Annotated in this window: 47 protein-coding genes (2 of these 47 only partly in view); 20 read left to right on the top strand and 27 right to left on the bottom strand. The window is 68.3% G+C overall.

What is annotated here, in order from left to right; genetic code table 11:
- The 5 genes from I5803_RS17305 to I5803_RS17285 all read right to left on the bottom strand — a co-directional run.
- Positions 1-1,280, bottom strand: the 5' portion of a protein-coding gene (locus I5803_RS17305) for a glycosyltransferase family 4 protein (RefSeq protein WP_196987565.1). The gene continues 88 nt to the left of window position 1, outside the view; only the first 1,280 of its 1,368 coding nucleotides appear in the window; it begins with the start codon at positions 1,278-1,280; its stop codon lies beyond the left edge, outside the window.
- A 124-nt stretch (positions 1,281-1,404) separates the two neighbouring features.
- On the bottom strand, positions 1,405-5,208 hold the full coding sequence (locus I5803_RS17300) for a beta strand repeat-containing protein (protein WP_196987564.1): 3,804 nt from the start codon (positions 5,206-5,208) through the stop codon (positions 1,405-1,407).
- Positions 5,209-5,391: 183 nt separating this feature from the next.
- Positions 5,392-6,708, bottom strand: a complete 1,317-nt coding sequence (locus I5803_RS17295; protein WP_196987563.1) for a tetratricopeptide repeat protein — start codon at positions 6,706-6,708, stop codon at positions 5,392-5,394.
- Positions 6,709-6,928: 220 nt separating this feature from the next.
- On the bottom strand, positions 6,929-8,965 hold the full coding sequence (locus I5803_RS17290; protein ID WP_196987562.1) for a CHASE2 domain-containing protein: 2,037 nt from the start codon (positions 8,963-8,965) through the stop codon (positions 6,929-6,931).
- A complete protein-coding gene (locus I5803_RS17285; protein ID WP_196987561.1) occupies positions 8,962-10,404 on the bottom strand; it encodes a FecR family protein in 1,443 nt (480 codons plus the stop codon). The genes I5803_RS17290 and I5803_RS17285 overlap by 4 nt, the downstream gene beginning before the upstream one ends.
- A gap of 179 nt (positions 10,405-10,583) precedes the next feature.
- Between I5803_RS17285 and I5803_RS17280 the strand changes: the two genes are divergently transcribed.
- From I5803_RS17280 to I5803_RS17260, 5 genes are read left to right on the top strand one after another with little or no spacing between them, the layout of a single operon-like run.
- Positions 10,584-11,288, top strand: a complete 705-nt coding sequence (locus I5803_RS17280; RefSeq protein ID WP_196987560.1) for a Crp/Fnr family transcriptional regulator — start codon at positions 10,584-10,586, stop codon at positions 11,286-11,288.
- Between the two features lie 33 nt (positions 11,289-11,321).
- Positions 11,322-12,137, top strand: a complete 816-nt coding sequence (locus I5803_RS17275; RefSeq protein ID WP_196987559.1) for an ABC transporter permease — start codon at positions 11,322-11,324, stop codon at positions 12,135-12,137.
- Entirely contained in the window at positions 12,127-13,269 is a 1,143-nt protein-coding gene (locus I5803_RS17270) for a GNAT family N-acetyltransferase (protein ID WP_196987558.1), read from the top strand. Before I5803_RS17275 ends, I5803_RS17270 begins: the two co-directional genes overlap by 11 nt.
- Positions 13,266-14,444, top strand: coding sequence for a glycosyltransferase family 4 protein (locus tag I5803_RS17265; RefSeq protein WP_196987557.1), 1,179 nt, complete (start codon positions 13,266-13,268; stop codon positions 14,442-14,444). Before I5803_RS17270 ends, I5803_RS17265 begins: the two co-directional genes overlap by 4 nt.
- On the top strand, positions 14,419-15,129 hold the full coding sequence (locus tag I5803_RS17260; RefSeq protein WP_196987556.1) for a PIG-L deacetylase family protein: 711 nt from the start codon (positions 14,419-14,421) through the stop codon (positions 15,127-15,129). The genes I5803_RS17265 and I5803_RS17260 overlap by 26 nt, the downstream gene beginning before the upstream one ends.
- Positions 15,130-15,151: 22 nt before the next feature.
- On the opposite strand, the gene I5803_RS17255 is transcribed toward I5803_RS17260, so the two are convergent.
- Positions 15,152-16,462, bottom strand: coding sequence for an ABC transporter ATP-binding protein (locus tag I5803_RS17255; protein WP_196987555.1), 1,311 nt, complete (start codon positions 16,460-16,462; stop codon positions 15,152-15,154).
- Positions 16,463-16,557: 95 nt separating this feature from the next.
- Here I5803_RS17255 and I5803_RS17250 point away from each other — a divergent pair, with 95 nt between their 5' ends.
- From I5803_RS17250 to I5803_RS17235, 4 genes are read left to right on the top strand one after another with little or no spacing between them, the layout of a single operon-like run.
- A complete protein-coding gene (locus I5803_RS17250) occupies positions 16,558-17,655 on the top strand; it encodes a glycosyltransferase (protein ID WP_196987554.1) in 1,098 nt (365 codons plus the stop codon).
- Between the two features lie 47 nt (positions 17,656-17,702).
- Positions 17,703-19,028: a rhamnosyltransferase WsaF family glycosyltransferase gene (locus I5803_RS17245; RefSeq protein WP_196987553.1), complete on the top strand. Its 1,326-nt coding sequence runs from the start codon at positions 17,703-17,705 to the stop codon at positions 19,026-19,028.
- Complete coding sequence (locus tag I5803_RS17240; RefSeq protein WP_196987552.1) at positions 19,028-20,194, top strand: glycosyltransferase; 1,167 nt, start codon at positions 19,028-19,030, stop codon at positions 20,192-20,194. Before I5803_RS17245 ends, I5803_RS17240 begins: the two co-directional genes overlap by 1 nt.
- Positions 20,194-21,111 (top strand): glycosyltransferase family 2 protein, encoded by a 918-nt coding sequence (locus tag I5803_RS17235; RefSeq protein WP_196987551.1) that lies wholly within the window; start codon positions 20,194-20,196, stop codon positions 21,109-21,111. The genes I5803_RS17240 and I5803_RS17235 overlap by 1 nt, the downstream gene beginning before the upstream one ends.
- Here I5803_RS17235 and I5803_RS17230 read toward each other — a convergent pair.
- On the bottom strand, positions 21,108-22,358 hold the full coding sequence (locus tag I5803_RS17230; RefSeq protein ID WP_196987550.1) for a glycosyltransferase: 1,251 nt from the start codon (positions 22,356-22,358) through the stop codon (positions 21,108-21,110). The two genes, I5803_RS17235 and I5803_RS17230, sit on opposite strands and share 4 nt — an antisense overlap.
- Positions 22,358-24,934 (bottom strand): glycosyltransferase family 2 protein, encoded by a 2,577-nt coding sequence (locus tag I5803_RS17225; RefSeq protein WP_196987549.1) that lies wholly within the window; start codon positions 24,932-24,934, stop codon positions 22,358-22,360. Before I5803_RS17225 ends, I5803_RS17230 begins: the two co-directional genes overlap by 1 nt.
- Positions 24,935-24,992: 58 nt before the next feature.
- Between I5803_RS17225 and I5803_RS17220 the strand changes: the two genes are divergently transcribed.
- Positions 24,993-26,072, top strand: coding sequence for an acyltransferase family protein (locus I5803_RS17220; RefSeq protein WP_196987548.1), 1,080 nt, complete (start codon positions 24,993-24,995; stop codon positions 26,070-26,072).
- Here I5803_RS17220 and I5803_RS17215 read toward each other — a convergent pair.
- Positions 26,022-28,007, bottom strand: a complete 1,986-nt coding sequence (locus I5803_RS17215) for an SDR family oxidoreductase (RefSeq protein ID WP_196987547.1) — start codon at positions 28,005-28,007, stop codon at positions 26,022-26,024. The genes I5803_RS17220 and I5803_RS17215 overlap by 51 nt on opposite strands.
- A 183-nt stretch (positions 28,008-28,190) precedes the next feature.
- On the opposite strand from I5803_RS17215, the gene I5803_RS17210 reads away from it, so the two are divergent.
- The 5 genes from I5803_RS17210 (at position 28,191) to I5803_RS17190 (ending at position 31,979) form a co-directional block, all read left to right on the top strand.
- Entirely contained in the window at positions 28,191-28,694 is a 504-nt protein-coding gene (locus I5803_RS17210) for a phasin family protein (protein ID WP_196987546.1), read from the top strand.
- A gap of 115 nt (positions 28,695-28,809) precedes the next feature.
- A complete protein-coding gene (locus I5803_RS17205; protein WP_196987545.1) occupies positions 28,810-29,994 on the top strand; it encodes a patatin-like phospholipase family protein in 1,185 nt (394 codons plus the stop codon).
- A 4-nt stretch (positions 29,995-29,998) separates the two neighbouring features.
- Positions 29,999-30,661 carry a TetR/AcrR family transcriptional regulator gene (locus tag I5803_RS17200; protein ID WP_196987544.1) on the top strand — a complete coding sequence of 221 codons (663 nt, stop codon included), beginning with the start codon at positions 29,999-30,001 and terminating at the stop codon, positions 30,659-30,661.
- Between the two features lie 10 nt (positions 30,662-30,671).
- Positions 30,672-31,445 (top strand): tetratricopeptide repeat protein, encoded by a 774-nt coding sequence (locus I5803_RS17195; protein ID WP_196987543.1) that lies wholly within the window; start codon positions 30,672-30,674, stop codon positions 31,443-31,445.
- 66 nt (positions 31,446-31,511) lie between these two features.
- Positions 31,512-31,979 carry a hemerythrin domain-containing protein gene (locus I5803_RS17190; protein ID WP_354001682.1) on the top strand — a complete coding sequence of 156 codons (468 nt, stop codon included), beginning with the start codon at positions 31,512-31,514 and terminating at the stop codon, positions 31,977-31,979.
- Between the two features lie 5 nt (positions 31,980-31,984).
- Here I5803_RS17190 and I5803_RS17185 read toward each other — a convergent pair whose 3' ends face one another.
- Entirely contained in the window at positions 31,985-33,385 is a 1,401-nt protein-coding gene (locus I5803_RS17185; RefSeq protein WP_435520874.1) for a wax ester/triacylglycerol synthase family O-acyltransferase, read from the bottom strand.
- Positions 33,386-33,603: 218 nt separating this feature from the next.
- On the opposite strand from I5803_RS17185, the gene I5803_RS17180 reads away from it, so the two are divergent.
- Positions 33,604-33,858, top strand: a complete 255-nt coding sequence (locus tag I5803_RS17180; RefSeq protein WP_196987541.1) for an acyl-CoA-binding protein — start codon at positions 33,604-33,606, stop codon at positions 33,856-33,858.
- A gap of 12 nt (positions 33,859-33,870) precedes the next feature.
- Here the strand turns inward: I5803_RS17180 and I5803_RS17175 are convergent, their stop codons facing one another.
- From I5803_RS17175 to I5803_RS17145, 7 genes are read right to left on the bottom strand one after another with little or no spacing between them, the layout of a single operon-like run.
- Positions 33,871-34,845: a Bug family tripartite tricarboxylate transporter substrate binding protein gene (locus I5803_RS17175; RefSeq protein ID WP_196987540.1), complete on the bottom strand. Its 975-nt coding sequence runs from the start codon at positions 34,843-34,845 to the stop codon at positions 33,871-33,873.
- Between the two features lie 27 nt (positions 34,846-34,872).
- The gene (locus tag I5803_RS17170; RefSeq protein ID WP_196987539.1) at positions 34,873-35,784 is read right to left on the bottom strand and encodes a hydroxymethylglutaryl-CoA lyase; all 912 of its coding nucleotides are present in this window, start codon (positions 35,782-35,784) and stop codon (positions 34,873-34,875) included.
- Positions 35,781-37,001, bottom strand: a complete 1,221-nt coding sequence (locus tag I5803_RS17165; protein ID WP_196987538.1) for a CaiB/BaiF CoA transferase family protein — start codon at positions 36,999-37,001, stop codon at positions 35,781-35,783. The genes I5803_RS17170 and I5803_RS17165 overlap by 4 nt, the downstream gene beginning before the upstream one ends.
- A 33-nt stretch (positions 37,002-37,034) precedes the next feature.
- On the bottom strand, positions 37,035-37,976 hold the full coding sequence (locus I5803_RS17160; protein ID WP_196987537.1) for a LysR family transcriptional regulator: 942 nt from the start codon (positions 37,974-37,976) through the stop codon (positions 37,035-37,037).
- A 3-nt stretch (positions 37,977-37,979) separates the two neighbouring features.
- Positions 37,980-38,363, bottom strand: a complete 384-nt coding sequence (locus I5803_RS17155; protein ID WP_196987536.1) for a polyhydroxyalkanoic acid system family protein — start codon at positions 38,361-38,363, stop codon at positions 37,980-37,982.
- Positions 38,364-38,396: 33 nt separating this feature from the next.
- On the bottom strand, positions 38,397-39,461 hold the full coding sequence (locus I5803_RS17150; protein ID WP_196987535.1) for an aminopeptidase: 1,065 nt from the start codon (positions 39,459-39,461) through the stop codon (positions 38,397-38,399).
- 14 nt (positions 39,462-39,475) lie between these two features.
- Positions 39,476-41,551 carry a molybdopterin-containing oxidoreductase family protein gene (locus I5803_RS17145; RefSeq protein ID WP_196987534.1) on the bottom strand — a complete coding sequence of 692 codons (2,076 nt, stop codon included), beginning with the start codon at positions 41,549-41,551 and terminating at the stop codon, positions 39,476-39,478.
- A 92-nt stretch (positions 41,552-41,643) separates the two neighbouring features.
- On the opposite strand from I5803_RS17145, the gene I5803_RS17140 reads away from it, so the two are divergent.
- Complete coding sequence (locus tag I5803_RS17140) at positions 41,644-42,744, top strand: ABC transporter substrate-binding protein (RefSeq protein ID WP_231402446.1); 1,101 nt, start codon at positions 41,644-41,646, stop codon at positions 42,742-42,744.
- 15 nt (positions 42,745-42,759) lie between these two features.
- Here I5803_RS17140 and argE read toward each other — a convergent pair whose 3' ends face one another.
- Positions 42,760-43,935 carry an acetylornithine deacetylase gene (gene argE, locus I5803_RS17135; protein WP_196987532.1) on the bottom strand — a complete coding sequence of 392 codons (1,176 nt, stop codon included), beginning with the start codon at positions 43,933-43,935 and terminating at the stop codon, positions 42,760-42,762.
- 97 nt (positions 43,936-44,032) lie between these two features.
- Between argE and I5803_RS17130 the strand changes: the two genes are divergently transcribed.
- Together I5803_RS17130 and I5803_RS17125 are read left to right on the top strand one after the other, a co-directional pair.
- The gene (locus I5803_RS17130) at positions 44,033-45,229 is read left to right on the top strand and encodes a M20 aminoacylase family protein (protein WP_196987531.1); all 1,197 of its coding nucleotides are present in this window, start codon (positions 44,033-44,035) and stop codon (positions 45,227-45,229) included.
- Positions 45,229-46,323 (top strand): M14 family metallopeptidase, encoded by a 1,095-nt coding sequence (locus I5803_RS17125; RefSeq protein WP_196987530.1) that lies wholly within the window; start codon positions 45,229-45,231, stop codon positions 46,321-46,323. Before I5803_RS17130 ends, I5803_RS17125 begins: the two co-directional genes overlap by 1 nt.
- Position 46,324: 1 nt before the next feature.
- Here the strand turns inward: I5803_RS17125 and I5803_RS17120 are convergent, their stop codons facing one another.
- The 3 genes from I5803_RS17120 to I5803_RS17110 are packed head-to-tail and all read right to left on the bottom strand — an operon-like array spanning position 46,325 to position 48,768.
- Positions 46,325-47,098 carry a type III pantothenate kinase gene (locus tag I5803_RS17120; RefSeq protein ID WP_196987529.1) on the bottom strand — a complete coding sequence of 258 codons (774 nt, stop codon included), beginning with the start codon at positions 47,096-47,098 and terminating at the stop codon, positions 46,325-46,327.
- A gap of 11 nt (positions 47,099-47,109) precedes the next feature.
- On the bottom strand, positions 47,110-48,045 hold the full coding sequence (locus tag I5803_RS17115) for a hypothetical protein (protein ID WP_196987528.1): 936 nt from the start codon (positions 48,043-48,045) through the stop codon (positions 47,110-47,112).
- A gap of 54 nt (positions 48,046-48,099) precedes the next feature.
- Positions 48,100-48,768 carry a helix-turn-helix transcriptional regulator gene (locus I5803_RS17110; RefSeq protein WP_196987527.1) on the bottom strand — a complete coding sequence of 223 codons (669 nt, stop codon included), beginning with the start codon at positions 48,766-48,768 and terminating at the stop codon, positions 48,100-48,102.
- 61 nt (positions 48,769-48,829) lie between these two features.
- On the opposite strand from I5803_RS17110, the gene I5803_RS17105 reads away from it, so the two are divergent.
- On the top strand, positions 48,830-49,807 hold the full coding sequence (locus I5803_RS17105) for a response regulator (protein WP_196987526.1): 978 nt from the start codon (positions 48,830-48,832) through the stop codon (positions 49,805-49,807).
- Between the two features lie 8 nt (positions 49,808-49,815).
- Here I5803_RS17105 and I5803_RS17100 read toward each other — a convergent pair whose 3' ends face one another.
- The 6 genes from I5803_RS17100 to secA form a co-directional block, all read right to left on the bottom strand.
- Entirely contained in the window at positions 49,816-50,985 is a 1,170-nt protein-coding gene (locus I5803_RS17100; protein ID WP_196987525.1) for a hybrid sensor histidine kinase/response regulator, read from the bottom strand.
- A 10-nt stretch (positions 50,986-50,995) separates the two neighbouring features.
- Positions 50,996-53,500, bottom strand: coding sequence for an ATP-binding response regulator (locus I5803_RS17095; protein ID WP_196987524.1), 2,505 nt, complete (start codon positions 53,498-53,500; stop codon positions 50,996-50,998).
- Entirely contained in the window at positions 53,497-53,865 is a 369-nt protein-coding gene (locus I5803_RS17090) for an N-acetyltransferase (RefSeq protein WP_196987523.1), read from the bottom strand. The genes I5803_RS17095 and I5803_RS17090 overlap by 4 nt, the downstream gene beginning before the upstream one ends.
- Positions 53,844-54,137 carry a hypothetical protein gene (locus I5803_RS17085; RefSeq protein ID WP_196987522.1) on the bottom strand — a complete coding sequence of 98 codons (294 nt, stop codon included), beginning with the start codon at positions 54,135-54,137 and terminating at the stop codon, positions 53,844-53,846. The genes I5803_RS17090 and I5803_RS17085 overlap by 22 nt, the downstream gene beginning before the upstream one ends.
- Positions 54,134-54,868 (bottom strand): iron-containing redox enzyme family protein, encoded by a 735-nt coding sequence (locus tag I5803_RS17080; RefSeq protein ID WP_196987521.1) that lies wholly within the window; start codon positions 54,866-54,868, stop codon positions 54,134-54,136. Before I5803_RS17080 ends, I5803_RS17085 begins: the two co-directional genes overlap by 4 nt.
- Before the next feature lie 166 nt (positions 54,869-55,034).
- Positions 55,035-56,731 carry the 3' portion of a preprotein translocase subunit SecA gene (secA, locus tag I5803_RS17075; RefSeq protein ID WP_196987520.1) on the bottom strand. 1,069 nt of this gene lie beyond the right edge of the window, so the window shows 1,697 of its 2,766 coding nt (coding positions 1,070-2,766); its start codon lies off the right edge, out of view; the stop codon is at positions 55,035-55,037.

Here is a 56,731-nt window from a genome sequence, read left to right as displayed (position 1 = left end):
GCGCCCTGGGCTGCCTGCGCCCGCGCGGCCATCCATTGCTTGCTTTGGGCGATCGCCGGGCCGACGGCTTTGGCGAATCGGTCCAGGTTGCGCTGAATGTCGTGCTGCTTGGCCTCGTGGGCCACGCGCTCGGTCAGTTCCGCGAAATAGGCAGGGTCGTGCCAGATGCGCTTGATCTCCTCCAGCCAGGGGCGCACGACCTCTTCCGTGGCCGGCAGGTCGCGCTTGTCCTTCACGATGTCCGGAAACTCGAACACCACCCCGCCCTTGCCCACGAGTTCGGCAGAACCGCCCGTGTTGCTCGCAATGACGGGGATGCCGTTGATCATGGCCTCGGCGATCACGCGCGCCCCGCTCTCGTGCCACACCGAGGGCAGGAGAAGCGCCTTGGTGGCCCCGTAGACGGGCCGCATGTTGCGCTGGTGCCCGATCACTCGGACGTTAGGGAAATCCCCAGGTTCGAATTTGAGCACCTTGAGCGCGATGCCCCACCGGCCCCGGCTCTGGACAACCAGGAACTTGATCTCCGGGGCCTCCTTGGCCGCCAGCTTGGCGAGCGGCATGAAGACGTTCACGCCCTTCTCGAAACTCGGGTTGATAAAGGTGATGAATTCCGGCTTGCGCTCTTCCGCCTTCACGAGCTTGGGATCGATGAATTTGCCGATCGGATGGCACACGAGTCCGAGCCGCTCCTTGTAGAGCGCGGCAGTCGCCTCGGTATCGGTGACGATGACGGACACGTAGCGGAAGTTGTCCTTGTTCTTGTAGCCCGCATTGACGAGGTAGAACACGACGGGAATGCCCGCTTCACGGGCCTCCCGCATGATCGTCATTTCCAGCAGCAAGCCGCCCCAGAGGATGACGCAATCGGGCCGGCGCAGCTGCAGTTCCTCGCGGAACTTGCGAATGTAGATTTCCTCTTCCGCCGACGTCATGTCCGGCCGCCGCACGCCCTTCGTGCGGACGATCAGGTGTTCGACGCCGAGCACCATGGATCGCAGGATCTGCTTGTCCTTCACCGCTTCGCCGGCCCCTGCCTCGATCACGTGCTCAGCGCCCTGCTCGGAATCGAACAGGCTGGCCTGCAATGCAATCGCCCGGTAGCCACGCCCGGCCAAGCCGGAAAGTAGCGTGCGCATGGAGAGCGCCGCACCGCTGGTGATGTCGAGGATGTTCATGGGTGCCGCGAACAGGATGCTCGGGCGGTTGTCGGGCGCCGGGGGCGCCGCAGTGGCCGGGGCGTCCTGTGCGGGCGCCTCGGCAGTCGTTTTATCTGTCATGCCTTGAATTGTCGCTGAATGGCCGGCGCGAATCGCCGGCCTCTACCCATGAAAAAAGCCCCGCCACTTTCGTGGCGGGGCTTTGGGTTGTGAGCCAACCGGTCTTGCGACCGGCTTCTGGGGTTTAGACCAGGTTGGCTGCGACCAGCGCGCTGAACGCGGTAGACGTGTTGACCACGCCAACCAGGGTCACGGTGTCGACTTCGGTGTCAGCGGTGTTCTCGACCACTTCCCACACGAAGAACTGCTGCGAGGTCGCAGAAGCTGCCGTGATAAAGGTGGAGGACGAGTTCGCTGCCACGTCGATCAGGGCGTACTCACCACCGGCGTTCAGCGCGGCCTTGACGCCGGCTGCCGTGGTCAGGTCCTGACCACCAGCGATGTCGGTCAACTTGGCTGCTTCGTCGTTGAGGATCGTATCAGCCGTGTTGGTCGTGTACGTGTTGGCCGTGAAGTTCGTGACGTGAGCCACGTCGATCACGTCGGCGCCAGCGCCCGCCTTGAAGGCGAACAGGACGTCGGCGGCACCGCCAGGAGCAGCGAAGTGGTACGTGTCCACACCGGCGCCCATGAAGATGTTGTCCGAACCTTGCGTACCGGTCACGTTCGAGCCGCCTGCGCCCACTTGAACGGTCGTACCGACAACCACAGCGGACAGGTCCACCGTCATCGCACCCTTCCAGGTGGAGCCAGCAACACCGCCGAAGTCGTTCACGGTGCCCGTGACGTGGATCGAAGCCGTGCTCGCAGAGTCACCGCCAGCCAGCGTGAGGCCGCCGATGCTGCTGATGTTGCCGCCGCTGAACACCACGTCGCTGTTGGTGCCCGTCGTGATCGACGTAGCGCCAGCCGTGCCCGTGAAGTTCTCCAGCAGGACTTCCACGTCGGCATTGTTGCCGGTCGTGATGGTCACGTTGCTGGTGTCGCCGCCGAAGCCGGACACTGCGTAGGCCACCGAGCTGCTGTCGCCGACTGCGATCGACACGTCGCCGACCATGCCGCCGGAGCCGCCGCTGAAGAAGAAGCCAGCCGAGACGCTGTCGCCGCCGACAACCGTCAGGGATTCCAGCGTGCCTTCGAAGCCACCGGACACGACGATCGAGGTCGAGTCGCCGAGCGTGACCGAGACCGCGCCGATGTTGCCGCCCGTGCTGCCCGTGTCGGTAGCGAACGAGTGCAGGGACAGGCCAGCGGATGCGCCGTTACCTTCGACCGAAACGCTCACCGTACCGATGTTGCCACCGGAAGCGAACACGTCCAGGCTCATCGTCGATTGGCCGTTGATGTCCAGGACGATGTTGCCGACGTTGCCGCCGTGCGTGTAGTCGCCATTGGAACCCGCGCCGCTCGAAGACGAAGCTTCGATCTGGATGGTGCCGGAAGCGTTGTCGCCGGTGACCATCACCGTGACGTTGCCGATGTCGCCGCCGGAAGCGTTGAAGCTGCCCGACACGTTGGAGTCGTCACCCACGGAGATGGAGATGTTGCCGATGCTGCCGGCGTTCTCCAGACCGCCCGAGTAGGACAGGCTGCCAGCGCTGACGTGGACGTCGACGTCTGCACCGTTGGTGGCGCTGATCGTGATGTCGCCAATCGTGCCGCCGGAAGCTGCGAGGGCCAGGTAGCCGCTCGAATCGCCGTCCATGCTGAAGCTGACGTTGCCGATGCTGCCGCCGCCCAGGTAGTCGTCACCGTCGCCGCCGTAACGGTAGCCGGCTTGAACCGCGATGGAGCCGCTGCCGCCGTCACCGACGTAGGCGAACGTGACGTTGCCGACGTCGCCGCCGCTCACGTTGAACTGGCCAGAGAAGGTGGAGTTGTCGCCAGCGACGGACACGGAGATGTTGCCAATCGTGGAGACGTCCGCTGCACCGGAGAAGGTGCCGGCGCTGATCCAGGCGTGGCCGTGGGAGTCGTCACCGGTCATCGTGATGTTCACGTTGCCGACGCTGCCGCCCGAAGCTTCCGCAGCGATGAAACCGCTGAAGTCGTCGCCCGTGACGCTGTACGTGATGTTGCCGATATTGCCGGCAGCGTCCAGGTACTGGTCAGCGATGGAGCTGTCGCCGGTGACGGTGATGGACACGTCGCCGATGTCGCCAGCGCCGCTGGCAGCGATCCAGGAGTAGCTTTCTGCATTGGCACCGACGGTGACCGTGACCGGGCCGATGTCGCCACCGACGGTCCAGATGCCACCGGAAGAAACCACGTTGGACGCGATCGTCTTCGTGTAGGAGCCGACGTCGCCGCCGTCCACACGGATGCCGCCGTACTCGAGGTTTGCACCAGCGGTCACCGACACGGCGGATTGGTCGCCGTTCAGGTCGATCGTGCCGTTGATGTCGATGGCCTTCGTGCCGACCGTGCTCAGCGCCAGGGCGGTGGTGTTGTCGAGGTTGACGTCGGCCAGGGTGATCGCGGCAGCGGTAGCAGCCGTCGAACCCAGCTTCAGTGCCAACGAGCCCATCGTGGTCGCGCCGTAGCCGAAGTGCAGGACGTTGTCCGCATCGGCTTCGCTCGTGACGTTGATGGTGGCGACGCTGGAGGTGGCCTTCGTCAGGGTCTGGTCGGCGGAGGAGCCGGCCAGGTTGATGGTGGTCAGGCCGGTGGTGCCGGACAGGTCCACGATCGCGGCTGCGTCGAAGTCGGACGTGAGGGTTTCGACACCCGTCATCGTCGGCTTGGTCAGCGTGGCCAGCGTGAAGTTGGTGGAAACCGTGTCGGCGCCCGTGCCGCCCTTGACCACGTCGCCGGTGTTCAGCGTCGTGCCCAGAACGAACGTGTTCGTGCCGGTGGAGGCGGAAGCGTCGATCGTCGCAACAGCGGCCACGGCGCCAACAGCGCTCAGGTCGAAGTTGTTGGTGCCGGCGCCGGTGACCGTGACGTTCGCGTCGGCGGTGCCGCCCACGAGCGTGACGAAGTTGGTGCCTTCGGCGGCGATGACGACCTTCTCGACCGTGTTGCCGTCAGCGACGTTGACGGTGCTGCGGGCGGTGGTGGAGGTGCCGACGGTGTTCAGGACCACGTTGGCGGTGTCCGCTGCGCCGGAGGTGACGGAGTAGTCGACGGTCAGGTTGCCCTTGCCGGACAGGCCCATCACCGAAGCGAGCGCCGCGTTGGTGACCGTGGAGGTCTGGCCAGCCAGCGTGGAGTTGAAAGCGATGCCGGGGGTGTTCTCGACGAGCAGCGCATTGAAGGTCGCGCCGACGGTGTCTTGAATGTTGATCGACTCGACGTTCTTGACGGTGACTGCTTGCGAAGCCGTGGTGCCCAGGGCGACCAGGTTCAGGCGGTCGGTGCCGGCAGCGCCGTCAACCGAGTCACCGGCGGTGAACGTGTTGTTCGAGGCGGTTGCATCACCAAACAGGCCGTTGATGGTGTCGCTGGAGGTGGTGCCGACGACGGAGTCTTGCGACGGGGTCAGCGTGACTTCGATGCCGCTCGTGCCCAGGGTGCCGTTGTCGATGCCGGTCTTGGCAGCGGTGACGGAAGCCGGGTCGGCGGTGACGCCGTTCAGGACGAGTTGCAGGGTGTTCAGGTCGGTCTGGTCGACGGCCTTGGTCACCGAGTAGTACTCGGAAACGGCGGTCTTGTTCTCCAGGATGGCCTTGGCGGCGACGTACTGGGAAGCAGCGCCGGAACCGATGCCTTCGAGGGCCAGCAGGCCTTCGTACATGATCTCGCCCTTGGCAACGCCGGCGTTGAACTTGTCGATGACGAAGCTCAGTGCGACGGAGTCGTTCTGCAGGCCCAGGGGCGTGAGGAAGTCGGCTGCGAATTCAGCGGCCGTCTGGAAATTGGGGTGAAGGCTCTGGAAAACCGGAATGTCGTCCAGGTTGTTGGCGAGCTGCTGCAGGTTGTGGCCCAGCTGCTCATAGATGTTGACGACCTGCGCGAGGTACGTCGCACCCGGTGCTGCATTGAACATGAGAACAAGCAGTTTCTCGATCTCAGTTCGTTCGGTTGCGGTGATTGCCATTCAGATCTCCGTAAGGATGAAAGTGATTAGGCACACACTGCGCCCAATTCAGCCGAGAGTATAGACAAAGGGCAGATGAGCTCCATGTGATCGCAATCACACGCCAACGCAGGTTCCCGGGGCGTTGTTTTCTTACATCATTTCCCAGCGCAGGCCTACATAAAGACTCCGCTGGCGGCTGACAAACGCCTCGATGTTGCTGCGCTGCCAGGTGGCCTCGGCGGTGCCGACGAGGGACAGCCCGTCGCGCAGGGGCCAGCTGGCATCGAGCTGCAGCGCGTGCCGCAGGGTCTGCCGCGGGAAATTCCCCAGCTGCACGTTATAGACAGCCGAATCGGACTGACGCGTGGACGACCACATCACGCCTGCCTGCCCCCGCTCGAACAGGGGCCGCTCCCACTGGACGCGCACCTCGCTGCGCCTGTAGGTGCCGCCCGCCCGCGCCTCGTCGAAAGGCCGGTCGGCGCCGAGCCGCAACTCCATGTTGACGAAGGACGATGGGGCGCCGGGCTGGTCGCCGCTGGCGGCAGGCCTGCAGGAAACGCCTGCCAGGGCGCCGCTGTACAAGCCGCTGATCGCAGGCGACGAAGGGTAGCGCCGCCGCTCGAATTCGACACCGAACGCGGGACGGCAACCCGCGACCGGGTCCAGCATGCCGGTGGATTGCTCCCGGGCGATCGGGGCCAATTGCCTCAGCAGGCTTGCGCGATAGGCCTGCAGCAGACTGGCCCCTCCGAATTGGAGGTAGCTTCCCGCGACGCGCGCCACCCACTGCCGGGGCGCCGCAGGGGCCTGCAGCCAGGCCGCCGCGACGTCAGCCTGCTGGTAGCTCGTCGCGCGGTCCGCCGTCTGGCGCGCCCTCACTTCGCCCTGCACGACCCAGAGCGATTCCCGATTGATGCGCAAGCCCTGCCATTGGGCGGACGCCAGGACGGCGCCCCCGCGCTTCGGGCGCGACGATGCGTCCAGAGGGAGGGTGTACTGCTGCTGCTCGATCGTGAGCGTGATTTCCGATGCGGCGGGTGCGTTGTTCAGGTTGCTGTCGCCGCCGGCAAGGCTGGCCAGGCGCCAACGGCCGTGCCAGCCGCCGGAGGCGAGGTCCTGCGCCTGGGCCGCCGACGCGATGGCCGTCAGCTGCGAGTCGATGGCGGTGCGGATCGGCCCGGCCACATCCGCGCGGCCGCGCAGCGCCTCGAGCATCGCGATGGCGGACGCGCGGTCACCCTGGAGCGCGAGCGCCTGCGCCAGATCGAGCTGGGCGCCGGGCAGGTCCGGGTTGACCATCAACGCGCGTTCCAGCGGCTCGACGGCCTCCACCGGCCGCCCCAGGGCCATCAGGACTGCGCCTCGCCATGCATGGAACGACGCATCTCCCAGGCAGGCCTTCTCGATGGACAGGGCCAGGAGACGTTCGGAGAGGGCCTGCAACTCGCCGGGTTGCGTTGGCAAGGGATAAACGGGTTGGGCGGGGCAGGCAGCCGCGGCCGGCGCGGCTGGCTCCTGTCCCCATGCCAGCGGGGCGATGGTGCACGCAGCCCATACCGCCCGGCGGATCAGTTTGGCAACAGCCGGGCGAGAAGATGAATCGACAGCCACAAGGGAACGGGAGCACGGTGGGCCGTGCTTTTAATGGACCGAATGCAAACCGCGGACTCAGGCGTCCGCGTGCTCAAGCTGCAAGATGGCCCTGCTGCTGGAGATAGCGCAGCGACTGCTGCTCTGCATCGCCGCCGGGTTGCATCAAGGTGCGCAGTGTAAATACCTTGGTGCTGTGACGCAACCCGGGAAGAAGGAAACTGCCCAGTGGCTTGAGCGCCAGGTCGCTGCGTTCGAAGGGCACGCCGATGCGCTCGGCGGCTTGCGGCCCGACGAGCACGGGGTAAGCGAGTTCGGCTGTCATGTCCTGCAGGCGGATCGCGATGGTGATGGTCTGGCCCAGCACCGCATGGACTCGGCGCCCTGCGGGGCCGAAGCTTCCCAGCAGCGCCGTGCCGCTTTCGACGCCCACGCCCAGGCCGAGGGGCTCGAGGCCCTGCGGGGGAACATTGGGCAGCTCCTCGCTGCATCGCTGCCAGATTTCGCGCGCGGCGGACAGCGCGTGCATCGGGTGGTCCACGCACGGCTGCGATCCGTTGAACACCGCGATCAGGCTGTCGCCCACCATTTCCTCGACGGCGCCGCCGTGGGCCTGCACGATCGCGCTGGCCGTGGTGTAGAAGCGATGCAGCACGCGCGCGGCATCTTCGGGACTGCGCGCCTCGCAATAGGCGGAGAAATTACGCACGTCGGCGACGACGACGGTCAGGTCGCGGCGGTCGGCCTCGATTTCACCCGTGGGTTCGGCCAGCGCGATGCGCTCCGCCACGGCGGCCGGCAGGTAGCTGGACAGGTTGCGGAACAGCAGGCCCTTTTCGGCCAGGCTGCGCGCATGTTCGGCGAAGCCCAGGCACAGGCCCACCAGCACGATCGCCAGGCTGGCATGCGCCCAGCCCAGCCACCACCCCGCGCCCAGGAGCGCCGCGGCATGGAGGATGAAACCGAGGACACCCAAGCCGACCGCGGCAAGCGGCACCCAGAGCACCCGAACCCCGGGGCGCCGGCGCTGGGGATCCGTGGCGGGCAGCGAACGGGTCGCGCTCAGGGCCAGCAGCACGAGCAGTCCCACGACGAACCAGCCACTCTCGATCCAGTGCACGGCGCGCGGCGTGGCGGGCACGGCGCCATCGAGCAGCCCGGAGAGCAGCTGGGCATGGACTTCCACGCCGCTCACCGCGCCTCCGAGCGCGGTCGGAACCGTGTCGCCCAGCCCGAACGCCGAGGCACCGACCAGCGCCCAGGCGCCGCGCAGCGGGTTGGTGGCGCCGAGCTTGCCCTCGAGGACGTCCGCAGCGGACACCGACACGATGGCATTGCGCGCCTTGCGGTAAGGCACCCGCAAGTCGCCGTTCGCATCCAGCGGAGCCTTGATGTCCGGCATGGCGGACATGGTGAGGGTCCAGGCGGGATCCCAGGGACGGGTGCCCGGCTCGATGCGCATCGGCACCTTCCCGGACGTGTCGAAAGCCGCCAGGCCGGCGAGCGCCAGCGCGGGGTAGTTGCGCTGGCCGTAGCAGACCAGCGCCGGAACCCTGCGCACGCTGCCGTCCGGGTCAAGCCGCGGCGTGATGTGCCCGGCGCGGGTGCCCAGGCCCGCCACATTGGCGACGAAGCCCGTGGCCGGCGACGCGGACGGCATGCAGGCATCGCCCGGAAGCGCACCCGCCAGTTCGCCCACCGTCTGCCGGCTTTCCCGGTTCAGCGAAAAGACCTGCGCCAGGACCGCCGGGCTGGTGCTGTCGGACGCGGCAATCGCGGCGGCCAGTTCGTCGGTGCCCTGTCGCGCATCGGGAAAGACGATGTCGTAGAGCTGCAGCGTCGCGCCCTGCTCGCGCAGCGCCGTCACCAGGCGCGCCTGCGTCTGGCGGGACCACGGCCATGCGCCGATGCGCTGGAGGCTCGCGTCGTCGATGTCCACGACGACCACGCGCCGTTCCTGCTGCGTATCGCCGCTCAACTGCCAGATCAGGTCCGTGGCGCGCTCGTCTGCCTGGTGCAGCGGCACAGGCGCGAGCAATGCGATCGCCAGCCAGCCGATCACCGCGATGGCGACCGCCAGCATGCGGGTGCGCCAGGGATGCAGCAGGGATCGACCGAGGCCGCGGATCATGGACGCGACCAGAGGGTGATGCCCGACAGCGTGCCGAGGTTGATCGTCTTCTGGAACAGGTACCCGGCGGACTTGCCGTCGAGCGCGGTCGCGCCTGAGATGGACTGGCCGGACACGCTGCGGTCGGCGAACGTTCCGTCCGTGCCCACCGAGCCCGCGCCGCTGAGCGTCACCGCCCCGGTCAGCGCGTTGATGACGCTCAGCTGCGTCGTGAAGCGCCGGGCCGCGAAGTCGATGGAGAGCTGGCCGCCCTGCACGGTGGCGGCGCTGATCACGCCGGCCTTGCTGTATTGCGCTTGCGCGCCCTCGAGCGCGAAGTTGTAGGCACCCAGCCCGGGCGCCAGCACGCTGGCCCCGGTTTCCGTCCGGTACAGCAAATATTGCGTATTGCCCAGGACGAACTTGCGCCCGGACTGCGCCTGGTCCTTGTAGGCCGAGATGTCGCCCTCGCCCGCCGGCTGAACGGCCCAGCGACCCCATGCCAGTTGCGCCGGCGGCACCGGTGCGGGCGGCGGCGGGGGCGGAGGAGGCGGGGGCGGTGGGACCGGCGGCGTCACATCGGGGGCCGGCGCCGGCCCGGGACCGGGCGGAGGCGCCGGAGGCGTCACGCTCGCGCCGGCATCGATCGCCGTGTTCACCGCGCCTTCGACCAATGCGGCAGTCGCCAGGTCATCGCCTTCGCGATGCGGGATGGCTGTGGCCGCAGCCATCGGAACGTTCTGGCGGCCCGGTGCGACGGCGGCGGGATCGGACGCCGACGCGAAGGTCGTGCCGTTCAGGGGTTTGATCTCCGGGTGCGCGGTCTGCGCCTGGAATTCCACGAAGAGCCGCCCCATGTCGGCCGCGAGCAGTCGCGCGGACGAGGAGCCGCAGGGCCCGAGCGCCTGCGCCTGGCACCCCTCGTCGAAAGGAGCCATCACGATCGCGCCCTGGCTCACCGACGCCGTCGTGCCGTCCAGCCCGCTGCGCACCACGAAATCCGTCCCGCGAACGCCGATGGCCACCAGCGGGGTGTTCAGCCGGAAACGATCCTTCGCGCCTTCGGCCGCAGCCCCGGAAATCGCGCGCGCGACGCCGTATTCCAGCTTGAAGCGAACCACCGACTGCGCCACGTGCTGCGCATCATATTTGTAGTCTTCGATCCACAGGCGGCTGCCCGGGCGCACGCTCACCAGCGCGCCATCGACGAAACGCACGTGGATATGGCCGCCATCTGCGGTATCGAGCCGGTCCCCCGGCATGATCCGGCTGCCTCGCTGGACGGCCTCGGGGACACCTTGGGCCGACGTCTTCATGACGGGGCCGACGCTCATCGTGACTTCGCCCACGGGCCGCTGGCCGGCCGAGGCGCTGTCGGCACGGGCGGCGCCTGTCGACAAACCGGCGACGGCGCAGGCAACTGCCGAGAAGAGGACGCGCGTGCGGTCGATGGGGGTCATGGGCGAAGTCCGAAAGCTGTCACAGATTGTCAGAATGAGGCAAATTTACCAAGGCAGAGCCGCCGGCGCTGTGAGCAGGGTCACATTTCCCGCCGGCCGCCCCGTAATGCGGCGCGCCCTGCTTATGATGGCCCACTTTTGGCCCCGCCACCGTCCGCCAGCTTGCCGACTTCCCATCCATGCCCGTTCCCCAGCTCGTCCTGAACCAGCTGCCATTGCTGGCCGGTCTGCCTCAGGTCACGCTGGCGCACCTGGCCCAGCAGTGCTCGGAGCGTGCTTTCGCCAAGCGGGAAGTGGTGTTGCAAAAAGGCAGCGAAGGGGGCGCCCTCTGTTTCCTGATCGAAGGCCGCCTCCAAGGCGTCGATTTTACCGTCGACGGGCGGGAAGTTGGCCTTTACTTCGTCAATCCCGGCGACTATTTCGGCGATATCGCGGTCATCGACGGTGAAACGCAGCCGGTCTACGTGACCGCAGTCTCCAGGTCGCGGGTCGTCTTCGTTCCGCGCGACCTGATCCGGCCCATCCTGTTCGCGCACGCCAAGTTGGCCGAAGTGCTGTGCACCAGCCTGTCGCAGCGGGTGCGGCAGCTGTCCGGCCAGCGCCGCATCCTGGGCATGGTCAACCCGGTCCAGCGGGTGTGCGCCCAGCTCGAACTGATGATGGTCGTCGCGCCCGACAGCGCCTGGGTGCGCAACGCTCCCACCCACCAGGAGCTGGCCATCATGATCAATGCCAGCCGTGAGACGGTGACCCGCGTCTTCCAGCTGCTCCAGAGCCGCGGCGTCGTCGAGCGCAGCGGCAACGACCTGCGCGTGGACAACACGGATTTCATCCGGGACGTGGCTTCGGGCCGCAAGCCCGCCGACGGACCTGCGGCCGCCTGAGGGCGCGCGCGGGGCGAAGGCACAATCCACGCGATGCTGACCCGACTGCTGCACCGCGGCCACCCGCTCTTTCTTGCACGCCACCGCTACCTCGTCGCGCAGCTGGTGCGCCGCGACATCATGTCCCGCTACCAGGGCTCGGTCCTGGGGATCGGCTGGAGCCTGCTCTCGCCCTTGCTGATCCTCGCCGCCTATACCTTCGTGTTCCGCAGCGTGTTCAAGGCCCGGTGGCCGGGCGGAAGCGACTCCACCAGCGAATTCGTGCTGCAGCTGTTCGCCGGCCTCCTCATTTTCAATTTGTTCGCCGACCTGCTGGGACGCGCGCCGCGCGTCGTGCTGGACCAGCCGAACCTGGTCAAGCGCGTCGTCTTCCCGCTGGAAGTGCTCTCCTGGGTCGCGGTCGGCGCGGCGATGTTCCAGGCGGTACTCGCGCTGGCCATCCTGCTCGGCGCCGCGGTGGGGTTCGGCACTCATCTCACGGCTTGGATCCTCGCCGCGCCGCTGGTGCTCGCCAGCATGGTCCCTTTCCTGCTCGGCACGGCGTGGCTGCTTTCCAGCGTCGGCGTGTTCCTGAGGGACATCACGCACGCGATCGGACCGGCGGTGAGCATGCTGCTCTTCGCATCGCCGGTGCTCTACCCGGTACAGGCGCTGCCGCCCTTCTTCGCCCGGATCCTCTGGCTCAATCCACTGACGGTGCCGATCGAAAGCCTGCGCCGCATCGTGCTGCACGGCACCGCGCCGGACTGGCAGGCGCTGGGCGCCTACACGGCGATCGGCCTCGTGTTCGCCTTTCTCGCCTACCGGCTCTTCGAGCGGCTGCGTCCCGCCTTCGCCGATGAAATCTGAAGGCGCCGGCGACATCGTCTCCGCGCTGGACGAGCGCACCCGGTCGCTTCATCCCGGCGACCCCGCCGACCTCGAAGCACTCGCCGCGAGCGACCGCTTCGGCGCGGACGCCTTCGCCAGTCTCGCGGCCCGCTTCGGTGCCGCCAAGGCGCCCGGCGGCTGGACACTGGAGCGCACACCGCGCTGGCGGCCCGGCTGGCTGCACCGGGACAACGAGCAGCCCTTCTTCGACCTGTTCGAATCCGCCTTCGGCTATCGCATCGATCCGCGCCTGTGGGCCTGGAAGTACCGCGACACCACCGTGCCGGGCATGGGCGCGTGGAAGGACGGCCGCCTCATCGCGTTCTTCGGCGCGATGCCCCGGCCGGTGCTCCTGTTCGGCAAGCCCGAGTCCTGCGTGCAGATCTGCGACGTGATGGTCCACCCCGCCGAGCGCGGCGTGATGACCCGTTCGGGCGCGCTGCTGATGGCGGCTGCCAGCTACATCGAACGCAGCGTGGGTTATGGCCGCCCGCATCTCTTCGGCTTTGGATTCCCGACGTCCAAACACCTGCTGCTCGCGCAGAAGCTGGGCCTGTACGAACAGGTCGACACGATCAGCGAGCTCGCCTGGCCCGCCGGCGCGAGCTGGGGATCGCGCATGTTGCGCGTGCGAAGCGTCCACGCGAAGGACGCCGGCGCCATCGACAGGCTCTGGAAGGCGATGGCGCAGGACTTCCGGGGCAGCGTGATCGGCGTGCGCGATGCCGCCTTCGTGAGGGAAAGGTTCCAGCAGCACCCCACGGTCGACTACGACTGCCTGCTGGTTCGCAAGGGACTTACGGGCACACCGCTGGGCATCGCCGTCCTTCGCCTCGTGGACGCGCACCTCGCGGAGCTGGTCGACGTGATCGGCCCGCGCCGCAACTTCGGCTCGCTCGTCAGCGCGGCGCGCGCCTGGGCGCAGGAGCGCGGCGCCGCCAGACTGCGCGCGTGGGTGACGACCAGCCATGCGAGCCTGCTCTCGGACGGCGCAGCGAGCGTCACCGGGCTGGACCTCGCGGTTCCCGCGAACGTGTGGACGGCGGGCCCCTCCCCCGATCAATTGCGGGGCCACTGGTGGTTGATGGCCGGGGACACCGACTTCCGATGAATCCGCGTGTGCTCATGGTCACGCGCGAAACCGCCGAGGACCGAAAGTACGGCCTGGGCCGCAGCCTCGCGCCCTTGCTCGAACCGATGCGGGCCTGCGGAGTGGACGTGCGCTATTTCTGCCAGGAGGACCTTCCCGCCACCCTGCTCGACAAGCGCCGGGAGCGGTCCGCATGGATGGCGGGCCTGCCGGGGCTGCGGGACCATCCCTTGCGGCAGAACCTCGCCAATGCCTGGCAGGAACGCCTGCAGGTGGGCGCCGAAGCCGCGCGCATCGCCATCGCGCAAGGCTACACCCACGTACACGCGCACGACCCCTGGATCGCCTGCGGCGCCGCGTGGGGCCTGCTCGCAGGCGGCGGCCGCGGCGTGCGCTGGGGGTTCACGCAGCACGGCTTCGGCAGCTACAGCCAGGCGACGCACGAGGACGGCTTGACCCAGGGCCCGCGCACGATGGCATGGATGCGGCGCATCGAGCGCTGGATCGCCAATCGCGCGGCATGGGTGCTGGCGCCGACGGCTGCGTCGCTGGCCCAGCTCGCGCGCGAACTCGGCCTGCCCGCGCCGTCCGCGCACTGGCACCACGTCCCGCATCCCCGTCCGCCCCTGCAAGTGGCGAGCGAGGCGCAGCGGCACGAAGCGCGCGCGGCGCTGGGCTACGCCGAGGAGGACATCTCCGTGCTCGCAGTGGGACGGCTCGCACCGCTCAAATGCTTCGATCGCATCGTCCGCGCCTGCGCGGCGCAGCGCGATGGGCGCGTGCGGCTGCTCGTGCTCGGCGCCGGCGACAGCAGCGGGTTGACCGCGCTCGCGCGCGAGCTCGGCTTCGACCGGCTCGATATCCAGTCGACGCAGGACGTGGCCCCGTACTACCATGCGGCCGACATCTACATGAGCGCGTCGAGCACCGAATCCTTCGGCATGGCGAACCTGGAAGCGCTGTGCGCGGGCCTGCCGGCCATCTGCAGCCCCGTGGGCGGCGTGCCCGAAGTCATGGGCGACGGCGCGTGGCTCGTGCCCAACGATGCCGACTCGCTGGAAGGCGCGCTGGCCGCGTTGTGCGCGGATCCGGCATTGCGCCGGGCCTGGTCCGAGCGGGCGATCGAACGTGCATCCGGCTGGCCCGGCCCCGTGGAGGTGGCGCAACGCTATGTGGCAATTTATCAAGCAGCTTAGGCGCGGGCCCTCCGGCGCGAACGCCCTGCCGGAGGTCCTGGACCTTTCGCGCGTGCGGCGTGTGCTCGTGATCGCGCCGCATCCGGACGACGAAACGCTGGGATGCGGCGGCACGCTCGCGCGCCTCGCGGCCGACTGCGACATCCACGTGCTGCTCGTCACCGACGGCGACGGCGGCGGCGGGCTGCCGCCCGGCACGAGCGAAGCGCGCAAGACGGAGATGGAGAACGCGGTGCGCACGCTCGGCATCGCCAACGAATTGATCTGCTTCGATGCGCCCGATGGCCGCTTCGAGGACACGCCGGCTTTCCGCGGCATGCTCGGCGCGCTCGTGGAACGGGTGAAGCCCGACTGGGTGTTCCTGCCGTGGATCGGCGACACGCACACCGACCACGCGCGCATCTCGGCGAGCGCGACGCAGCTGTTGAAACACACGCAGGTGCAGTCGCTGCTGTATTACGAAACCTGGACGCCCGTGCCCGCCACGCACGTGGTGGACATCACGCAGACGCTCGACACCAAGAAAGCCGCGCTGCTGTGCCACGAAACCGCGCTCAGGTATGGCAACTACCTGGATGCCGTGATGGGCCTCAATGCGTATCGGGCGCTGTACCTGCCCCCCGGCGAGCGCAAATGGGCGGAGGCTTTCGCCGTCACGCCGCCGCGGCCCAACCGGTTCGATTGAGGGGAAGTCCCGGCGCGACCGGTCAGCGCGAGGTGTCGCTCGCGTGGCCGGGCGTTTTCTCCCAGCGATGCGGCAGGTCCACCAGACCGGGTTCGGGCCGCGGATCCGCGACGGTGAGCAAGGCGATGCGCGGCGACTCGGTATAGAGGTGCAGCGCGTTCTCGTTGCCCAGGTACGCACCGATGTGATAGTCGCCCTTGCGCAGCGGCGGCGCGTCGAATTCGATGGCGGCGGTGCCGCGGCCCTGCGCATCCCGGTCTAGCACGACACCGTCGGTGCGCGACACCACGCTGCTGAGGATCATCGTGTTGGCCAGCTCGAAGGTCATGCCGGCGGTCGGCGGCGGAAGCGCGGGATCCGAATCGAACTCGATGCTCACGCGCAGCCTGCCCCGGCCGCCGGTCATGTGCAGGTGCCTGCCTTCGACGCCGTCGAGCGACGCGATCACGCGCGTGATCCGCGCATGGCCGGGCGTCGCGGTGGCTTCCGGCGCGGCTTCGGCCTGGGTGTCGGCCGCGGGCGGCGGCTCCACCGGGATGGCGGCGCCGGAACCGGTCGAGGCCTGCGCACCCGCGCCCGAGGGGCCCGCGAGGAAGAGCGTGTAGTCGCGGATCACCGCATGGGGCTCGCCCACGGCCATCATCCGGCCCTGGTCCAGCCACATCACGCGATCGCAGAAGGCCTCGACCTGGTAGAGCGCATGCGAGCAGAACAGGATGGTCGTGCCGCGCTCCTTCATGGCGAGGATGCGGTCGAAGGACTTGCGCGCGAAGCCGCCGTCGCCCACGGAGAGGGCCTCGTCCACCACCAGGATGTCCGGCTCCACGCTGGTCGCAAGGGAAAAGGCGAGCCGCACGAACATGCCGCTCGAATAGGTCTTGACCGGCTGGTCGATGAAGTGCCCGATGCCGGAGAACTCGATGATCGACTCCATCCGGTCCTGCAGCTGCTGCCGGTTCAGCCCCATCAGCGGCCCGTTGAGCAGGATGTTCTCGCGCCCGGAGAAGTCGGCATTGAAGCCCGCGCCGAGTTCCAGCAGCGCGGCGATGCGTCCATCGACGCTCACCGAGCCGGTGGTGGGTGTGAGCGTGCCGCACAGCAGTTGCAGCAGGGTGGACTTGCCCGCGCCGTTGGCCCCGACCACGCCCAGCGACTCGCCGCGGGCGACCTGCAGCGACACGTCGCGCAGCGCCCAGAAGGGCTCGCCCGACGATTCGCGGCCCCAGAGCGCCGCCCGCAGGCGCTGCATGGACGAGGAACGGGGGCGGTAGGCCTTGCCCAGGCCACGGGCGTCGATGGCCGGCGGCGCGGTCACTGTGGAGGGGGCATTCATGGGTGGAGCGGCGAGTCTAGCGGAACGGGTGCCCGCTATCATGACGGCTTTGCTTCGCCCGCCAGGCGAAGCGCCGTCCGAGGTCCCCCAACTCCGTGGAATCCGCTTCCCCCACCGCCGCGCCCGCTTCCGCATCCGAGAGCCCGCTCGTGTCGGTCCTGGTGCGCAGCATCGACCGGCCGATGCTGGACGAAGCCCTGGCGTCCATCGCCCTGCAGACCTGGCCCCGCATCGAAGTCGTCGTCGTCGCGGCGCGCCCGGGCCATCGCGAACTGCCGGCGCGTTGCGGCCCGTTCGACTTGCGCCTCGTCCCGGCCGACGCGCCGCTCCAGCGCAGCGCCGCCGCCAACCGGGCTCTGGACCATGCGCGCGGCGACTACCTTCTCTTCCTGGACGATGACGACTGGCTCATGCCGGGCCACATCGCGCGCCTGGCGGACGTGCTGCGCAAGCAGCCGAAAGCGCGCGTGGCCTACACGGGCGTGGCGCTGGTCAACGCCGCGGGCGAGCCGATGGGGCAGGCCATGGACCTGCCCTTCGACGGCGTGCGGCAACTGGCAGGCAACATCACGCCGATCCATGCCGTCCTGTTCGAACGCGCCCTGTGCCAGGGGCCGGCAAGTGCCCGCTTCGACGAGCAGGTCGATCACTACGAGGACTGGGATTTCTGGCTGCAGCTCGCGCGCCGCTCGACCTTCGTGCACCTGCCGGGCGTGAGCGCGTTCTATCGCGTCCACGACAGCTCGGGCGTGCATGCGGATTCGGGTCCGCAAAGCGCGGCCGCCGCGACGATCTTCGACAAGTGGCAGGGTTATTGGACGAAGGAGCAGCGCGGACGCCTCATGGAGCGCGCCTGGGCCGCAGACGACCTGCAGCGCACGCTGGCCGCCGCGCAAGCCGCCGTGGCCGACCTGCAGCGCGTGACGGCCGACCAGCACACGATCCTCGCCCGTCAGTCGACGACGCTCGCCGAACAGCAAGCCACCATCGCGCGGCAACAGGGAGCCATCGACCACCAGCTGGCCACACTGCATGAACAGGCCTGGCAGGCGTCGCGCCTGCTCGCCCAGTCGGAAACCCAGGCCGCGGAGCTCGCCCGGCGCGATGCACAGGTCGCGGACCTGCTGGGCAGCACGAGCTGGAAGATCACGGCGCCGCTGCGCCGCCTCTCGGGCGCGCTGAAACGCCGCTGACCGTCCCCAACAGAAGAACCGCCCGCACCTGTGCGAGGCGCCAGAAGATGACCAACCTGATCGAGAGAGCCCTTCGTTTCCAGCGCCGCCACGGCACGCGCCGGCTGATCCGCGAAGGATGGGCGCGCGTGGCGCGCCGCGGCCGCGCCCTCTTCGGCGTGCAGCCGCCGGGCCAGGAGACCCCGTTGTCGCTGGCCGATATCGGCTGGGTCAGCGCGGCGGAGCTCGCGGCCAAGCAGGCGCAGCAATGCACGGCGTTGCGCCTGTTCACGTCGCCCCGCCCCGCGCTGCCGCGCGTGAGCATCGTCACCGACAGCATCAACAAGGGCAGCCTGTACGGCGGCGTCGGCACCGCCGTGATCCTGGGCTGCCTGATCGCCCAGCGGCGCGGCGCGACACTGCGCATCGTCACGCGCACGGAACGCGCGCAACCCTCTGGGCTGGCCGGCGTTCTCGCGACCTACGGCATCGAGATGAGCCACGAAGTCGAATTCGCATTCGCCCCGTTTCACGACGAACGCCACCAGCTGGACACGCACGAAGGCGAGCTGTTCCTTACCACCTCGTGGTGGACCACCGCCGCGACGATGGGCAGCGTGCCCGCCGCGGACATCGTCTACCTGCTGCAGGAGGACGAGCGCATGTTCTATCCCCACGGCGACGAGCACCTGCGCTGCTCGCGCGTGCTGAAGGACCCGCAGCTGCGCTTCGCGATCAACACGCGCCTGTTGTTCGACCACCTGGTCGCGAGCGGCCTGGACAACGTCGCACACCACGGCCTCGCGTTCGAGCCGGCGTTCCCGCCGCAGGTGTTCCAGCCGCGGCATTCGGCCGGCACGGGCAAGCGCACGCTGATGTTCTACGCGCGGCCGCACAACGTGCGCAACCTCTTCTACTTCGGCCTCGAAGTGCTGGAGGCCGCGATCGCGCGAGGCGTGGTGAAGCTGGACGAGTGGGACATCGTCTTCGTGGGCAAGGACATTCCGAAGATCCGCCTCGACGCGGGCCGCTATTCGCCCCGGCGGCTGGAAAACCTGAGCTGGGCCGAATACGCCGAATTCGCAAGCACGGTGGATCTCGCCCTGTGCCTGATGTACACGCCGCACCCGAGCTACCCGCCCTTCGACCTGAGCGCGAGCGGGGCCGTGGTCGTCACCAACCGCTTCGGCAACAAGCAGGACCTGGGCGGCTACTGCCGCAACATCCTGTGCGGCGACACGGACCTGGAGCCGATGCTCGGGACGCTTGCGCAAGGCGTCGCGCTCGCGTGCGACGAGCCGCAGCGCACCGCGAATTTCCGCGACCGCCGGATGCAGGCCGACTGGCACGCGGCGCTGGCGCAGGTGGTCGACCGCTTCGGGACGCCCGGCTGATGTTCTCGCTGTCCACGGTGCCGGCCGTCCCGCACGAGGACCCCTGGCACCTCCCACTGCAGGAACGCATGCGGCTGCTCGCGCGCCGGCCGCGTGCGGTCGCCTACTTCTACGAGCAGGCGGACAACAGCACCTTTCGCTACCGCGTGCACAACATGGTGGAAGTGCTGAACGACGGGGAAGGCGACATCGGCGCGTCCTACTTCTTCCACGCGGACCTGACGCGCCTGGAGGAAATCGCGCAGGCCGCCGAATTGCTGGTGATCGGCCGCACGCGCTACGACCACCGCGTGAACCGCCTCGTGGCGGCGTTTCGCCGGCGCGGCAAGCGCGTGCTGTTCGACGTCGACGACTTCGTCTTCGACACGGACTACGTGCACCTGCTCGTCAACACGCTCGACCTCGACGCCGACAACCCGCAGGTGTGGAACGACTGGTTCGCCTACCTGAGCCGCATGGGCGCCGCGCTCAAGCTGTGCGACGGCGGCATCACCACCAACGAGTACCTCGCGGCGCGCATGCGCGCCTTCGCGGGCATTCCCGTGGAGGTCGTTCCCAATTTCATGAACCGCGAACAGCTCGCGCTGTCCGAACGCGTGTTCGAGGCGAAGGCGACGCAATCTCCCGGCCAGGACGGGCTCATCCACCTGGGTTACTTCAGCGGCTCGCCCTCGCACAACCGCGACTTCGCGATGGTGGTTCCCGCGCTGGAGGAACTGCTGGAGGAAGACGAACGGCTGGGCGTCGTGGTGGTGGGCTACATCGAGGCCGGGCCGCGCCTCGAGCGCTTCGGCTCGCGCGTGAAGCGCTATCCCTTCCAGGATTACGTCAACCTGCAGCGGCTGATCGGCTCGGTGGAATTCAACCTCATGCCGCTGCAGTTCAACACGTTCACGGACTGCAAGTCGGAGTTGAAGTACTTCGAGGCCGCCGCCGTGGGCACGCTCAGCATCGCCTCGCCCAGCCATGTGTACGCGCGGGCCATCGACCATGGCGTCACCGGCTTCCTGTCGCGCTCCTACGAGTGGGCGGGCGTGATCCGGCAGGCGCTGGGCCGGCTGGGAGAGTACCGCGCCATCGCCGCGCGCGCGCATGCCGACGCGCTCGGCAAGTACGCGTGGTTCACGCAGCGCGACGTCATCCTGCGGGCCCTGGGGCTGCGCTGATGGACGCGACGCGCGCCCGCCCGGGGAGCGACCCCGTCGTCTGGTCGAGCATCGTCTGTTTCCATCCCGACCCCGCCGCACTCGCGGCGCTCGTGACGGCGCTCGCCCCGCAAGTGGCGCGCGTGGTGGTGATCGACAACTCGCCCGGCGAACCGGCGCTGGACCCTGCGACTCTGGGGGGTGCGATGCACGTGCGCATGCCGTCCAACACCGGCACGGCCGGCGGGCTGAACGAGGCGTGGCGCCGCGCGCTGGCAGCCGGCGCCACGCACCTCGTCAGCTTCGACCAGGACAGCCGGCCGGACAGCGAGCTCGTGCGCTGCCTGCTCGAAGAATTCGCCGCGGCCGGCCCAGGTCTGGCCGCGATCGGCCCGGTGTGGAGGGATTCGCGCAGCGGCGTCGCGCTGCGCGTGCTGCGGCCGGTGCGCTTCGTTCGAAGGCACGTCGCCGCGCCTCCTGCGGGCCGTGTGGAGGTCGACCACATCATCACCTCGGGCTGCCTGACGAGCGCGCAGGCGTTCCGCCAGGTCGGCCCGTTCGACGACGCGCTGTTCCTCGACTATGTCGATGTCGAATGGTCGCTGCGCGCGCGCGCCCAGGGCCTGTCCGTCGCGGTGGCCGCAGGATGCCGGATGCAGCACACGATCGGCGACCGGGTGATCTCCATCTGGGGCCGCCAGCTCTCGCTCCACCAGCCCGCGCGCAGCTACCTGCAAGTGCGCAACCACCTCCTGTTGTGGCGGCGCAAGTGGATTCCGCGCGGGTGGCTGCTGAGCGACCTGTTCCAGGTCGTCTTCAAGCTGGGAGCCCTGTTCCTCCTCGCACCGCTGCGGCGCCAGAGGCTGCGCTGCGTGATCGCCGGCATACGCGACGGCCTGCGCGGCCGCAGCGGACCCATCCCGGCCGGGACACCCTAGCGGCGCGCGCGCCGCAGCAGCGAATCGTAGAAGAAGGCCTCTTCCTCGATACGCATGGGAAGGGGCAGCGCCGCGCGCCATTGCCCCAGCAACTGCGGCTGGTCCAGGACGCGCCCGATGGCGCCTGCCCACGCACGCGCGTCTTCGCCGGCGACGGCCATCCCCCCGCCGGTCTCGACGACCCGCTCGCCGGGGGCGCCCAGTCGCGACACCAGCGCGGGAATGCCCGCGGCGGCACTCTCCACATGCACCAGCGAAAAACTCTCGGGAACCTGCGAGGGCAGGCACAACAAGTCCGCGGACCGCAGTGCGGCGTAGACCTGGGCCGATGGCAGGCCGCCGGCGAGGTGCACGCGAGGGTCCGCGGCCGCCAGCGCGCGCACTTCCTGGTGGTAGGCGGGATTGCCGTAGAAGCCGCCCACCGCCTGGAGGCTGAGCTCGCGGTCCGGCAGCAGGGCCAGTGCGCGCAGCAGCACGGCCAGGCCTTTTTGCGGAATGACCGAACCGGCGAACACCAGCTTGAGGCCCGGCGCCGGCTTTCTCTGCGCAGCGGCGCCCGCCGCGCGCGCGAGCGCGACCAGGTCGATGCCGTGCGGGACCACTTTGAAAGGCAGGCCGTCGAACGACGCACGAAAACGCTGCGCCACGAAGTTGGAGGGCGCGATGCGCTCCGCGGCTGCGGCAAGCAGCGCGTGCGCATGCTCGTAGCGCCGGCGATAGCTGGCCTCGTCCCACGGCGGCACGGCGCAATCGCGCGCGCAGCGCCGCCCGCCCTCGGGTCCGTCGCACAGCTCGTCCTTGGCCGTCACGAGGTTGATGCGCGCACAGGGCAGGAAGAAGTCGGTGAGCGTGAGGACATAGGGCAGGCCGCAGCGCTGCGCCGCCAGCACCGCGCTGCCCATGCGCATCGTGTGCAGCACATGCGCGACCTCGAAGCGCTCGGCATCCATCCACGCGGCCAGGCGGCCCGCGAGCCCTTCGTCGATCTCGAACCCGATGTCGGCGGTGGCCGGCAGGGCGTCGCGCGGAATGAGCGTGACGGGGATGCCGTCCCAGGTCAGGCGCAGGCAGGCGGGCACCGGGGTCTCGACGGGCGCCGCCGCGATGCCTGGCGGGTGCACCGCACAGGCCAGTACATGGACATGGTGCCCGGCGTGCTGCGCCATGCGCGCCAGATTCAGGGCGACGCGTTCGGTCCCGCCGGAAAACTCCGGGAAGAACTGGTGCAGGATGAAAAGGATCCGCATCACACGCCTTGCGTCAACGCCGCGTGGAGGCGCTGCGCGTGTTCGAAGCCCGGCACGCCCTCCTTGCGATGGTCGAGGCCATGGAAGGCCAGGAGCGAGCCCGTGGTGGCGGCGAAGGTCTTGCCGATCACCGCGACGAGTTCCTCCGCCGGCACCGCGTCGCCGTCGTCGTAGATGCCCGCCATGAACCGCGCGCCATGGTCCAGGCGGTCGCAGAAGGCATCGCCGAAGCGGCGCGCTTCGGCCGCCGCGTTGCGGTCACCCGAGGGGGCCGCGCCGACATCGGCCGCCAGGCCCGCGACGAACTGTTCCAGGCGTGCGTCGCCCAGCGCCAACGAACCGCCTGTGCGAAGCCGCGCGCTCTCGCGACGCCAGCGCGCAGTCCACCCCTTCAGCCGCGCGCCCGTGGCATCGCCGCCGGCGGCGCGGACTTCGGCGATCCAGTCGGTCGCGTAGGCGGCGCACGAGACGATGCCCTGGACGAGGCCGTGCAGCGATTCGCAGTGCGGGTACGCGAAGTCGTCGAACAGGCCCACGAGGAAGATCACGTCGACGTAGGAACGCTTGAGGTAGTAGTAAGCCGGCCGGTTGTGCGAGTGGATGGTCTTGACCGATGCGAGCATTGCGACCTGCCAGCCATCCTTGATCAGGCGGATGCCGAGGTCGAGGTCCTCCGCGTAGTTCCCCCGGTAGCGGTAGCGCTGGAACAGGTCGCGCGCGATGAGGCACGACACGTCGCTCAGCTGGCCCTGCGAGCGCAGCGACATGTGGTCGTCGCCGGTGTGCGCGCCGATGCGATCGTTCTCGAGGCAACCGAGGAAGCGGTAGTGCGTGTCGATCATCGCGTCGTACATGAGGTCGCTGTCGCTGCGCGCGAACTCCGAACACGACACCGCCGCCAGGCGCGCGTGCGCCGGGTCGCGCAGCGCGCGCAGCATGCCGTTCATCCAGTGGTCGCCGACGGGGTACGCGTCCTGGACGATGAAGAGCACGTAGTCGCCAGTCGCGGCTTCGGCGCCGAGGTTGCGCGAGTGGCTGTGCGAGAACTCCGACTGCGGGATCTCGATCACCCGCGCGCCCGCCGCGCGCGCCATGGCGACGGTGGTGTCGCCCGAACCGGAATCGACCACCACGATCTCGACGCCGGCGACCCCTTTCTGCGCCTTGAGCTTGCGCAGCAGCCACTCGAATTCCGGCCCGGCATTGAAGGCAGGGATGACGACCGACACCGTCGCGCCGACAGGCTCCACCGAATCGTCGATGTCGGGATGCAGCCGCGTGTCCGCGCGCACGCGTGCCGGTCCGGCCGCGAAGGGATTGGCCGACGGGCCCGCGGGCGCGCCCGCGAGGCGGGCGAGATACACGCGCCGCTGGCGGAGGTAGTAAGGCAACCGCAGCGCGAAACCGCGTGGGCCCTGGCGGCGCAGCTCGTCCGCGGCCGTGCGCAGCACGCGCAAGGCGAGCCGCATCGCGCGCGCCGCCCTGCGTGCCTGCCGCCCCGCGTAGCGCAAGGGGCGCGTGATGCGCCACGAGGTCGATGCGCGAAGCGCGCGCACCTGTTCCAGCAGGTCTTCTCGCACGCGTGCCAGCAGCGCGAGCTCGGCTTGCTGGAGCGCCATCAAGGCCTCGCGCTGCGCCGCCAGCGCGGCCTGCTTCGCCGCCTCGGATTCCAGGTGCGAGACCTGCGCCTGCGTCGCGATCACCAGCTGAAACATTTCGTCCAGGGACAGCTGCAGGTCGGCGAGGCGGGACCGTTCCGCCGCGAGTTCCTGGTCCCGCTGGTTCCTGAGACCCTGCTGGCGCGTCTCGCGCTCGATCAGGCGTACGACGTCGGCCGGTGTCCACCGCGCGAGCTGGCGCCGTGCCATCGACTCCAGCATTTCCCTGCGCGCCTGCCCCTGGGCCGCGTGTCCCGATCCTTGCGATGCATCGAGCGCATAGGCGGCCGAGACACCGGGCACGTGCTCGAAGCGCCCCCGCCTGGACAGCTGCACCCAGAAATCCCAATCCTCGAAGAGCGACATGCCCTCGTCGAAGCGGGCCGGGGGTTGCGCGTACACCGCGGCCATGCGGAACATCACCGCGTGGATCGGCAGGTAGTTCTGCAGTTGCAGCGCGTCCGCGTCGAAGTCCGTGGCGAAGGTGTGGACGGCGCGCCTGCCGGGGCCCCGTGCGTCCTCGAGCAATTCGACGTCGCTGTAGGCCGCCACCAGCGATGCGTCACGGCGCAATGCACCGGCGAGCTTGGCGAGGTGATCGGGAAGGAACCAGTCGTCGTCGTCCAGGAAGACGGCGAACTCCGTGCGGCACGCGTCCAGCAGCAGGTTCGCGGCCTCGGCGCGCGGCACGCGGCGCTGCGGGTCGACCATGCGGATGCGCGCATCTTCAGGAAGCGGCGCGAGTGCATCGAAGGGCTGCCCGCTGGCGTTGAGCAGGATGATTTCCCAATCGCCGAACGATTGAGCGCGTACCGAGGAGATGGCCTGTCCGAGCGTCGCGCGTCCCATCGTCCTGATCAGCACCGACACCTGTGCGCGTGCCGGAGCCGGGGAAAAATCGGGAGGCTGTTGATTCATGCGGAGGGCGGCGCAGAGTTTAGCGCACGCGAGGCACAATCGATTCCCTAACCCCCTCATGATGCAACCGAGCCGGCACCTCAACAATTTCGACTTCATCCGCCTGTGCGCGGCGCTGTTCGTATTGCTGTCGCACCAGTTCGCGCTCACCGGGCTGCCGGAGCCGGTGATCCTCGATGTCCATTCGCTGGGCGGCTTCGGCGTGCTGATCTTCTTTTCCGTGAGCGGCTACCTGGTGGCGGGCAGCTGGGATTCCGACCCGCACCTCGGGCGCTTCGCGGCCCGGCGCCTGCTGCGCATCTGGCCCGGCCTCGCCGTGGCCGTCGCATTGACGGTCTTCATCTGGGGACCGCTCGTGAGTCCCTTGCCCTGGCGCGACTACTTCAGGCACCCCGGCGTCGTTTCGTACCTGAAGAACGCGATCTTCCTGGTGCGCGACGGGCTGCCGGTCTTCTTCACGGGAAACGCGCTGCCGACATCCGTCAGCGGGCCGCTGTGGACGATCCCCCTCGAAATCAAATGCTATGTCGTGCTCGCGCTCCTGGGCGCCGTCGCCGGGCGGCGCATGCGATGGCTGCTGCTCGTCGTCACGCTCGCCGCACTCGCGCGGTACGCGGTCGTGGAGCCGCGCGGCGATTTCCTGATGGCCCGGCTGGGCTGGCCGCTCGAGCAGCGCTTCCTGCTCGAATTCGGTTTCTTCTTCTCGGCGGGCGTCCTCATCCAGGCCTTCGGCATCCTGAACTCCGGCAAGCTGAAGATGATCCTGCTGCTGGCGCTGGGTGCGGCCGTCGCGTGCGCGCTCGCCCAACTGTCCTTCCTGGCGATCTGGCTCGCACTGCCCCTGGCCGTCCTCGCGTTCGGCGTCTCCTCGACGCCCGTCGTCCGCCGGGCGGGCCGGTTCGGCGACCTGTCGTACGGCATCTACATCTATGCCTTCCCCATCCAGCAAACCCTGATCTGGCGGTTCGGCCAGGCGCACGCGTGGACGACGGTGCTTGCGATAACGGTGATCCTCACCGTCGCGATGGCGTGGTTGTCGTGGCGGTTCGTCGAGCGCCCGGCGCTGCGCATGAAGCCCCGTACCGTGTCAGAAGTGAATCCCCCGCATCATCTGCTGCATGGCGATCGCCTCGGGTGACAGCGTCGGCTTCGCCGCCTTGTCGCCCTTCGCCGCGGATGAATCCGGGAACATCCGGAAGCTCGTGTTCATCGCGATCTGGGCCACGCGCGGCACCAGCGCGTGCATCAACTGGCCCGTGATGCCCAGCCGCGTCGCGATGCGCACCGGCTTGCTGATGCAGGCGTCCGCGATCATGTCGGCGGCTTCCTCCGGCGCGAGCGTCGGCACGTTGTTGTAGATACCCGTCGGCGCGATCATCGGCGTACGCACCAGCGGCATGTTGATGGTGGTGAAGGTGATCCCGCGGTCCGCGAACTCGCTGGACGCGCAGCGCGTCCAGGCATCGAGCGCCGCCTTGCTCGCCACGTAGGCCGAGAAGCGCGGCGCATTGGTGAGCACGCCGATCGAGCTGATGTTCACCACGTGCCCCTTGTGCTTCGCTGCCATGCCGGGCAGCAGCCCCATCGTCACGCGCAGGCAGCCGAAGTAGTTCAGCTGCATCGTGCGCTCGAAGTCGTGGAAGCGGTCGTAGCTCGACTCGATCGCGCGGCGAATCGAGCGCCCCGCGTTGTTGATGAGGAAGTCCACGCCGCCGTGCTTGTCGATCAGCAGCTTCACGAAGCGGTCCGCATCCGCCATGTCCGCGATGTCTGCGGCGTAGGCGATGAACTCGTAGCCCTTGGCCCTCGCTTCCTTGCAGGCTTCGTCGAGCTTGTCCTGGTCGCGGCCGCAGATGAGGGTGATCGCACCCGCTTCCGCGAACTTGTGCGCCGCCGCGAGGCCGATGCCCGAGGAGCCGCCCGTGACGAGAACCACCTTGCCGCCGACGGTGCCCTTGAGCGTACGGTCGATGTGCAGGTCCGGGTCGAGGTGGCGCTCCCAGTAATCCCAGAGGCGCCACGCATAGTCCTTCAGGTTCGGCACTTCGATCCCCGAGCCCTTGAGCGCCGCCGCGGTTTCGCGGTTGTCGAATCGCGTGGGGTAGTTGATGAAGGTGAGGATGTCCTCGGGCAACCCCAGGTCCTTCAGCACCGCCGCGCGGATGCGCCGCACCGGTGCCACCGCCATCAATCCCTTCTTCACGCTCTTCGGGATGAACCCGAGCAGCGCGGCATTGATGAAGAGGTTCATCTTGGGCGCATGCGCCGCGCGGCTGAAGATGTCAAGCACGTCGCCTACGCGATAGCCCACCGGGTCCACGAGGTGGAAGCAGCGCTTGTCGATGGCCGCCTTGTGGCTGATGAAGTCGAGCGCATCGACGACGAAGTCCACCGGCACGATGTTCACGCGGCCGCCCTCGAGACCGACGGCCGGCATCCACGGCGGCAGCAACTGCCTCATGCGCTGGATCAGCTTGAAGAAGTAATAGGGCCCATCGATCTTGTCCATCTCGCCGGTCCGGCTGTCGCCCACCACCATCGCGGGGCGGTACACCGTCCACGGCACCTTCGACTCCTTGCGGACGATCTTCTCGCTCTCGTGCTTGGTCGCGAAGTACGGATGCTCGTAGTTCTCCGCCTCCTCGAACATGTCTTCGCGGAAGACGCCTTCGTACAGGCCCGCCGCGGCGATGGAGGACACATGGTGGAAATGCCCGGCATCGATCGCCTTGGCGAATTCCACGGTGTTGCGCGTGCCGTCCACGTTCACCGCGACCTGGCTTTCCTCGTCCGCCGAGAGGTCGTAGACCGCCGCGAGATGATAGAAATGGTCGACCTGTCCTTTGAGCTTCTTCACGTCGGCCGCGTCGACACCGAGCTTTTTCGCTGTAAGGTCGCCGAACACCGGCACGGCGCGAGCCGCGCCGACACCCCAGTACTCGCGCAGTTCCGCGACCTTGCCTTCGCTTTCCTTGCGGATGAGGAAATGCACGACGGAGCCCTTGCGCTCCAGCAGCTTCCTGACGAGGCGCCTGCCGATGAAGCCGGTCGCGCCGGTGACGAAATACTGCATGGATGACCTCCAGGTTTTTGCTGTTGCTCTGCACAATTCTTGCGCAAAGGTCAGCGCGACCATTCAGCACAAACCCCCGCTTGTCTAGAAGCGGGCCCCTAATCCGTGCGCCCGCGGCGGCTTACAGTGCGGCGATGCGCCCCCTTCGGGCGGCGCGAAGTTCAACCCATTCCAGGAGGCCCCATGGTCACGAAAACGAAAAGATCCGCCGACTCCGCCAGCAGCAGCGGCGCACCGCACCTCTCCGGCACCGTCAAGGAATCCGCGCAACAGATCTGGCTCGCCGGGCTGGGCGCCTTCGCCAAGGCGCAGGAAGAAGGCGGCAAGGTCTTCGAGACGCTGGTGAAGGAAGGCACCTCCATCCAGCGCAAGACGCAGGCCGCGGCCGAAGAGAAGATTTCCGAGGCGACGAGCCGCATGGCGAACATGGCCACCGACATCTCTTCGAAGGCATCGGGCCAATGGGACAAGCTGGAAAACATCTTCGAGGACCGCGTCTCCAAGGCCCTGAAGAAGCTGGGCGTGCCGTCGGCCAAGGACATCGATGCGTTGATGGCGCGCATCGACGAGCTCAATCGCAACGTGGAGCGACTCGGCGCCAAACGCGCCGCGAAGTCCGCGCCGGCAAAGAAGGCGGCCGCGAAGAAGCCCGCAGCCAAACGCTCCCCCGCGCGCAAGTCGGCTTGAAGGGCCCTCGCCCCATCGACATCGCAAGGCGCTTCGGCGCCTTTCGCGTTTCTGCGGCCGCCGATTGCTGCGACGCAGCAACGGCGTTGAATCAAGCCCCCTACACTGACCGCAGATGAAGAACAGAAAAACGCCCGCCCCCAAAATCGCGCTGGCGCTTGCCGGAGGCGGGCCGCTGGGCGCGATCTACGAAATCGGCGCGCTGTGCGCCCTGGAGGAATCGCTCGCCGGCCTGGACTTCACCCGGCTGGATCATTACGTCGGCGTGTCCGCCGGCGGATTCATCGCCGCCGGGCTCGCGAACGGCATCTCGCCGCGGGCCTTGTGCGCGGCCTTCATCGAAGATCGCCCGGGAGCGGACCGCTTCGATCCTTCGTGGCTCATGCGCCCGGCCCTTGGCGAGATCGCGCGCCGCGCGATCATGCTCCCCGGCGCTGCCGCCTCCGCGTTGTGGAGTGCCACGGCCGGCCGGCGTTCCATCGCGCAGTCGCTGGAGCGCCTCGGCCCGGCCCTGCCCACGGGCGTCTTTTCGAACGAGCAGATCCATCTGCGCTTGCAGGCCCTCTTCTCGCGCGAGGGCCGCACCAACGACTTTCGCGAACTGCGCACCCAGCTCACGCTGGTCGCCACCCACCTGGACAGCGGCGATGCCGCGCCCTTCGGCCGCCCGGGCTGGGACCACGTGCCCATCTCGCGGGCCGTGCAGGCCAGCTCCGCGATGCCGGGGTTGTTCCCGCCGGTGGAGATCGACGACCGCTACTACGTCGACGGCGCATTGAAGAAGACGATGCACGCCTCGGTCGCGCTCGACGACGGCGTGGACCTGATGCTGTGCCTCAACCCGCTGGTGCCCTTCCATGCCACGGAGCGCGCGATCCCCCGCATCGTGGACGGCGGGCTGCCGGCCGTCCTGAGCCAGACCTTCCGCTCGATGATCCATTCGCGCATGGAACTCGGCATGAAGCAATACGAGCGCGCCTATCCCCGCACGGACATCGTGCTGATCGAGCCCGACCACCGCGACCCGGAGCTGTACCTGGCCAACACCTTCGGCTATGGGCGGCGGCGCGAGCTCGCGGAACACGCGTACCAGCGCACCCGCGCGATGCTGCGCGAACAGCACGGGACCCTGGCGCCGCGCTTCATGCGCCATGGCATCGCGCTGCGCGCCGACGTCCTGGCAGACGCCACCCGTCACCTCGTCTCGTTGCCCCCGCCGCGCGCGCGGATCGGCCGCGCGGTCGCCGCCTTGCACGGTGTCCTGGACGAGCTCGCGCTCACGACGCAGCGGCTCGCCTGAAGCGATGGCCAAGAAAGCCCCCCGCCGCACCGCCGAGCGCATCCTGGAAGTCACGCTCGACCTGTTCAACCGCTTCGGCGAGCCCAACGTGTCCACCACGCTGATCTCGGCGGAGCTGAACATCAGCCCCGGGAACCTCTACTACCACTACCCGGCCAAGGACGAACTGATCAACTCGCTCTTCGACCGCTACGAGCATTCGCTTTCGGAGCTGCTCAATGCGAGCGACGGCGTGCGCGACGTGGAGGACGCCTGGTTCTTCCTGCACACGCTCTTCGAGCTGATCTGGCAATACCGCTTCCTCTACCGGGACCTCAACGACCTCCTGTCGAAGAACCGCCGGCTCGAGACGCACTTCCAGTGGGTGCTGAAGAACAAGACGCGCGCGGTGAAGTCCATGCTCGACGGCATGAGCCGCACGGGCGCGGTGAATATCGATTCGCGCGAGGTGGAGGCCACCGCGACCGCCATGGTCGTCGTCATCACCTACTGGCTCAGCTACGAATACGTGCGCGAGCCGCGCCGCGCGCTGGAGCCCGAAAGCGCGCAGCTCTCCCTGCTGCGCGGCGCGCACCATGTCCTCAACCTGCTGGCACCGTATCTCGAACAGGGGCAGCGCATGCACCTGCTGGGACTGGTTTCGGCCTACAGCAGCCCCGGCGCCTGAAGGGAACAAGATGGCGAAGTGGACTCCCTTTCCCCACCTGGGCGACTACAAGTTCAACGCGGCAAGCCTGAAGAAGGAATGGGCGCGGCTGCACGCCGGGGACGCCGAGCCGCTGCCCACGCAGGCCGACGTACTCGAAGCATGGGTCCTGTTCCACAACGGCGACTTCCAGGGCGCCGCCGCGGCGGGCCTGGCCGCCGGCGGCCACGGCATCACCGCCGCCAACAAGGCCCAGGCGATCTACGCGAACTACCTCGAGAAGAAGGAAAAGACCAAGCTCGACCTCTTCATGGAAGTCGCCCAGCGCGCCGAAGCGCAGGCGGCGCTGGACCCGGGCAACCCCAACGCCTGGTACTGGCAAGCCTATTCGCTGGGCCGCTACAGCCAGGGCATCAGCGTGGCCAAGGCACTGGCGCAGGGGCTCGGGAGCAAGGTGAAGGAGGCACTGGAGCGCACGATCACGCTCGAGCCGCGGCACGCGGACGCGTACATCGCGCTCGCGGCTTTCCATGCCGAGGTGATCGACAAGGTCGGCTCCCTCATCGGCGGCATGACCTACGGTGCGAAACGCGAGACCGGCCTGAAGCTCTACCAGGACGCGCTGAAGATCAACCCGGGCTCCGCGATCTGCCTGATCGAGTACGCGAGCGGCATGCTGATGCTCGAGGGCGACAAGCGCCTGAAGGATGCCAACCGCCTCTACGAACAGGCGGCCGCCACCCGGCCGCTGGACGCGATGGAGCACCTGGACGTCGAACTCGCGCGGGCCGAATTGCACGACTGAGGCTGAGCCCCGGTCGGGGCGCGCGCCTACAGCCGAGGCAGCCGGCGCTGCCCACAATCGGCGGTCATGATGAACATCTTCGAAGCCCTGCGCCTGTCGCACGATACCCAGCGCATGCTGGCCACGAAGCTGCTGGACACCCACGGCGACACGCCCGAGCGCCGCAACCTGTATCGCGAGCTGAAGCACGAGCTCGCGGCCCATGCCATCGCGGAGGAGCGGTGCTTCTATAGCCCGCTCATCGGGTTCGACGAAAGCGTCGCCCAGGCGCGCCATGGCATGGCCGAACACCACGAGATGGATTCGCTGGTGGACGAGCTCAACAAGATGGACTTCAGCTCGCCCGGGTGGATCGCGCAGTTCAGGAAGCTGCAGCACAAGGTCTTCCATCACCTGGAAGACGAGGAGCACGCCATCTTCCAGCTGGCGGGCAAGGTCCTGACGGAGGGCGCGAAGATGTCGCTCGCCAAGGATTACGAGGCCGAATTCGCGACGGCCCGGCTGGGCGACATGCCGGTGAGCTCCGCCGAGTAGCGGCGCTACTCCCCCCAGGGAAGCATCAGGGTCACGAGCGAGAGCCGGGCGAATTCCGGTTCGAATTCGTCGATGATCGCCTGCGGCTTGGGGCACAGCACGGTGTCGGTGATGACGCCGAACTGCACGCCGCCGCCGTAGCTGAGGATCGACACGCCCAGCCCGATGTCGCCGGACTGCGGCACCCAGAACATGCTCTGCTCCAGCGTCGAGCCCAGGAACTTCAGCTTCTCGCGCGGCCCCGGCACGTTCGTCATCACCGCGGTGGTCTTCTTGCCGAAGAGGTTGAGCATCGCCTCCTGCGCGGGCTTGATGAGAAGGCCCGCGATGGCGAGCATGCCGAACGCGAGCAGCGGCTGCGTGCTGCCCTTGAGCGCGTCCATCCGCCGCCGCACTTCGTAGACCCGCTCGATCGGGTTTTCCATGCCGATGGGCAACACCAGCGGCACGAGGCCGAAACGGTTGCCGAGTTTGTAGGCCTGGTCCAGGGGCCGCAGGTTCACCGGGATCATGGCCCGGATTTCCTGGCCCGAGATGTCGTCTCCCAGCGACTTCAGGTATTGCCCGATGGCGCCGGCCACGCAACTCAGGAGCACGTCGTTGATCGAGCAGTTGAGCGCCTTGCCGACCGCGCGCACTTCGTCCAGCGGGATCGGGTCGCACCAGGCCACGCGCTTGGTCATCCCGGGCTTGCCCTTCAGGCGCGTCTTCGAGTCGTCCGGCATCAGGGCGAGCGCCGCGGCATCGCTGACCACCTGGTAGGCGAGCTTGGCGAGGTCGAGCGAGCCGTCGATGCCTTTCTGCGGATCGCGCAGCAAGCCGAGGGACCGGACGGCGCCCTCGCCCGCCGCGCCCAGCGCCTTGACGCTCATGTCGGTGAAGGGTTTGATGAGCGTGTCCGCGATCCAGTCCTGTGCGCCTGCCGCGGATGCCTTGCGGGCCCGCTCCGGCGGCGGCGCGCCGCCGTCGACCAGCGACATCGTCACCGAGATCAGCGCGATGCCGTCCGCGATGCAGTGATGGATGCGCACGATCAGCGCGCTGCCGCCGTCGTAGTCCTCGACCAGGTGGAATTGCCACAGCGGATGGCGGCGATCGAGCGGCTGCATCGCGAGTTCGCCGACGCGCTCCTGCAGCGCGAATTGCTCCTCGCCCTTCGAGTGGCGCGGCAGCTTCTCGAGCAGCACGTGCCGCTGGATGTCGAACTTCGCATCCTCCACCCAGGTCGCGCCCGCGGTGTCCTCCACCACGCGCTGCCGGAATCGCGCGTACTTGAGCAGCCGCTCCTGCACGCGCTCGCACAGGTCGGCATGGCGAATGCGTGGACGCAGGGTCCACACGCCCACGATCATCATGAGGTTGCTCGGCGAATCCATGCGCAGCCACGCGGTGTCCACCTTGGTCATGCGCTCGCCGGAGAGGCCGAGCATGCCGCCCGCGGCGCGCGTTGCGTCCTTGCGGATCTTGCGGGCCGCGGCGCCGGCGGCTTGCTGTGCAACGATTCGGGTCACCATGCGATCGGCCTCCGGAAGGGGTCTGGGCGGGCTGCCGGATTCGGCAACGTCCCCTATTCTGGGTGGCCGCGCCGCCTTAAGATACCGCGAAGTTACCCCAAGGAGCATCCATGGCCGATCTGAAAGCCGCGTTCGAATCCGCAGTCGCCAATTCCAAGAACCTCTCCGAGCGCCCCGACAACGCCACGCTCCTGAAGATCTACGCGCTGTACAAGCAGGCCACCACCGGCGACAACGCGGAGAAGAAGCCCGGCTTCGGCGACATGGTGGGCCGCGCGAAGTGGGACGCCTGGAACGGCCTGAAGGGCACGTCCAGCGACGACGCGATGCAGCAGTACGTGGACCTGATCGAGTCGCTCAGCTGAGCGGCCCTGCTGTCAATCCGCGGTGATGTGCGCCGCCTTCACCACGCGGTTCCACATGTTGCGCTCGCTGGCCCCCAGTGCGGCCAGCTCGGCGCCGTTCATCGGGATCGCCTTCGCGCCCTGCTCCTCGGCGCGCTTCCTGAACGATTCGCTCTCCACCACCTGCGCGACCGCCGCGGACAGCTTCGCCTGGAGCTCCGGTGACAGGCCATTGGGCCCGTAGACCGCGAACCAGGACGACGCGACCAGCGGCACGCCGGCCTCTGTCGCCGTCGGCACCGAGGGCAGCGCGTCCAGCCGCTTCTTGCCCGTCACCATCAGCGCCTTCAGCTTGCCCGCCTTCACGTGCGCGAGCAGCGGCGGCGGCGTGGTGATCGTGAAATCGACCGTGCCCGCGAGCAGGTCCGTCAGCGCCGGGCCCGTCCCGCGATAGGGGATGTGCGTCATGAAGGTGTGCGTGAGGTCCTTCAGCAGCTCCGTCGTGACGTGCTGCAGCGAGCCATTGCCGCTGGAGGCGTAGTTCACCTTGCCGGGGTTGGCCTTCACGTACTTCAGGAATTCCCCGAAGGTGTTCGCCGGGAAGTTGCCGCGCACCGCCATCAGTTGCGGCGCGTCGATCAGGTGCCCGATCGGCTTCAGGTCCTTGCCCGGGTCGAACCCGGCCACCGGCTGGATCAGCGGCGTGATGCACTGGTAGCCCGAATACTGGACCAGCAGCGTCAGGCCGTCGGCCGGCGCGCGCGCCACCATCTGCCCGCCGATGTTGCCGTTGCCGCCGCTGCGGTTGTCCACGACGACCGACGCCTGCAGCAGCTTGCCGAGCGGCTCCGCCAGCATGCGCGCCGCGATGTCGGTGGTGCCGCCCGGGGCGGACGGCACGATGAGGGTGATCGTCTTGCCCGCGAATTGCGCGAAGGCCGGCAGGGCCAGCGCCGCGGCGCCGCATCCGGCGGCCGCGATCAGGGTGCGACGGGAAATCGCTGTCATGTTGTCTCCTGGAAATTGTGAGAGGGGTCAGGCGGCGGGTGCCGGGTGCAGGTCCGTGATGCGGCCGGCCTTGGCAACTTGCCCGGGCACGGTGTGCCCCACGATGCGCGGCAGGTCGCGCGCGATCGCGAGCAGCCGCGTGAAGTCGATGCCGGTGTCGTAGCCCATGGCGTCCAGCATGTGGATCGCGTCTTCGCTCGCGATGTTGCCGCTCGCGCCGGGCGCATAGGGGCAGCCGCCGAGGCCGCCGAGCGAGCCGTCGAAGCGCGTGATGCCGCCCTGCGCCGCCGCGAGCACGTTCGCGAGGCCCATGCCGCGCGTGTTGTGGAAGTGCAGGGTCAGCTGCAGCGCCGCGAACTGCTTCTGCAGCGCTTCCACCATGTCGCCCACCTGCGCCGGATGCGCCATGCCGGTCGTGTCGCAGATCGTGAGGCCGCGCACGCCCAAGTCGGCAAATCGCGCGGCCCAGCGCAGCACTTCCGACAGCGCCACCTCGCCTTCCATCGGGCAGCCGAAACAGGTGGAGAGCGAGACGTTCACCGGCACGCGGCCTGCCACCGTGCGGATCACCTCGGCGAGCCCGGCGAAGCTCTGCTCGCGCGACATGCGCAGGTTCGCGCGGTTGTGCGTTTCGGAAGTGGACATGACGAGGTTGAGCTCGTCCGCCCGCGACTCCATCGCCCGCTCGGCGCCGCGCAGGTTGGGCACGAGCACGGAGTACTCCACACCGGGCACGCGGCGGATGCGGCCCATCACCTCTTCCGCGTCGCGCAGCATCGGGATCGCCCTGGGCGAGGTGAAGGACGTCACCTCGATCTTCGCGTAACCGCATTCGCCGAGCGCGTCGACCAGGGCGACCTTGTCGTCGGTGGGGACGAACTCCGGCTCCATCTGGAACCCGTCGCGCGTCACGACTTCGTTGAAATGAATTCGCTTCATGTCTTGTTCCCCACGATGCCGCGGGCCTTGAGTTCGCCGATCTGCGCCGGCGTGAGGCCGACTTCGCGCAGCACGTCGTCGGTGTCCTGGCCCACCGCGAGCGGCGCATTGCGGCGGTGGCCGCCGGGCGTCGCGGACAGCTTTGGCACCACGCCAGGTACGGTGATCTCGCTGCCGTCGTCCATGCGCACGCTCTCCAGCATGCCGCGCGCGGCGTAGTGCGGATCGGCCGCGATGTCGGCGACGGTGTAGATGCGGCCGGCGGGGACGCCGGCCTTGTCGAGGGCCGCCAGAACTTCGTCCACGGTGCGGGCGGCCGTCCAATCGCCGATGGCTGCATCGATACGTTCGACATGGGCGACGCGCCCAGCGTTGTCCGCCAGTTCGGGATCGGTGGCGAATTCATGGCGGCCGATGACGGCGGCCAGGCGCTTGAAGATGCTGTCGCCGTTGCCGGCGATGAGCGCGTAGCCGCCGTCGCTGCACAGGTAGGCGTTGCTGGGTGCGATGCCCGGCAGCGCGCTGCCTGCCGCGCCGCGCACCGCGCCGAACGCGCTGTACTCGGGCAACAGGCTTTCCATGCAATTGAACACGGCCTCGTACAGCGCCACGTCGATCACCTGGCCCTTGCCGGAGGCGTGCCGGTGCTGCAGCGCCAGCAGGATGCCGATCACGCCGTGCAAGGCGGCCAGCGTGTCGCCGATCGAAACACCCACGCGAACCGGCACGCGGCCAGGCTCGGCAGTGAGGTGGCGCAAGCCGCCCATGGCTTCGGCGACGACGCCGAACCCGGGCCGGTCGCGATAGGGCCCGGTTTGTCCGTACCCGCTGATGCGCAGGACGATCAGGCGCGGGTTGATCGCCATCAGGGCATCCGGTGACAGGCCCCATCCCTCCATCGCGCCGGGGCGGAAATTCTCGATCAGCACGTCGGCTTCCGAGGCCAGCCTGCGCACGATCTCCTGTGCCTGCGCATCCTTCAAATCGAGGGCGAGCGAGCGCTTGTTGCGCGACTGCACCTGCCACCAGATGGAGGTGCCGTCCTTGAGCAGGCGCCACTTGCGCAGCGGGTCGCCCGCGCCCGGGGGCTCGATCTTCACGACGTCCGCGCCGAAATCGGCGAGCGTCTTCGCGGCGAACGGACCCGCGATGAGCTGGCCCAGCTCCACCACCTTGAGGCCGTCGAGCGGCCCGGCCTTGCGTTGGCTTGTCTCCATGCGGCGCAGTGTGCGCGCCGCCTCGCCGCGCGTCTATTGCTGCTTGCGCCGGCGGGCCTTCGCGGTTTGCGAAGGCTGCGCGAGGAAGGCCACGAAATCCTCCACCGCCGGGTCGGCCGTCTCGTTGCGGGTGGCGACCAGCAGCCGCCTTTGCGCCCAGCCGTCGGCAAGGGGCCGCCAGTCGATCTTCATCGCCCGGATGATGGGCAGCGCGGCCTGCCTGGGCAGGATCGCCAGGCCGAGGCCCGATGCGACCAGGTGGCAGACCGCGTCGAAGCTGCGCACCTGCATGCGCAGTCGAAACGGCCGCTTGGCCGCGAGCGCCGCCTGCTGCTGCTGCACGAGCATCGCCGCGCCGGTGTTGAGGCTGATCCAGTCCTCGTCGAGCGCATCGACGAACGCGAGCGGCGCGCGGCCGCGCAGCCGGTGCTTCGCGGGAAGGACGAGCACGAGCTCATCGGTGCGGAACAGCCGGGTCCGCAGGCCCGCCGTGTCCGGGCCTTCAACGAATACACCGACGTCGGCGCTCGCTTCGCGCAGGGCCGCCGGCACGGTGTCCGACACCTGCTCCTCCAGCTCGATCCGGATCTGCGGCCGCAGCAGCGCGTATTGCGCGAGCAGCGGCGGCAGGAACTGGTTGATCGCCGCCGTGCTGGCCGACAGGCGCAGGTGGCGCGCCACGCCATGCCGCATGTCGGACAGTTCGTCGCCCATGCGCTCCAGCGTCTGCAGCAGGGCGAGGCCGTGCTTCGCGAACACGCGCCCGGCCGGCGTCGGCGTCAGGCCCCGCGCATGGCGCTCGAACAGCGGCTCGCCGATGGCGCCTTCCAGCTCGCGGATGCGGCGGCTCGCGGCGGCGAGGGCGAGGTGGGCTTCACGCGCCGCGCCCGTGAGGCTGCCGCCCTGCGCACAGGCGACGGCCAGGCGGATGGACACCAGATCGAAGCGCGCCAGGTTGTAGCTGGCGGATGCCACGGCTCAGGCCTTCTTCCTGGGTGCAGGCTTTTTCGCGGGGGACTTCTTCGCCGCGTCGCGCTCCGAGATCGCCTGGTTGAACGCCTTCAGCGGCTCCTCCTGGGCGAGGAGCATGTCGAGGTTCTTCACGATCTCGGATTCGATGCGGTCCTTGAAGGCGCCGAGCAGGAAGCCCAGGCGCGCGTCGAGCTCGAACCTGTCCTTCGTCACCTTGAGCTCCCCGTTCGCGCCGGCGCGCGTGAAGGTGACGAGGTCGGAGGTCTTGCCCTCTTCGTAGGTGCACGCCATGCCCAGCTTGTCTTCCGCGGTTTCGGCCCACTGGAAGGCGAGCTTGCGTGCGCCGGCGAGTCCGAGCGTGTGGTCGCGCGTGATGTGGATGTCAGGCAAGGTGCGCTCCCCGTGTGCGTGGGCTCGATGCGGTCATGAGGTCTCCTTCAGCAGCTTGTGGCGCTCGTCCTTGGGCAATTCGGCGAGGCGTTTGGCCGCATCATAGAACCGCCGCCAGTCGCGCCCCTCGCGTGCGTAGAGCGCCTCGAAGCCGGGCACGAGTTCGTCGTAGGCGGCCTGCGCGCCGAAGGACGCATTGTTCGCCCTCTCCACGTACTGGTCGAACCCGCGGAAGCGCGCGGAGTCACCGCCCCAGCTGTCGCGAAGCTTGACGTAGGAGGCGCGGAAGTCCCTCAGTGCCTCCTGCTTCGCGGACTCGCGCGCGTCGCCTTCCATCTCCGAATAGATCTTTTCCAGCCGCTTGCGCGTGGCCAGCGCCATGGCGCGGAACTGCGTGCGCCGCCCGTTGAACTCGGCGTAGTCCTTGCGCGCGTCCTCGCCGGCCTGCGTCTCCAGCCAGCGCGCACCCCCCAGGCGCTCCACCGACGTCGCGAAGGATTCGTTGAACATCGTGTCGTCCTTCGCATAGACCACCTGGTGCGCGAGCTCGTGGAAGATCAGTCGCGCGAGTTCGCCCTCGGGGTAGTAGATGAAGGTGTTGAGCAGCGGATCGCCGCCCGCCCAGTTCATCCAGCCCAGGGTGGAATAGGCGGGGACCGGATAGACGTTCGAATCGAATCCTTCGGCCGCGAGGCGCGCCGACTCCGCGCGCGCCTGGGCTTCGTCGAAGTAGCCCCGGTAGCTCACGCAGCCCGTCACCGGGAAGCACCATGTCTTGAGCTTCACCGAATACTTCGGCGCGGCGACCACGTTCCACACCACGGCCGTGCGTTGCAGGTCCGCGTAGCGGCGGTAGCTCGGGTTGTCCGGCAGCTTCAATTCGCTGACCGCGTAGCTTCGGATCCGCTGGCTGAGCGCGAGGCGGGATTTCAGCCGCTCCGGCGCCTGGGTGTCGGCGAGCCAGTCGTCCACGGGCCTCGCGGCGCTCAGCATCTTCAGGTGCCCGCTCGCGGACTGCCAGTAGTAGCCGAGGTTGGCGCACCCCGACAGACAGAGGGTGCCGGCCAGCGCGATCGCCGCCATTCCGATGCTTGCCATGACGATCCGCTTCCTCACGCCGCCTGGACTTCGACCAGGCAGTCGTAGAACACCGGGCCGCGCCCCATGTCCGTCAGCTTCTGGCTGGTGAGCTCGTTCACGTTGGTGCCGTTCAGGCCGAACTTGCGCCACCAGATGCCCAGGCCGTTCACGACGCCGGGCCGCGCGCGCGGCGAGACTTCGGCCTTGCAGCGGTATTCGCCGCGGTCATTGAATACGCGCACCTCCATCCCGGTGGTGATCCCCCGCGCCATCGCATCCTGCGCATGGATCTCCAGCACGGGCTCGCCCTCGATGTCGCGCAGGCTCTGCACGTTCACGAAAGTCGAGTTCAGGAAGTTGCGGGCGGGCGGGGAGATCATTGCGAGGGGGAAGCGCGGCGACGAGCCCGCCAGTTCGTAGTTGGGGACATGGTCGGGCAGGCCGTCCATGCCCTGGCGCGCGAGCGCTTCGCTGAAGAACTCGCACTTGCCCGATGCCGTCGGGAAGCCGCCATTCGCGAAAGGCGCGTCCGCCACGGGCAGCGACGCGAAGCCGCGCGCCAGGAGCTCATCGAAATCGATGCGTGTGCCATAGGCCTTGCGGCACAGGCTCTCGTCGGTTTCCGAGAAGCACTCGTCGGTGAAACCCATGTGCCTCGCCAGGTCGCGAAACACCTGCGTGTTCGAACGGGCCTGCCCCACCGGCGCGATGGCGGGGCGATTGAGCAGCACGTCGGTGTGGCCGTAGGCGAGGTGCACGTCCCAATGTTCGAGCTGCGTGGTGGCCGGCAGGATGTAGTCGGCATAGTCGGCCGTATCCGTGCGGAAATGCTCCAGGACCACGGTGAAGAGGTCCTCGCGCGCGAAGCCCGCCACTACCTTGGACGACTCCGGCGCCACCGCGACGGGGTTGCTGTTGTAGACGACCAGCGCCTCGATGCGCGGACCGAACTCCGGCGAGGCATCGCGCAGCACGTCGTCGCCGATGGTGATCATGTTGATGGTGCGCGGCGCGCGGCCGGCGAGCAGGTCGGGCCGCTGCAGGGCCGCCCTGTCGACAGGGAAGGTGCCCGAGCTCGAGAGCAGCACGCCACCCGCGCGGTCGCGCCACGCGCCCGTCAGCGCCGGCAGGCAGGCCACCGCGCGCACGGCATTGCCGCCGCCGCGCACGCGCTGCATGCCGTAGTTCACGCGGATCGCGGCGGGGCGCGTGGTGCCCCAGTCGCGCGCGAGCGAGCGGATCTGCGCCGCGTCGATGCCGCACACGGCCGCCGCGCGCTCGGGCGTCCAGCGCAGCGCACGCTCGCGCAATCCCTCCCAGCCTGTCGTATGGCGCGCGATGTAGTCGTGGTCCAGCCAGTCGTTCACGACGAGTTCGTGCATCATCGCCAGCGCCAGCGCGGCGTCGGTGCCCGGGCGCAGCTGCACGTGCTCGTGGCACTTCTCGGCGGTCTCGCTGCGGCGCGGGTCGATGCAGACGAGCTTCGCGCCGTTGCGCTTCGCGGCCTGCGCGAGACGCCAGAAGTGCAGGTTGCTCGCGATCGAATTGCTGCCCCAGATGAGGATCAGCTTGGCCTCCGCGAAGAACTCCACCTTCATGCCGACCTTGCCGCCCAGCGTCTGCGCGAGGCCCTCGCCGCCGGCGCTCGAGCAGATCGTGCGATCGAGCATCGACGCGCCGAGGCGGTTGAAGAAGCGCGCGGCGATGCTCTCGCCCTGCACCAGGCCCATCGTGCCCGCATAGCTGTAGGGAACGATCGCCTCCGGATCGCGCGCCGCGATCGCCGCCAGGCGCGCCGCGATGTCCTCCAGGGCGTCGTCCCAGCTCACGGGCTCGTAGCGGCCCGAGCCCTTGGGCCCCGCGCGGCGCAGCGGCTGCAGCAGGCGGTCGGGGCTGTAGGTGCGCTCGGTGTACTTCGAGACCTTGTTGCACAGCACGCCATCGGTCGGCTGGTGGTCAGGATTGCCGCTCACCTTGATCGCGATGCCGTCGCGCACCGTCGTGAGCAGCGCGCAGGTATCGGGGCAGTCGTGCGGGCAGGCACCGCGCACCACGGCTTCGCCTTGCAAGAGACTGACGCTAGGGGAGATGCCGATGGCGCTCGTCATGGAGTAACCCTATAGTTTTGCGCACCGGCCCGAATTCATCAGAGGCCACGGAGACAATTCCCATGCATTTCACCCGTTCGTTGGCGCGCCCCATGATGGTAGCCGCCCTCGCCCTGCTGGGCTGGTCCGCGCAGGCCCAGGACGGCATCACCAAGACTTCCATCGTGCTCGGCCAGTCCGTGGCCCTGATCGGGCCGGGTTCGGCGCTCGCCGCGCCGTTCCATGCGGGCGCCAAGATCTACTTCGACAAGGTCAACGCCGCCGGCGGGATCAACGGCCGCAAGATCGAACTGGTGACCCTCGACGACAGGGGCAGCCCCGCGCTCACGGAAACCAACACGAAAAAGCTCGTGGACCAGGGCGTGCTCGCCCTGTTCGGCTACTACGGCTCGGCCCAGGTCGCCAAGGCCTATCCGCTCATCAAGGACAGCGAGATCGTGCTGTTCGCGCCCATGTCCGCGGCCGACGAGTTTCGCGGCGCGAAGTATGCCAACGTGTTCTCGGTACGCCCGGGCTACGCGGAGGAGGCGGCCGCCATCGCCAGGCACGCCGAGACGCTGGGCGCGCGCCGCTTCGCCGTCGTCTATGCGAGCGACAGCGAGTCGCTCGCCGCGCTCGACTCCACCGAGCGCACGCTGCCGAGCCTGGGCGCGACGCTGAGCGTGAAGGCGGCGATGGGCAGCGGCGCCGTCGCCAACAGCGTGGACACGGTCCTCGCCGCCAAACCCCAATCGATCCTCGTGATCGCGGACGCGAACGGCGCCGCAAGCGCGGTGCGCGACATCCGCGCCAAGGGATTCCGCGGCCCGATCTACGGGTACTCCAATACCGGGGAGAGCCTGCTCGCGGAGGAACTCGGGCCGGAAGGCGCCGGGGTTGTGGTGGTGCGCGTCGTGCCCAAGAGCGAGAACCCGAAAGCGGCCGTGGTGCGCGAAATGCTCGCCGACGCGCAGTCCGCGAATGCCGGAAAGCCCAATGTCTACATGGTCGAAGGCTACATCGCCGCGCGCGTGCTCACCGAGGCGCTGCGGCGGGTCGGGCGCGAACCGTCGCGGGCCAAGCTCAGGAAAGCCATCGAGGGCCTGGACAACATGACGCTCGGCGGTTTTCGCGTGCACTTCGCCGACGACCGCACGGGCTCCAAGCTCGTGGAGCTCAGCCTGATCGACTCGCAGGGCAAGATTCGCGAGTGATCGCGGCGCGCCCGATCAACCGATGGCGCGCGTGGCGGCCAGGCCACGCATGAAGGCTTCGCAGCGCGCGAGCTGGTCGAGCGACACGAATTCATCGGGCTGGTGCGCCTGCACGATGCTGCCCGGGCCGCACACCACCGTGGGGATGCCCGAGCTCTTGAAGATTCCTGCCTCGGTGCCGAAGGCCACCAGCGTGGTCCGCTGCTCGCCCGCCAGGCGCTGCGCGAGACGCGTCACGGCATCGCCGGCCGACCCGAGGAAGCTCGGGATCTCGCAGATGGTCTCGAAGCGAAAGCCGGTGCCCGGGGCGACGGCCTGCATCGCGGGCTCGAGCGATCGCGCATGCGCCACGACAGCCTGCTGCATCCGCGCGGCGTCGGCCGTCGGCAGGTCGCGAAACTCATAGCGGAATTCCGCGTCGCGCGGCACCACGTTGTCCGCGATGCCGCCGTGGAACTGCCCGACGCTCGCCGTGGAAAACGGGACGTCGAAGCCCTCGTAGCGCGGCTCGTCGCGCTCGAAGCCCTCGGCCATGTCGCGCACCTTGCCCACCAGCCGCGCCGCCATCTCGATCGCGTTGACCGATTGCGGCGTGAGCGACGAATGCGCTTCCTTGCCGCGCACGCAGCACTTGTAGCGGTACACGCCCTTATGCGCGATCGCGGGGACCATGCTGGTCGGCTCGCCGACGATGCAGCCGAGCGGCGCGACGCCCGCCTCGCGCATGTCGGCGATCAGGCCGCGCACGCCGAAGCAACCCACTTCCTCGTCGTAGCTGAAGGCGAAGTGCACGGCGAAGGGCGACGCACTTTCGAGGAATGCTCCAGCATGCGACAGCGCGATGGCGATGAAGCTCTTCATGTCGGCCGAACCGCGGCCGTAGAGCTTGCCGTCCTGCACGTGGGCGCCGAGCGGATCCACGGTCCAGTCCTGTCCATCCCAGGGCACGGTGTCGGTGTGACCGGAAAGTATCACTCCCGCGGGCTTGCCTTCGCCCAGCGTGGCGAAGAGGTTGGCCTTGGTCTTTTCGTCGTTGTAGGTGAGGCGGCTTTTCACGCCCAGCCGCGCCAACTCATCGCGCACGAAGTGGATGAGCTCCAGGTTGGAGTTGTGGCTCACGGTGTTCATGCGAACCAGCGACCGGGCGAGGTCCAGCGCGCGGGGCGTGAGCGGTGTGCTTGTAATGTCCATCACCGCATTCTCGGCCATATCTCGCGATAACCCCTGTTGGCGCAGCCGCCCCGGCGGGACTAGACTGGGAGCCTTCGCCCGACGTTTTACCCCCCACATGAACATCCTCGACTCCGTGGTCACGCAAGCGGCATCCATCGCCGCTGTCCGACGCGACATCCACGCCCACCCCGAACTCTGCTTCGAAGAAAACCGCACGGCCGACGTGATCGCCGCCAAGCTCACCGAATGGGGGATTCCCATCCATCGCGGCCTGGGCAAGACGGGCGTCGTGGGCATCGTGAAGAACGGCACCAGCGATCGCGCCGTGGGCCTGCGCGCCGACATGGACGCGCTACCGATGCAGGAATTCAACACCTTCGGCCACGCGAGCAAGCACGCCGGGAAGATGCACGCCTGCGGCCACGACGGCCACGTCGCGATGCTGCTCGCGGCCGGCCAGCACTTCGCGAAGAACCGCAACTTCGACGGCACCGTGTACCTGATCTTCCAGCCCGCGGAAGAAGGCGGCGGCGGCGCGCGCGAGATGATCGAGGACGGCCTCTTCACGCAATTCCCGATGGAAGCCGTGTTCGGCATGCACAACTGGCCGGGCACGCAGGTCGGCAAGTTCGCCGTCAGCGGCGGTCCCGTGATGGCGTCGAGTAACGAATTCAAGATCACGATCCGCGGCAAGGGCAGCCACGCCGCCCTGCCCCACAACGGCATCGACCCGGTGCCGATCGCTTGCGAGATGGTGCAGGCCTTCCAGACCATCATCAGCCGCAACAAGAAGCCGATCGACGCGGGCGTCATCTCCGTCACGATGATCCATGCGGGCGAAGCGACGAACGTCGTGCCCGACAGCTGCGAGCTTCAGGGCACGGTGCGCACCTTCACGATCGAGGTGCTGGACCTGATCGAGCGGCGCATGAAGCAGATTTCGGAACACCTGTGCGCGGCGCACGATGCACAGTGCGAATTCGAGTTCGTGCGCAACTACCCGCCCACCATCAATTCGATGGCCGAAGCGGAGTTCGCCCGCGGCGTGATGGCGTCCATCGTGGGCGAGGGCAACGTGGAGCAGCAGGAGCCCACCATGGGCGCCGAGGACTTCGCGTACATGCTGCAGGCCAAGCCCGGCGCCTACTGCTTCATTGCCAACGGCGACGGCGCGCACCGCGAGATGGGCCACGGCGGCGGCCCCTGCATGCTGCACAACCCGAGCTACGACTTCAACGACGAACTCATCCCGCTGGGCGCGACCTACTGGGTGCGCCTCGCCGAGGCCTGGCTCGCCAAGGGCAAGGCGTGATGCGGGACGAGGATTACTTCTCCTCCACCTACGCACAGGCGCGCTCGCGCTTCCTGCAAGCCGCGGCCGACGCGGGCCTCGCGGTCGAGCACCGCCTGCATCCCGAGAAGGGCCGCGACGGCGAGGAGCTCGCGATGGACGTGGTTCGCGACGGACCCGCGGACGCACAAGCGCTGCTGATCCTCACGAGCGCCTGCCATGGCGTCGAGGGTTTCTGCGGCACCGGCATCCAGCTGGCGGCGCTCAGCGACGCCGCGTGGCGCCGCCACGCCGCCGACCGCGGGGTCGCGGTGCTGTACATCCACGGGCTCAACCCCTACGGCTTTTCGCACCTGCGGCGCACGACGCACGAGAACATCGATCTCAACCGCAACTTCCAGGACTTCTCGCGCCCGCTGCCGGTGAACGCCCCCTATCGCGACCTGCACGCGGTGATCCTGCCGGCCGAGTGGCCGCCCGGCGAATCGAACCAGGCGCTGCTCGGTGCGTACATCGCTCGAAACGGCGAAGCCGCCTACCAATCCGCGATCACGCAGGGCCAGCACGAATTCGAGGAAGGCATGTTCTTCGGCGGCACCGCGCCGTCGTGGAGCAACACGAACCTGCGCGAAGTGCTGCGCCGGCACGGGGGCCAGGCGAGCCGCATCGCGTGGATCGACATTCATACCGGCCTCGGGCCAAGCGGTGTCGGCGAACGCATCCATGCGGGGCGCAACGACGACAGCGTGGTACGCGCGCGGGCCTGGTGGGATGGCGGCGGCGCGACGCCGGTCACGTCGATCTACGACGGCTCGTCCACGTCCGCTTTCCTCACGGGCCTCATGTGCAATGCGGTGTACGAGGAATGCCCGCAGGCGCAATACACGGGCATCGCACTGGAGTACGGCACCGTGCCCGTGCTGGAGACGCTGCAGGCACTGCGCGCGGAGCACTGGCTCGACCGGCATCCGCAGCCGCCGGGTTCTGCCCTCGCATCGGGCATCAAGCAGCAGATGAAGGGCGCCTTCTACATCGACACGCCGGAGTGGAAGTCCGCGGTGCTCGCGCAGGCGCGGCAGGCGCTCGTGCAGGGGGCGGACGGTCTGGCGGGCTGAGTCAGGAGGCGCCGAACCGGTGCCGCGAAATTTCGAGCAATCCGTCGAAGATCAGGCTCTCGACCAGTTCGAAGCCGACCGACATGTGCGGCGCCATCTTCCAGCCCGCGCCGCCCGTCATGTAGCAGACGGGTTCGGCGTCGCAATGCCGGCGCACGTGGTGCACCATGCGCTCGATCGCGCCGGCGATCGCGAACGTGCCGCCGCTGGTGAGCGCGTCGCTCGTGTTCGTGGGAAATTCGCGCACGTCGCCTGTGGGCACGTGCAGGCCCGCCGTACCGGACTCGAGCGCGCGCAGCATGATGCCGTGCCCGGGCAGGATGAAGCCGCCGAGAAAGCGTCCCTGCGCGTCGATGGCTTCGACGGTGACGGCAGTCCCCACCATCACCACGACCATGGGACGCGCGGCGCCGTCGGCCAGCATGCGATGGCGCGCACCGATCATCGCCACCCAGCGGTCCGAGCCCAGGCGCGTCGGGTGGTCGTAGCCGTTCACGATGCCGGCTTCCTCCGCGGTGGCGACGACCCACTGCGCGGGCACGTCCCAGAGCTCCTCCATCTGTTCCTCGACGCGTCGCTTCACGGCATCCGCCGCGACCGCGCAACCGATCATGCGCTGCGGGGCGGCCAGCGCGGCCCACGGACCGTCGCACAGCTTGTCGATGTTCTCGAGGAATTCGGCGCCATGCGCGAGCAGGGCGGCACCGGGGCGGGGCGCCTCGTACAAGGCCCATTTCAGGCGCGTGTTGCCGACGTCGATGGCGAGCAGGGCCACGGGCAATCGCGCTAGCGCGCGGGCTCGAGCTGGGCGTCGAGCGCGTCCAGGCTTTCCGACACGGCCTTCTCCGCCAGCTGCAGCTGGCTGCAATCGGCCGTCGCCTGCTTGACGGCGAGCTGCAGGTCACGATGACATTCCATGGGGCCTTCGAGGCTGAGCGCGGGCGAGCCCTCGTCCCCGGCGGCGGACGCCAGCGTGGAGATGCGCGCGAGCCATGTCTTGATGCCCGGCGCGATCTTCTGCTGCAGCATCTGGCCGAACGCGACGCGGCGCCCGGCCGCCGCCTGGGCCTGCTGGTGCGACTGCTGCGCCGCGGAGCTCACCGCCCGCAGGAGCTTCAGGCGCGCGACGAGGATTTCGCACCGCGCGGCATCGTCCTCGATCGCCTGCTGGGTCTGCGCGTCGCCGCCGGCTTCGGCCTGGCGCGTCTTGAGCTGGTTGCGCATGTCCTGCAGCCAGCGCGCACCCTGGTCGATGATTTTCTCGATCGCCCGGAACTCCACTTCGAGCTCCACCAGGCTCAGGTCCGCGGCATTGCCGCTGTCCTGCTGCTGCTTCTGCGCGGCAACGGCCTGCGCGGCGAGTTCCTTCGCGATCGCTTCGATGCGCTCGAACTGGGCCGCGAACTCGGCGCCCGCCGTGCGGCTCTTGCCTGTCGTGCGCGCCCACCACCCGCGTGCCTGCAACAGGTTGAAGTCCAGCGCCGGCAGGGCTTCGCCGAGCCGCGAGAGGCCGGCCGAGACCTGCGTGTAATCTCGCGTCGCCGCCTGCGTTTGCATCTGCTCGCGCAGTTCGGCCAGGCGGCGGACATGGGCGTGACCCGCGTCGGATGCCATCTGGTCCAGCCACGCCGCCGGCGATGCCGCCGCCCGGGGCCTGGACTGGGCCTGGGCCAGCTTGGCCGGGGTCATCAACGAAGCGGTGCGGTCTTGGTCGTCGGCCATGGCGGGTATTGCGGAAGAATCAGCCGCAATATAAACCTTTCCGCCGCGCGCGCATCAAATTGCGCCGATCCAGCACGCGCGCTGGATCGCGGCCATCTTGTTGTCGACCTTGAGCTTGCCCATGGCGTTGGCCAGGTGGTAGTTGACCGTGCGTTCCGTGCAGTGCAGGCGCTGGGAACTCTCCTTCGCCGTGAGGCCCTGGAAGGCGAGTTCCAGGCACTCGCGCTCGCGCGGGCTGAGCGGCGAGCGCGCATTGGCGAGGCTGCGCCGCACCAGCGGCCAGATGTTGAGCGCGGACCACACCAGCGACGCGGCCTCGCCGCGATCGGCCAGTTCGCGCGGGCTGAACATGAAGCACTCGAAGGCGCGGCCGGCCGGCAGCGGGAACTCGACGCGCACCACGGTCTGGAAGCCGTGGGCCAGCCAGAGCATGCGCCAGCGGCTGGCGCCGAGGTGGTTGCTCTTCGCGATGTGCTGCCAGGCGACGAGGGGCGCGTCGGAGTCGCGCCAGGGCGCGCCGAAGTCGCGGCTGTCCGACAGCGCTTGCGCCGCCTCGGCGAAAGCCGGAGGATGGATGGCGAGCACCTGGCGGTCCTCGTTACTGCCGAAGGGATCGGGGCCCAGCACCGCGACCGCCTCCACGGAGAATTCGCGCATGGCCCCGACCCAGTCGTTCAGGAGTCCGTCCAGGCTGACGCTGTCAAAGTTAACAGGTACTGCCATGCTTCTATGTCTTCCTTGCGCGAATGGGCTGAGACAATAGCACCACCATGATCAAGGCCGCATGAACTTCCCGCTGTTCCACCGACCCGGCACCGTCGTCTTCCTCGACGACGATCCCGACTACCTCGAGATGCTCGCGCTCGTCCTGCCGCGCCACTGGCACGTCAAGCTCTTCACGCGCCCGAGCGACTGCATCAACTACCTGCAGCAGGAGCCGCCGTTCTGGGAAGCCGATGCGTGGAACCAGCAGCAGCTGATCGAGCAGTGGCGCGCGGGCAAACCCCTCGTGCCGCAGATCCTCGAATACTGGGCCAAGTACACGGAACGCTATTCGCTCGCGCGCGTCTGCGTGGTGGACTATTCGATGCCGAGCATGGACGGGCTGGAAGCGCTGTCCGAACTCGTGGAATGGCCCGGTTCGCGCGTGCTGTTGACCGGCCAGGCCGACGAGCAGATCGCGGTGCGCGCCTTCAACCGCGGCCTGATCGACCAGTTCATCCCCAAGCAGAGCCCGGACATCGCGCGCACGCTGGTGAGCGCGGTGGACCACCTGCTCGCGACGCCCAACGCGCGCCACGCGCAGACCTGGCGCGTGACGCTGAGCCCCGAACAGAACGCGCTGCTGCGCATGCCCTCGATCGGCCGCGAGCTGTCGGCTTTCGCGGCGCGCCAATGGATCGAGCACGTCGCCCTCGGCGACCCCTTCGGGGTGCTGGGCCTGGACGCCTCGGGCCGCGCCAGCTGGCTGCAGCTGGAAAGCCGGGATGGCCTGGCGGCGCTTGCCGAACTCGCGGACCTGGAGGGCGTGCCGCCCTCGTCGCGCGACGAAATCCGGGAGGGGCGAAGCCTCGCCAATCTCGAGTTGCGCCAGGCGCTCGGCCTTCAATCGCCCGTGCAGCTTGCTCCCGCATTTCCGCTGGGACCGGACGGCCAGCTGTTCGGCGCGGTCTTCGACATCGAGACGCGACACGGCCCCGGCGCTTCCAATGGTTTCGCGGGCTGGCTGGCACGCCAGGAAGCACGCCACGTGAGCCTCTAGCCGCCGCTTCAGGCCAGGCCCGCCGAGGGCGGCCGGAAGCACAGGGACACCGTCGTTCCCCAACCGGTATCCGAGGTGATGCGGATCTCCCCGCCGATCGACTGCATCACCCGCTGGCAGAACATCAGCCCCATGCCGTTGCCGCCGGTGCTCGCGCGCGTGGTGACGGGCTCGCGCGTGAGCTTGGCCAGCACGTCGGCGGGAATGCCCGGCCCGTTGTCCTGGAACCGGATCCAGGGGCGTCGGCGGCCGTCGGGGTCCTGCCCGACCTCGATGCGCAGCGAAGGCCGCGCGCGGCCGCGCAGCGCGATCAACGCGTTCTTCGTCACCGTGCACAGCACGAGGTACAGCAGGTCACGCCGCCCCGGCAGCATGAAGTCCTGCATCACATGGCTCGTGACCCAGGAGCGCTCGTCCGCGTCGAACGGGAATTCGTCGAGCACGGCCTGTGCGAGGGCGCTGGCGGCCACCTCCGGAGGCGCCGCGCCGGGGAAGGCGTCGCGCGCGGATTGCACGAAGGTGGACACGAGCGACTGGCAATAGAGCGCGCGCCGCTCGGCGTTCTCGAGCGCAGCAAGCAGCTCGCCGGGCCGGTTCTCGGAGAAGGTCGCGATGCCGGCCGGGGTGCCCGGGGGCGCCGGCACATGGCGCGCGATCACGGTGCTCACGAATCCGCGCACGGTCGCGAGCGGCGTGTTGAGTTCGTGCGCGAGAAAGCCCATGGTCTCGCGCAGCGCGACGGCGCGTCCCTCGTTGAGCGATCGCTCGAACGCCTGCGCGCGGTACAGCGCGAACGCCTCGCGCAGCGCCTCGCGCGTCGTCGTTTCCTCCAGCGGCTTTTCCAGGATACGCAGCACCTGGCCCTGGTTGACAGCCTCGATGGCCACCTCCTTCTCCGCATACGCCGTGGCGAGCAGGCGGATCAGGTGGCGGTGCTCCCGGCGCACCGTCTGCAGCAGCTTCATGCCGTCGCGCTCGGGCATGCGGTAGTCGGTGAGGAGCACGGCGTATTCGTGCTCGCGGCGCTCCAGCACTTCGAGCGCGTCGCTCACCCCGTGCGCGGTGACGATGGTGAATTCATCCCCGAAACTGCGCGAGAACAGCTTGCGGGACACCGGCTCGTCGTCGACATACAGGACGGCAAGGTCGGCGGAGGCGATGTCGGGATGCGCAGCCATCGCCGGTCCTTCAGGCGGCCCCGAGCCCGGCGCGGCTGTAGCCGCGCAACGCCTCGACCGATTGCGCCGCCAGTGCCGCGATGGGGTCCGCCCAGCCAGGCGCCGCAGGCAGCTGCCGGTCCTGCAGCACCTGCACGTACACCTGTCGCGCCAGGCCATGCAGCGCCGCCGCCCCCGCCTCGCCGCTCAGACCGACCAGCGAGTGCAGGGTTTCCCGGGTGCCGTCCAGGTCGCGCGCCGCGGCGAAGGCCGACAGGCTCGCCACGAGGCGTTCGATCTCGGGGACGTAATCCGCGACCAATTCCTCCAGCATGCCGATGTCGCGATAGCGCTCGAGGCGCTGCGGATCGAGCAGGCGACCGCCGCCGGGAACCGGTGTGGGCGCGGGCGCGGGGGCGGAGCCGGCGCTCTCGCGCGAGCATTGCCGCCGGAGTGTCTCGTACAGCACGGAGGCGTCCACCGGTTTGGTGAGGAAGTCGTTCATGCCGGCCGCACGCGCCGCGTCCATCATCTCGGTGGTCGAATGCGCGGTCAGCGCGATGATGGGCACGCCGCGCGACGGCAGCGTGCTGGCCCGAATGGCTTGTGCGGTATCCAATCCGTTCATTCCCGGCATGTTCAGGTCCAGAAGGATAGCGCTCCACGGGTCGGGATCGGATTCGAGCATCTCCATGACGGCCATCCCGGTGTCCGCCTCCACCACCTCCACGCCCGCGCGGCGCAGGAATGCCGCCACCGCCTTGCGGTTGTACGCGTTGTCGTCGGCCAGCAGGACACGCTGCCCGGAGAGCTGGGCCTGCTCGAGACGCGCCCGGCTCGCGGGGCTCTCGAGGGCGCGGCACAGCGCGTGCAGCAGTGTTTCCTGCTCGCAGGGCTTGTTCACCAGGCCGTCCATTCCCGCCTTGAGCGTCTTGACGCGCGCGAGCGGACCGGGCTCGCTCGTGTAGGCCACGATGCAGACGTCGCGGTTGGCGGGCGCTGCCCCCGCGCGGATCTGCTCCGCGGCCGCGTAGCCGTCCATGTCGGGCATGTCGAGGTCGAGGACGACCAGGTCGTAGCGGAAGTTCGAGAGCATCGCCAGCGCCTGGCGCCCGTCGGCCGCTTCGTCGATCACCGCTTCGAGCGGCGCGAGCTTGATGCGCGTGGCCTTGCGCAGCGCGGCATCGTCGTCCACCACGAGAAGGCGGCGGCGCACGAAGACCGCCTTCGCCTTGGCGATCACCGACTGGCGGTGCGCCTCGCGCTCCTGCGTGCTCACCGCGGGGAAGGTCATCGTGAACTCGGTGTACTCCCCCTGCACCGAGTCGCAGGAAATCTCGCCGCCGAAGGCGCGCACCACACGCCGGCAATACGCGAGGCCGAGGCCGGTCCCCCCCGATTTGCTGCTGCGAAACGGCTCGAACAAGCGGCGCTGCAGGTCGGGAGCGATCCCCGGGCCCGTGTCCCGCACGCGCACCTGCCCACCCCCCACGGCGATGGAGAGGCGGGCGTCCGGGTACGCGGGCAGGTAGTACAACGCGTTCTTGATCAGGTTGAAGAGCACGAAGAGGAATGCGGTTTCCTCGCCGCGGAACAGGAAGTCGTCGGCCACGGTGAGGTCCACCTTGGTGCGTTGCTCCTGGCTTTCGTAGCCGTACTCGAGCACCGCCTTCGCGGAGACTTCGGCCGCCGACAGGTAGGCAAAGCCTTGCGCGTTCAGCGGTTTGGCGTTGACCTCGTCCAGCGTCATGGAGATGACCTGCAAGCCGCGCTCCACCGCGATGTCGCCCTGGGCGAGATGGCGGTAGAGGGAGTCGACTTCCTCCGGGCCCAGCGTCTGCGCCTGGGCCTTGGCCGTGGGAGGCGGCAGCGATTGCCGCAGGCTCTCGAGGCTGTGCTTGATCTGCCCCAGCGGGTTGCGCATCTCGTGCGCGATCGAGCCCGCCAGCGATGCATAGGCATGCCGCACCTTCTCCGCGGTGGCGCGCTCCAGCGCGAACTTGAAGAGGCTGCCGCCGACCACCACGATCAACAGGATCGGCAGGCGCTGCAGGAAGTCCATGGGCAGGCGCGGGTCCGGATCGGTCAGCACGTACAGGCCCACCGCGCCCCCGAATCCGGCGGTGAGGATCACGATCATGTTGCGCCAGTCGGCAAGGAACACGACCAGGAAGGCCGCGAGCAGCGTATTGCCCACGGCGATCGTGCCGCCCCCGTGCTTGAGCGAGGTGAACATGAACGTCAGCGGCAAGGTGACGATGACGACGAGGTACGAATACGCGAAGTAATACGGCTTGAGCCGCTGCGGCCACCGGTCCTTGAAGAACAGCGCGATGCAGATCGCCGCGTCGACCAGCCGGAAGGCGATGTCGTCGTAGGGCGCCGCGCTCTTGGTGAAGCGCAGCAGGTAGAAGGCGGGAAAGCCGACGAAGCCGAGCAGGCTCAGGTAGCGCAGCAGCAGCGGGCCGTGCGCGTGGTAGGCGACATAGTGCGCGAACAGCCGCTTGATGGGGTTGGCATGGGCTGGCGTGGTCATTGCGCTTGCATCGCGCCGGCGCCGCCGGACAATGCCCGCGCGACCTGGTGCGACGTTCCCCGGATCAGGGTGTAGGACTTCTCCGCGCCCGGGAGCGGAACGTCCTTGGCGAACGCCGTGAAAGCGAAGCGGCGGTACAGCCGTCCCAGGATGTGCGTGCACGACGCATAGAGGTTGTTGATCCGCGTATGGGCGCAGGCGTAATTCAGTGCCAGCGACAGGCAGTGGCGCAGCGCGTTGACGTCGCTGCGGTGCTCCGGCGCCAGCACGAGACGCCCGACTTCCCAGTCCCCGGGCTCGAGGTCCGGAGCCGCCGGCCCCAGCTGCCCCAGCAAGGTGTCGGTCAGCGTGAGCTGGTGGCCCATGGGAACGATGCGGATCGTCCCGATGAGCTCGCCGTCAAGCTCGAAAGCGAAGACAAACCCGATTTCGTCTCTTTTTTTTCGAGAGTATGGAAATCGGCGGCCCCATTCAGGGCCGACAGGTTGATCTCGTCGCGCAGGGGCAGCACCGCTTCGATCTCCTCGTGGGTCTTCAGGTGGCGCAGCACGACCGACTCGATACCCGCCGGCTCCTGCGACGCAACCATCATGCCAAAAGGCAGGGCCGCGGGCAAATGGCTGGTTTGCAGGTTCATTGCGCGGCTCCCGTGCGATTCTGGCGTGCCACCTGCTCGAGCAGCTGGCCGGTGAGGGACAAGGTGGTGGTGCACACGCGGCGAACCATCTCCTGGTCCTGCGCGGTGACGGCGTACTTGTCGATGGCTTCTTCCACCTGCTGGATATGCGCTTCGTCCGCCTCGGCATGCGCGCCGAAGAAGGTGACGTTCTTGCTCGTGAGCTTCAGGTCCGCGCAGATCTTGCGCAGGGGCTCCTGGATGTGGGCGTGCGCGCCTTCCGCCCAGAAGCTGTAGCCGAGCCGGGCCACGGGGCCATAACGCAGCGCCACGTAATACAGGTAGCCGATGAGTGCTTCGGTCGCGGGCAGCGGAGCGGCCTGCAGGTCGGCGTCGTCGAGCATGGCGATGCTGCGCAGGTCGTGCGTCACCATCTTCTCGTGGCCGAGTTCCTCCGCGGCGTGCCGGTAGACGAATTTGAGCAAACCCTCGGGCGCGGGCACGAAAGCGGCCACGGCCTGGTTCATCGAGTTGTGCTTGGAATAGTGATAGACCTGGAGCATCAGGTCACGCCAGAGTTCGGGTGTGACCGGCGCGCGCATGACGCGCTGCCAGAACTCGCCTTCCTTGATGCGCTCCCATTCGGCCTCCACGGTGACGCGAAGCGACTCGCCGAACGGCAGCGAATTCGCCTGGAGACCCTCCGCGAGACGGGCTACGGCGGGGTCGGACACTCTGGAGACTACTTTCATGGAAATGAACCTGTCAGGAATATGCTTCCATTGAAGGCTAAAAACCACTTATTCGCTCAGCCACCCCTGTCAAGTCTGACAGGGGTAGGGAATCGCACTTAACCGAATTGTCGCGCCAGAGGCCCGGGAGCGTCACTGAAAGTTCTCATCGGGCAAGCATGCAAGCTCACGCGAGCTTGCCGTGGCACTGCTTGTACTTCTTTCCGCTGCCGCAGGGGCACGGGTCGTTGCGCCCGATGCGCGGGGAGGGGTCACCGGAAGGACCCTGCGCCTGGCGCGCCGTACTCTCGTCCAGCTTGGTTTCCACCTCGCCCGTTTCGGTGGGCGCGCTGTAGGTGACGTTCGAAATGCGCTCCGCGCGATTCTCGATGTCCTCGGCCGCCTGCTCGAGTTGCTCGCCGGACTGCACGACCACGGTCATCAGCACCTTCGTCACTTCGTTCTTCACGGAGTCGAGCAGCTGGCCGAAGAGCTCGAAGGCCTCGCGCTTGTATTCCTGCTTCGGCTGCTTCTGCGCATAGCCGCGCAGGTGGATGCCCTGGCGCAGGTAGTCCAGCGCGGAGAGGTGCTCGCGCCAGTGCGTGTCGATGCTTTGCAGCAGCACGAGGCGTTCGAATTGCGTGAAATTCTCGGGGCCGATCTGGCGCACTTTCTCTTCGAAGGCTTCGTTGCCGGCCTTCACGACCATCTCCAGCAGGTCTTCGTCGGTCACGCTGCTGGAGGTCTGCACCTTCTGCTGCAAGGGCAGATCGATGCGCCACTCCTCCTTCAAAACCTTCTCGAGGCCCGGGAGGTCCCACTGTTCCTCGACCGACTCCGGCGGCACGTACTGGTGAACCAGGTCGGTGAAACAGCCTTCGCGCAACGAGGCGATCTGCGCGGAGAGGTCCGTCGCATCGAGGATGTCGTTGCGCTGCTGGTAGATCACCTTGCGCTGGTCGTTCGACACGTCGTCGTACTCCAGCAGCTGCTTGCGGATGTCGAAATTGCGCGCCTCGACCTTGCGCTGCGCGCTCTCGATGCTGCGCGTGACGATGCCGGCCTCGATCGCCTCGCCGTCGGGCATCTTCAGGCGCTCCATGATCGCCTTCACACGATCGCCCGCGAAGATGCGCATCAGCGGGTCGTCCAGGCTCAGGAAGAAGCGCGACGAACCCGGGTCGCCCTGGCGGCCCGAGCGGCCGCGCAGCTGGTTGTCGATACGCCGGGACTCGTGGCGCTCGGTCGCGATGATGCGCAGGCCGCCCTGCTTGACCACGAACTCGTGGTCCTTCGTCCATTGCGCGCGCAGTTCCTCGATCTTGTGGCGCCTGGCGTTCTCGTCGAGCGACTCGTCGGCCTCGACCGCCTCGATCGCCTTTTCCACGTTGCCGCCCAGCACGATGTCCGTGCCCCGGCCCGCCATGTTGGTGGCGATGGTGATCATCTTCGGGCGACCGGCCTGCGCGACGATTTCGGCTTCGCGCGCGTGCTGCTTGGCGTTCAGCACCTGGTGCGGCAGCTTCTCCTTGTTCAGGAGTTCGTCGATGATTTCGGAGTTCTCGATCGACGTCGTGCCCACGAGCACGGGCTGGCCGCGCTCGTAGCATTCGCGGATGTCCTTGATCGCGGCTTCGTATTTCTCGCGCGTGGTCTTGTAGACGCGATCGAGCTGGTCGTCGCGGCTGCTCGGCTTGTTCGGCGGAACGACCACCGTCTCCAGGCCGTAGATCTCCTGGAATTCATAGGCCTCGGTATCGGCCGTGCCCGTCATGCCGGCGAGCTTGCCGTACAGGCGGAAGTAGTTCTGGAACGTGATGGACGCGAGCGTCTGGTTCTCGGCCTGGATCTGGACGCCTTCCTTGGCTTCCACGGCCTGGTGCA

Source organism: Caenimonas aquaedulcis (assembly GCF_015831345.1).
GTDB lineage: Bacteria > Pseudomonadota > Gammaproteobacteria > Burkholderiales > Burkholderiaceae_C > Ramlibacter > Ramlibacter aquaedulcis.
The sequence above is the reverse complement of the archived record's forward strand: the minus strand, read 5'-3'. Positions and strand labels throughout refer to the sequence as shown.

Coding starts and splice junctions, on each gene's coding strand:
- I5803_RS17300 (WP_196987564.1), bottom strand. CDS start 5,208: ATGTTCAATGCAGCACCGGGTGCGACGTACCTCGCGCAGGTCGTCAAC.
- I5803_RS17290 (WP_196987562.1), bottom strand. CDS start 8,965: ATGATCCGCGGCCTCGGTCGATCCCTGCTGCATCCCTGGCGCACCCGC.
- I5803_RS17285 (WP_196987561.1), bottom strand. CDS start 10,404: ATGACCCCCATCGACCGCACGCGCGTCCTCTTCTCGGCAGTTGCCTGC.
- I5803_RS17280 (WP_196987560.1), top strand. CDS start 10,584: ATGCCCGTTCCCCAGCTCGTCCTGAACCAGCTGCCATTGCTGGCCGGT.
- I5803_RS17275 (WP_196987559.1), top strand. CDS start 11,322: ATGCTGACCCGACTGCTGCACCGCGGCCACCCGCTCTTTCTTGCACGC.
- I5803_RS17270 (WP_196987558.1), top strand. CDS start 12,127: ATGAAATCTGAAGGCGCCGGCGACATCGTCTCCGCGCTGGACGAGCGC.
- I5803_RS17265 (WP_196987557.1), top strand. CDS start 13,266: ATGAATCCGCGTGTGCTCATGGTCACGCGCGAAACCGCCGAGGACCGA.
- I5803_RS17260 (WP_196987556.1), top strand. CDS start 14,419: ATGTGGCAATTTATCAAGCAGCTTAGGCGCGGGCCCTCCGGCGCGAAC.
- I5803_RS17255 (WP_196987555.1), bottom strand. CDS start 16,462: ATGAATGCCCCCTCCACAGTGACCGCGCCGCCGGCCATCGACGCCCGT.
- I5803_RS17245 (WP_196987553.1), top strand. CDS start 17,703: ATGACCAACCTGATCGAGAGAGCCCTTCGTTTCCAGCGCCGCCACGGC.
- I5803_RS17240 (WP_196987552.1), top strand. CDS start 19,028: ATGTTCTCGCTGTCCACGGTGCCGGCCGTCCCGCACGAGGACCCCTGG.
- I5803_RS17235 (WP_196987551.1), top strand. CDS start 20,194: ATGGACGCGACGCGCGCCCGCCCGGGGAGCGACCCCGTCGTCTGGTCG.
- I5803_RS17230 (WP_196987550.1), bottom strand. CDS start 22,358: ATGCGGATCCTTTTCATCCTGCACCAGTTCTTCCCGGAGTTTTCCGGC.
- I5803_RS17225 (WP_196987549.1), bottom strand. CDS start 24,934: ATGAATCAACAGCCTCCCGATTTTTCCCCGGCTCCGGCACGCGCACAG.
- I5803_RS17220 (WP_196987548.1), top strand. CDS start 24,993: ATGATGCAACCGAGCCGGCACCTCAACAATTTCGACTTCATCCGCCTG.
- I5803_RS17215 (WP_196987547.1), bottom strand. CDS start 28,007: ATGCAGTATTTCGTCACCGGCGCGACCGGCTTCATCGGCAGGCGCCTC.
- I5803_RS17210 (WP_196987546.1), top strand. CDS start 28,191: ATGGTCACGAAAACGAAAAGATCCGCCGACTCCGCCAGCAGCAGCGGC.
- I5803_RS17205 (WP_196987545.1), top strand. CDS start 28,810: ATGAAGAACAGAAAAACGCCCGCCCCCAAAATCGCGCTGGCGCTTGCC.
- I5803_RS17200 (WP_196987544.1), top strand. CDS start 29,999: ATGGCCAAGAAAGCCCCCCGCCGCACCGCCGAGCGCATCCTGGAAGTC.
- I5803_RS17195 (WP_196987543.1), top strand. CDS start 30,672: ATGGCGAAGTGGACTCCCTTTCCCCACCTGGGCGACTACAAGTTCAAC.
- I5803_RS17190 (WP_354001682.1), top strand. CDS start 31,512: ATGATGAACATCTTCGAAGCCCTGCGCCTGTCGCACGATACCCAGCGC.
- I5803_RS17185 (WP_435520874.1), bottom strand. CDS start 33,385: ATGACCAAGGTGGACACCGCGTGGCTGCGCATGGATTCGCCGAGCAAC.
- I5803_RS17180 (WP_196987541.1), top strand. CDS start 33,604: ATGGCCGATCTGAAAGCCGCGTTCGAATCCGCAGTCGCCAATTCCAAG.
- I5803_RS17175 (WP_196987540.1), bottom strand. CDS start 34,845: ATGACAGCGATTTCCCGTCGCACCCTGATCGCGGCCGCCGGATGCGGC.
- I5803_RS17170 (WP_196987539.1), bottom strand. CDS start 35,784: ATGAAGCGAATTCATTTCAACGAAGTCGTGACGCGCGACGGGTTCCAG.
- I5803_RS17165 (WP_196987538.1), bottom strand. CDS start 37,001: ATGGAGACAAGCCAACGCAAGGCCGGGCCGCTCGACGGCCTCAAGGTG.
- I5803_RS17150 (WP_196987535.1), bottom strand. CDS start 39,461: ATGGCAAGCATCGGAATGGCGGCGATCGCGCTGGCCGGCACCCTCTGT.
- I5803_RS17145 (WP_196987534.1), bottom strand. CDS start 41,551: ATGACGAGCGCCATCGGCATCTCCCCTAGCGTCAGTCTCTTGCAAGGC.
- I5803_RS17140 (WP_231402446.1), top strand. CDS start 41,644: ATGATGGTAGCCGCCCTCGCCCTGCTGGGCTGGTCCGCGCAGGCCCAG.
- argE (WP_196987532.1), bottom strand. CDS start 43,935: ATGGACATTACAAGCACACCGCTCACGCCCCGCGCGCTGGACCTCGCC.
- I5803_RS17130 (WP_196987531.1), top strand. CDS start 44,033: ATGAACATCCTCGACTCCGTGGTCACGCAAGCGGCATCCATCGCCGCT.
- I5803_RS17125 (WP_196987530.1), top strand. CDS start 45,229: ATGCGGGACGAGGATTACTTCTCCTCCACCTACGCACAGGCGCGCTCG.
- I5803_RS17115 (WP_196987528.1), bottom strand. CDS start 48,045: ATGGCCGACGACCAAGACCGCACCGCTTCGTTGATGACCCCGGCCAAG.
- I5803_RS17110 (WP_196987527.1), bottom strand. CDS start 48,768: ATGGCAGTACCTGTTAACTTTGACAGCGTCAGCCTGGACGGACTCCTG.
- I5803_RS17105 (WP_196987526.1), top strand. CDS start 48,830: ATGAACTTCCCGCTGTTCCACCGACCCGGCACCGTCGTCTTCCTCGAC.
- I5803_RS17100 (WP_196987525.1), bottom strand. CDS start 50,985: ATGGCTGCGCATCCCGACATCGCCTCCGCCGACCTTGCCGTCCTGTAT.
- I5803_RS17095 (WP_196987524.1), bottom strand. CDS start 53,500: ATGACCACGCCAGCCCATGCCAACCCCATCAAGCGGCTGTTCGCGCAC.
- I5803_RS17090 (WP_196987523.1), bottom strand. CDS start 53,865: ATGGGCCACCAGCTCACGCTGACCGACACCTTGCTGGGGCAGCTGGGG.
- I5803_RS17085 (WP_196987522.1), bottom strand. CDS start 54,137: ATGAACCTGCAAACCAGCCATTTGCCCGCGGCCCTGCCTTTTGGCATG.
- I5803_RS17080 (WP_196987521.1), bottom strand. CDS start 54,868: ATGAAAGTAGTCTCCAGAGTGTCCGACCCCGCCGTAGCCCGTCTCGCG.